Source organism: Gracilibacillus saliphilus, assembly GCF_010994085.1.
Lineage (GTDB): Bacteria > Bacillota > Bacilli > Bacillales > Amphibacillaceae > Gracilibacillus > Gracilibacillus lacisalsi.
Genome location: NZ_WJEB01000031.1, coordinates 1 through 57671 on the forward strand (window position 1 = coordinate 1; position 57671 = coordinate 57671).

Sequence of the window (57671 nt, forward strand, 5' to 3'; positions counted from 1 at the left end):
CTAACGCTTTTGCCGAGGGGATAGAGGGCGTCGTGTCCCGCCCACTAATGTTAAGCATCGGTTGAAGTTGATACATTAGAAACTCGTCACTTTAGTGATGAGAGGTTCATGCATGTTGTATGACAGAAATAGAAAAACTTCATACAATCTGAACATTACATTTCAACTAGCTGTTTAATAAGATAAAGGTAAGAAATGAAAGAATATTTTTAGGGTGGAGGGGGGATACGATGTTAGCCTTTGATATTTTAGAATATCAAAAACGTTTAACGAAGACAAAACAACGGATGGCTGAAAACGACATGGAAGTATTACTTGTAACAGACCCCGCTAATATGAATTATTTATCAGGCTATGATGCTTGGTCATTCTATGTTCACCAAATGTTAATTATCATTATTGATGAGCCTCAGCCAATTTGGATTGGTCGTTATCAGGATGCAAATGGCGCAAAAATTACCACATGGATCTACAACGAAAATATTATTCCATTCCCAGATTATTATGTACAATCATCGATTTATCACCCAATGGATTTCATTGCAGAAATTTTAAAACAGATCGGGCAAGGAAATAGAAAAATAGGTGTTGAGATGGATAATTACTATTTCACTGCCAAAGCTTACGAAAGATTAAAGTACGGATTGCCAAATGCTACATTCAAAAATGCGGATTTATTAGTGAATTATGTAAGGATTATCAAATCAGAGCAAGAAATTGAATATATGAAGCGGGCAGCAGAAATTGCTGATCAAGCGATGTATAAGGCAATAGAGAGTGTACGCGCAGGGAATCGAGAGTGTGATACAGCAGCAGCTATTTATCACCAAATGATTTCTGGTACTGAAGAATATGGTGGGGATTATCCAGCTATCGTCCCATTGCTTCCCTCTGGATATAACACAGGCGCACCACATCTAACTTGGTCGGAGAGAAAATATCAAGAAGGAGAGTCTGTTGTTATTGAACTCGCAGGCTGTTATAAAAGGTATCATGTACCAGTTGCTAGAACGGTTTCGATAGGTAAACCTTCTATGCAGCTTGAGAAACTTGCTCCGATTGTCGTAGAAGGGTTGAATGCCGTTTTAGATGCGGTAAAGCCTGGAGTTACTTGTGGAGAACTGGAAAGCTATTGGTATAACTGTCTAAAGAAATATGGAATTGAAAAAGAGGCAAGACTAGGATATTCCGTAGGTTTAGGTTACCCGCCAGATTGGGGAGAACATACAGCAAGCATCCGAACAGAGGATTCCACCGTTTTACAGCCAAATATGACTTTCCACCTTATTCCAGCCTTGTGGTTCGACAACTATGGAATTGAGATCAGTGAATCATTTCGAGTAACAAAAACTGGCGGCGAAACGTTCACCAATATTCCAAGAGAATTAATAGTGCAAGATCCCTTTCCGTTTCCAGAACAAGGTGGAATCATCAGCTAGCTTTTAGGATGATTAGATAGATATTAGATGAGGAGGGTATAGTATGAGAGAGGTAAAAATGAGTACAAAAGCAGTTTGGGCAGGAGAAAAAGATCAATTAGCTTTTGGAGCCACTCAAGTTCCAGTTGTGCACAGTGTATCTTTTGGGTATGACGATATGGATGAATGGTATGAAGTAGCTATCGGTAATAAAGAAGGTCATATTTACGGTCGTAATACCAATCCAACTGTTGAAGCCTTTGAAGAAAAAATCAGAATTTTGGAAGGAGCAGAAGCTGCTACTAGCTTTTCGACAGGAATGGCAGCGATTAGTAATACACTAGGAACGCTGTTGTTTCCAGGGGATCGAATTGTTTCCATAAAAGACACATATGGCGGAACCAATAAAATATTTACCGAATTTCTGCCAAAGCAAAACGTGGACGTTGTTTTATGTGACACTGGTGATCATGAAGCGATTGAAAAAGAGGTAGAAAAAGGATGTAAAGTTCTTTATTTAGAAAGTCCGACAAACCCAACGGTGAAAATCACAGATATTGAAAAGATGGCGAAAGTCGGAAAAAAAGCAGGAGCTATTGTTATTGTTGATAACACCTTTGCCACTCCAGTTAACCAGAATCCGTTGGAATTGGGAGCAGACCTAGTGATTCATAGTGCCACTAAATTTTTAGGAGGGCATGCAGATGCATTAGGAGGCTCTGTTTGTGGCTCTAAAAAATTAGTAGAAAATATTTATCATTATAGAGAAATTAATGGAGCAACACTTGATCCAATGTCAGCCTATTTATTATTACGAGGCATGAAAACGCTTCAATTACGAATCGAAAAACAGAGTGAAAATGCAATGGCAGTTGCTCATTATTTGAAATCAGTTGATGCTGTTGAATCGGTATTTTATCCAGGGTTAGCGGAACATCCAGGCCACGAGATTGCTAAAAAACAAATGAACGGGTTTGGCAGCATGTTAAGTTTCTCGGTAAAGGGTGGAGTAGATACACTTAGACATCTGCTTCCAAAGCTAAAGTATGCGAATCGAGCAGCCCATCTTGGCTCTGTTGAAACTATTGTAGGCCCTTCACGCACAACAAGTCATGTAGAATGTACACCAGAGGAAAGAGCGGCAATGGGAATACCAGAAGGATTAATTCGATATTCAGCAGGACTTGAAGATAAGGATGACTTAATTGCTGATTTAGAGCAAGCCTTTCAGTCTTTGCCAGCAAGTCTATTTATAAACAAATAAAGCGTGCCTTTTAACTAAAAACGAAAATAGCATTCACCTATTTTTCTTAAAAAATAATGGAGGTGATGAGATTGACAATGAAGGTTGCTTTTATTGGTTTTGGCGGTGTTGGGCAGGCGTTAGCAGAGATATTCTTGAAACAACAGAAGGGTGAAAAGCCGTCGTTTGGTTTTGAGCCCGAGGTTGTCGCTGTATCTGATATTATGAAAGGATCTGTGTATCATCCGGATGGTTTAAACATTAAACAGTTGTTATCTGCTGTTAGAGATTCTGGAAGTTTAGCTGCTTATCCAGACAAAGGAGGATTAATTAGAGGCTGGGATAGCATGGAAACAATCAAGAATACGAATGCAGATATGATTGTCGAAGTAACATTCACAGATGTGAAGACAGGTCAACCAGCTATTGATCATTGTCGAACAGCTTTTGAACATAAAAAAAGTGTGGTAACGACTAATAAAGGACCAGTTGCTTTAGCTTATGATGAATTATCACAATTAGCTGAAAAGAATGGTGTGTTTTGGGGATTTGAAGGTACAGTTATGAGCGGAACACCAGCTCTCAGATTGCCTGTCATGACATTAGCAGGAAATGAAATAACGGAAATTAAAGGTATCTTAAATGGGACGACGAACTATATGATAACCGAAATGGAAAAAGGCAAGACATATAAGGAAGCATTAGAAAAAGCGCAAAGTTTAGGCTATGCAGAAGCGGATCCAACTAGTGATGTGGAAGGTTATGATGCAAGATATAAAACAGCAATTTTAGCGAACTATTTAATGGGTGAAAAAATAGCTTCAGAAGATATTTACTGTAGAGGAATTAACGATTTAACTTTAGAGATGGTGAAAGAAGCGTTAGATAAAAAACAAAAATGGCGTCTGCTCTCGCGTTTAACTAAAAGGGAAGATGGTTCAATCGAAGCTTCTGTTCAACCAGAATTAATTGATGGTAACGATCCATTAGCTGGTGTTAATGGCCCAACAAATGCGATAGTTTACGAATGTGACTTATCCGGTCCGATTATGTTAACAGGTGCAGGTGCAGGGCTAATCGAAACAGGTTATTCACTGTTTATTGATATCATACACTATCATAGACAAAGCGCCCTAACCAAACTTTAATAGGGGGTGATTTCCGTGCAACTAAAAGTTAAACAAGAAAGAATGCTAATTGCAGGACAATGGATAGCTGCTGAGCAAACATTTGATGTCTATGACCCGCAAGATAATCGATTAATTGCCAAAGTACCATTAGCTACAGAAAATGATATGCTGATGGCTATTGAAAAAGCAGAGGAGGCATATTTAAGTACCAAACCTTGGCCAACTCATGAAAGGATGGCCGTACTTCAACGAGTAGCCTCTTATATAGAAGAAAATAAAGAGCGTTATGCAGAAACAGTTGCATTAGAAGGAAGCAAAACGATTCGCGAAGCTCGCATGGAAGTAAAGCGAGCGATCCAAACGATTCAAATTAGTGCAGAAGAAGCTCGAAGGATAAATGGAGAAACGATTAATTTTGATCAAAGTGAGAGTGGAGAAAACAGGGTTGGCTATTATTACCGTTTTCCAGTAGGTGTGATTGGAGCGATCACCCCTTTTAATGATCCTTTAAATCTAGTAGCTCATAAGGTCGGTCCAGCGATTGCCTCGGGCAACGCGATCATTGTAAAACCAGCATCTGATACGCCATTGAGTGCATTGCTTTTGGCAGAAGCTTTTACACAATCGGGATTGCCGGCAGGTATGCTGTCCGTTGTGACTGGATCAGGTCGAGATGTAGGTGATGTACTTGTCACGCATCCTTCCATTACGATGATTACATTTACGGGAGGAGTAGATGTTGGGAAGAAAATCGCGCATAAAGCTGGAATCAAGAAGATTGGAATGGAGCTCGGTTCCAATTCTCCGGTTATTGTGTTAAATGATGCAGATGTTGAAAAAGCAGTGACATCTTGTGTTTCAGGTGCTTTTACAGCTGCCGGTCAAAATTGTATTGGTGTCCAGAGAATTTATGTAGAGAAAGAAGTATATCTTCAATTCTTAGAGTTATATAAGCAAAGAACTTCAGAGCTGCAATTGGGAGATAAATTGGATCCATTAACAGACGTTGGTCCGATGATAAATGAGCGAGAAGCAAAAAGGGTTGAAGCGTGGGTAAATCAAGCAGTAGCAGAAGGGGCAAAAATTCAAATGGGCGGAAAAAGAGAGAGAGCCTTTTATTATCCGACTATTCTAACAGATGTCCCCACACATGCGGTGATTGCCCAAGAAGAAATATTTGGTCCTGTCGTGCTTGTTTATTCAGTAGATGATGTGTATCAAGCAATTGCTCAGTCAAACGCTGTTGATTACGGGTTGCAAGCGGGGATATTTACAAAAGACGTGGAAAATGCATTCTTAACAATACAGAAGTTAGAAGTTGGCGGCATCATGGTCAACGATAGTAGTGATTATCGTATTGATGCAATGCCTTTTGGAGGGGTGAAACAATCGGGGTTAGGTAGAGAAGGGATCAAGTCCTCGATTGAAGCCATGACAGAGCAAAAGGTAGTGAGCTTTAAACTAAGCTAATATTTTTCGAAATAAGAACCAAAAAAAGAGACCGTGCTTGGTCTCTTTTTTTAGATCGTGCTTATTCTTTTACACTTGCTGGTACTTCTACGCCCAATTTAGCAGCAACGCCTTCAGCTAATTCAGGATCTACTTTATAGAAGAGTCCTAATTGACGTTCAACAATACCTTCACGAGTGACTCCACTTAAATGGTCGGCGAAGTTTTGCATTAAATGTTCACGTTCTTCTTGATCCATTACATCACGGAATAGTGCACGTGGTTGAGAATAGTGATCATCACTATCATAAGCAACGCTATCAGCAAAACCATTTACTTCAAATGGATTAATTTTATTTTCTGGTGTTTCTTTAGGTGCTTCAGCAAAGCTATTTGGTTCATAATTTGGAGCACTTCCGCCATTTTCATCGAAACGCATTTGTCCATCTCGTTGATAGTTATTAACTGGTGCTTTAGAACGGTTAATTGGTAATGCTTCATGATTTGCACCAATACGGTAACGATGAGCATCGGAATAAGCAAATAAGCGTCCTTGAAGCATTTTATCAGGAGATGCTTCAATACCAGGTACAAAGTGACCAGGAGAGAATGCTGCTTGCTCTACTTCTGCAAAATAGTTTTCAGGGTTACGATCCAACACCATTTTACCTACTTCTACTAATGGATAATCAGCATGTGGCCATACTTTTGTTACATCAAATGGATCATAGCGATAATCTTTTGCCTCTTCAGCAGGCATAATTTGTACTTTTAAAGTCCAAGAAGGATAATCGCCTTCCTCGATTGCATTAAATAAGTCTTCAGTGTGATAATCTGGATTAGTTCCTGCTAATTCATCTGCAACTTTAGGATCTAGTCCTTTAACACCTTGATCACTAATAAAGTGGTATTTAATAAAGAAAGCTTCTCCGTCATTATTTACCCATTTGAATGTATGGCTTCCATACCCATTTTGATGACGAAGAGTGGCAGGAATTCCACGACTAGAATGTAGGTAAGTGATTTGGTGTAAAGATTCTGGAGATAAAGACCAGAAATCCCACACAGCATTTGGATCTTTTAAATTTGTTTGTGGGTTACGCTTTTGTGTATGAATAAAGTCTGGAAATTTAATCGCGTCACGGATAAAGAAAATCGGCGTGTTATTTCCAACTAAATCATAGTTCCCTTCATCTGTATAGAACTTAACAGCGAAACCGCGCGGGTCACGTACAGTATCGGCAGAACCTAATTCGCCAGCTACGGTGGAGAAGCGAATGAACATAGGTGTTTTTTTGCCTACTTCAGATAAGAAGTCTGCTTTTGTATATTTGGAAACGTCATTTGTTACTTCAAAATAGCCGTGTGCCCCTGCACCTTTTGCGTGAACAACTCTTTCTGGAACTCTTTCACGATTAAAATGAGCTAGTTTTTCTAGTAAATGAACGTCTTGAATTAATGTTGGTCCTCTATGGCCTGCAGTAATGGAATTTTGATTATCTCCTACTGGCGCACCAGAAGCAGTCGTTAAGTATTTTTTTTCTTGACTCATATAATGTAACACCTCTCCTTTATTCTTTATATTACATCTTTTATTATAATACAAATTTTATAAAAATCAATATTTATTTATAATAATTTTAAATAAATTTTGTGTAAAATCTACTTCCATTTATCAAGGTGTTAAACTATAGAATCACATCATATTCCTTTATCCAATAAAATGTTAGATAAACAAAAAAAATAGAGCAGCTATTTATAACTACTCTAAAGGAATGGGAAACATCCTTGAACTTTTGTTGATTGGGGGTAACAAAAGATATGTGTAAAGGGAATGTTTCATCACTCTATGTGATTAAATATATTATAACGATAATGAGAATCATTTTCAATAGAAAAGTTCAATTTTTTTGAAAAATTTTCTGCAAACCAAACACAAGAAATTTCAAGCTTACCGGTGTATACTAAATAGAAGAAGGAAGTGATATAGAATGGTGTTGAATTTACAAAAAGTAGGACTAAAAAAAGAAGGAAATTGGATACTAAAAGATATCAATTGGAAAATAGAGAAAGGAGAGCACTGGACATTATTAGGATTGAATGGTGCAGGAAAAACCGCACTTTTACATATGTTATGTTCCTATTATTTTCCAACAGAAGGTCAAGTTAATGTGATTGGAAGGCAATTTGGTAAAGATGTACTCGGAGAGCAGTTGAGACAACAAATTGGTATTGTTTCATCCATCTTAAAACAACGAATTTACGGTACGGATAGTGCATACCAAGTTGTATTAAGCGGTGCGTTTGCTTCGATTGGTTTATATGAAACCCCTACAGACGAGATGCGTGCCAAAGCCCAACAGCTATTGAAGGATCTTGATTGCTTCTCTTATGCTAATCGTGCCTACCGAACATTATCTCAAGGGGAACAGCAACGTGTATTAATCGGACGAGCACTCATGAACGACCCCAAATTATTAATTTTAGATGAGCCGACAAATGGATTAGATTTTATCGCAAGAGAGAAATTACTAGAGTCGATTGAGCATATTAGTAAAGGGGAAAATGCAGCTTCGATTATATATGTCACACATCATGTGGAGGAAATAATACCAACTTTTTCGAAAACTTTGTTATTAAAGGATGGACGTGTATTTAATCAAGGCCCAACAAATGCTATGATCAATTCGGAAAATTTAACAGAATTTTTTGGTGTACCAGTAGAGGTAGATTGGACAGAACGACGTCCAAGGTTAAGGAAGAAATAACATCTTAGGAGTAGACTTAAATGTTAAATCATTTGAACCAAATACTACAACGAATTATGCCCTTTATCGCACCAGCAAGTGTAATTATTGGGGTATTATTTGCAGATTTTTTTATTCAATTTGATAATTGGGTTATCTGGATTTTTGCATTTATGACATTTGCAGGGAGTTTGAGCCTAAATTTTGTTGCTCTATATCGAGTGGTTGCTCATCCTTTATCAATATTGATAGCACTTGTTATCTTACATATTTTAATGCCTTTATGGGCGTTTCTAATCGGAGCACTCACCTTTAGCAATGATCATTTGACGGTTATTGGTTTTGTATTAGCAATGATTATTCCTACAGGGATTACAAGTTTCATTTGGGTTTCTATGAATAAAGGAAATGTCGCATTAACATTATCCATTATTTTGATTGATACGATCTTATCCCCTTTTATTGTCCCGTTATCGCTATCATTATTTATCGGAGCATCCGTTGATTTAGAAGTATGGGCGATGATGAAAGGTCTGTTTATCATGATCGTTATTCCGTCTATATTAGGAATGATTTTACATGAAACAACTCGTGGAGGAATTCATGAGAAATGGAGTCCTCGCTTAGCTCCTTTTTCGAAAATAGCATTAGCATTAGTCATTATGATCAATAGCTCAGAAGTTGCAGATTATTTATTGGATGTTGATTTTCATCTGATTAAAGTAGCTATAACGATGTTTTTTGTTGCTGCTAGTGGCTATTACTTAGCTTGGTTGTTGTCGAAGTGGTTAAAACGGGCTAGTCAAGATGTGATTTCCTTAACATTTAGCAGTGGAATGAGAAATATTAGCGCCGGAGCCGTTATAGCAGTGCAGTATTTTTCTGGACCAGTGGCTGTTCCGGTTGTTGTAGGCATGTTATTTCAACAAGTTTTAGCTTCTTTATATAGTAAATTTCTGCAAAGAAGAAAATGAATATTAATATTGAGAATATTCTGAAAAATGGTAGAATTAACTATTGAAGTATATGTTTAAACGAAAGGAGGACAAAAATGACGGAGGATCAATTACCGAAAGATAAGTCAGAGCAACAGTCAAAAACATCAACAGGATTAGATCAGAATGTCGCAGGTTTATTATCGTATTTAGTAGGGTTTGTTACTGGTATTATTTTTTTATTGTTAGAGAAAGAAAATCGCTTTGTCCGTTTTCATGCACTGCAGTCGATTTTTGTATCGGTATTACTGATTGTGATCAATACGGTTCTTGGAATGATACCTTTATTAGGATGGCTTGTAAATATTTTAATTGCACCTTTAACACTTGTTTTATGGATTGTTTTAATGGTAAAGGCCTATCAAGGGCAATATTTCAAGTTACCTTGGATTGGTGACATGGTTGAACAACAATTAGATAAATAATGATATAATCCTGATCTGATGTTCACATCAGGTCTTTTTTTCTCAGCACAGAAAGTAGAAAAATTGTTTTAAGAAACTCACAAAAAGAAGGGTTTGCCGAAAGAGATTTTGGTAAACCCTTGTTTTTATTCATGAATCAGGCACCTGCTTAATAATATGAAAGTAAAGAAGAAAAGAAAGAAGGTGCCTTTATGATTACATGGTTATCTTTTGTTTTATTATCACTTGCAACATTTCGTTTAACAAGATTGATCGTTTATGATAAAATCACAGGCTTTATTCGAGCACCTTTTTTTGAAGTAGAAGAAAAATGGTTGCCTGATGGTAGCATAGAAGAGACGGTGATGTTTAAAGGAAACGGTTGGAAAAGATGGATTGGTGAATTATTACGATGTCACTGGTGTACGGGCATTTGGTCATCGTTAATTTTATTTTTAGGTTTTCATTTTTACTCTACTATATTTATCCCAATTATTATTGTATTGGCGGTTGCAGGAGTAGCATCAATTATTGAAGTAATTATTTCTTACTTTATTTAAACATTCATGTATCTTTATTCCTGCTTCTTCCTTTTATAGCCACTGCAACTACATGACTTTTTCCTTCGTCCTTTTTTTCGTCTGCTAACAGACCGTTGTGTAATGTTGGACATGAGCAAAACTCCTTCATCATACAAGATTATGAAACATTCCTATATTATTTTATGAGGTCGCTATAAAAGCGTTCGGGAGTTACATAAAAACGGTGAAAAAGTCTAATTTCTTCTACTCAAAATAAGCCGAGGAAAGGGGTCCTCTTTCCTCGGCGCATATAAAATTAGATACCTTTAAAGGCTTCTAAGTAGATCTCTTTTAATTCAGTAACAAGTGGTAATTTTGGATTTGCGGTTGTACACTGATCCTCAAAAGCTTTGTCGGCTAAGTGATCCACTTGTTGCATAAATGCTTCTTTTTCCACACCATTTTCTTCGATGCTCATCGGAATATCCAATTGTTTAGCAAGTTCGCATATTGCTTTAACTAAGTTATCTACCCCTTCATCTGTAGTACGAGCAGGAAGTCCTAGTATTTTTGCTATCTCTGCATATCGCTGATCCGCAACAAAATGTTCATACTTTGGAAAGGAAACAAATTTAGTTGGCTTTTTAGCATTATAGCGAATTACGTGTGGCAAGAGAATCGCATTTGCTCGCCCGTGTGCAATTTGGAATGCTGCTCCCAGCTTATGGGCCAAGCTATGATTAATCCCCAAAAACGCATTAGCAAAGGCCATTCCTGCAATACTAGACGCATTATGCATTTTTTCCCGGGCTTTTTCATTATTACCATCTTTATAAGCAATAGGTAAATATTCAAAAACTAATTGTATGGCCTTTATCGCCAGTCCATCGGTATAATCATTTGCCATGTTGGATACATAAGACTCAATCGCATGTGTCAGTACATCCATACCAGTATCTGCAGTGACTACTGGTGGTACCGTCATGACAAACTGTGGGTCAATAATCGCAACATCGGGTGTTAAGGCATAATCAGCTAATGGATATTTGATGTTGTTTTGTTTATCCGTAATAACGGAGAAAGGTGTTACTTCGGACCCTGTTCCAGACGTCGTAGGAATTCCTACAAATTGTGCTTGCTTTCCGAGCTCGGGGTATTTATAGACACGTTTACGGATGTCTAAGAATTTTTGTTTGATACCGTTAAAGTCTGTCTCTGGATGCTCATAGAATAACCACATACCCTTAGCTGCATCCATGGCAGATCCACCACCAAGGGCAATAATAACGTCAGGTTTGAATTTACTCATCTCTTCTGTCCCCCGCATCACAGTTTCAATAGATGGATCGGGTTCTACATCAGAGAAGATTTCGCAATGTACATAGTCGGCTCGCTTACGTAAATGATATAGTACTTTATCTACATACCCTAATTGTCTCATGATTGGATCAGTGACAATAAAGGCTCTTGAGATATTCGGCATTTTTGCCAAGTATTGTACAGCATTTTTTTCAAAATAAATTTTAGCTGGTACTTTAAACCATTGCATATTTACGTTTCTATTGGCTATTTTTTTGGTATTGGTAAGGTGGATTGCACCAACATTAGTTGAAACAGAGTTACCACCATATGATCCACAGCCCAATGTTAGGGATGGCAGGTAGGCATTGTAAATATCACCGATCGCTCCTTGAGAAGAAGGGGCATTAACAATGATTCGACCTGCTTTCATTCGCTTACCGAATGCCTCAACAATCTCTTGATCATTAGAATGGATAACAGCTGAGTGACCAAGACCTCCGAACTCAAGCATTTCTTCACAACGTTTGAAGCCTTCTTGATAATTTTTAACTTGATAGCTTGCTAGGATTGGACTTAATTTTTCGCGAGAAAGTGGTTCATCTGGTCCAACGGTTTTTAACTCGGCAACTAGAATTTTAGTGTCTGCAGGAACATTAATTCCAGCTTTTTTAGCAATTTCTACAGGGCTTTTTCCAACGATATCTGCGTTTACTGCACACGTTTTTTCATTTATCGCAAGTTTCTCTAGTTTTTTCTTTTCCTCTTTGTTTAATAAATAACAATGATTATTAAGCATTTCCTGTTGTACTTTTTGATAAATGGCTTGATCAATGATCACTGCCTGTTCTGATGCACAAATCATTCCGTTATCAAAAGTTTTAGAAAGAATTAAATCATTGACAGCTCGTTTGATATCGGTTGTTTTTTCAAAATAACATGGTACATTGCCAGGTCCTACACCAAGTGCCGGTTTTCCAGAGCTGTAAGCTGATTTAACCATTCCAGCACCACCTGTAGCTAGAATAAGTGCGATATCTTCATGTTTCATTAACGCTTGAGTTGCTTCAATACTTGGTTGTTCGATCCATTGGATGCAATGTTTTGGTGCACCAGCTTTCATTGCAGCCTGATACAATATATTAGCTGCTTCTGCACTACTTTTTTGAGCAGAAGGGTGAAAAGCAAAAATAATGGGGTTAGCCGTTTTTATCGCTATTAAGATTTTGAACATAGTAGTAGAGGTTGGATTGGTAACGGGTGTGACACCGGCTATAACGCCAATTGGTTCTGCTATTTCCACTACACCGTCATGTTGATTTTCATTCATGATTCCAACTGTTTTATCATATTTAATATTATGGTAGATATATTCTGTAGCAAATATATTTTTAATAATTTTATCCTCGTAAATACCTCTATTTGTTTCTTCTACTGCCATTTTTGCTAGAGTCATATGTGCATCTAAACCGGCAAGTGCCATTTCTTTAACAATGTGGTTGATCTCTTCTTGATTTAATTGTTTTAATTTTGACAATGCTGCTGTACCTTGTTTTACTTTTTGGTCAATGGTTTGCTGAACATTATGTTGTTTCTCGAGAGCTGGTCTACTCATCATTTACTCCTCCTCACAAATTGTGAAACGTTGAGCATTTAAACTTAAAAAAATGAATTTCTGATAGTTTTTGGGTGGGATTGCGTGCAATTTTAATAAAGGTAAGATCTTGATACATTCGTGTTGTGTTTTTCAATAAGATAACGTAGTGCTTTGTCCAGATCGTGCTAGGGTACGCCTTATTTTGCTCTAAGAGAAGAGCTTCGAACTGGTCACCGATTTTTTCTTCGAATGTCGCTTGGTTGTAAAAATCGGTGTCTGTACTGAAATCAATCCACTCATAAGAAATCATTATTTCTCCTCCTTTTATAACCTCCTTTATTTGTTCTGAATTCATCTTATCACGAGAAAACGGATACAAAATGATTGATTTTTGACGAAATTGTGAAATATTTCACATTAGAGAGTGTGTTATAATTGACTTATTTAACAGAAGGGGAAGGATACAGTACATGTGGGTTGTTATTATTGTTTGTATTATAGTCGTGATTGCCGTATTGGCGTTGTCCATTATGACATTAAATAAAGGATATGGGTATCAGCATACAATTGATCCGTTACCAAGCGAACAGGAAAATAGTGAAGGAACAGAATCAAGTACTGATCAAACAGAGAAAAATACGAATGAAAATAAAAACAGTGACCGATAAAAACACAAACGGTCACTGTTTGCTCGTTCTCCGAAATAGATGACTCTCCAGTATATCCGTGGGAGAGTGCGGATATTTGGTCCACTATTGGTGACAAAATTGCCGTTTTTAAGGTGCGTGCGGACATCTATTCCGCTAATCGTCGAAAATAAAGCTAAATTTGATCGAAAAAAGCCAAATAAGGGATTAAATGTCCGCAACACCCAAAAAACGGGAGTTATTCTGTTAAATAACGCACTCATTTCGTTTCGCTAAGGATCAGTGTGGTCCTTATCCCTAGCTTATTATAGAGAAGCTTTATAGATGGCGATCGCATCTTCACGGTTCAGTTTTTTGAAGTTACCAAATTCAGGTCTAGCGATCACTGTTTTATCAGCCATTTCCTCGATACTGTCTTCGCCAATATCATAATCAGCCAAGCGGGAAGGTGCTTCGATACTATTCCAGAATGCACGAAGTTTAGCTATTCCTTCTAAGCCAACTTCTTTATCTGATTTACCACTTGGATCCACATCAAATACACGGACAGCTAATTGTTTAAAACGACTTACGTTTTCATCGATTGCATACTCCATCCAATGTGGAAAGAGAATCGCAAGACCACCACCGTGTGGAATGTCATGTACAGCTGAAACAGCATGTTCTAAGTTATGTGTTGCCCAGTCTCCATGATATCCCATATTTACCATACCATTTAATGCCATCGTACCATTATATAAGACTGTTGCGCGAAGGTCTTCATTTTCAAGATCTTCTAATAACTTTGGAGCTGTTTCTACCATCGTTTGTAGAATTCCTTCTACCATACGATCTTGTAACAATGTATTTTCATCATGATGGAAATAATGTTCAAGCGCATGTGACATAATATCGACCATGCCATAGATTGTTTGGTCTTTCGGTACTGTTTTGGTGAAATTAGGATCTAAAATCGAGAAAGTAGGGTAAGTATATGGGCTTCCCCAACCATGTTTTTCATTTGTTTCCCAATTTGTGATGACAGATCCTGCATTCATTTCAGATCCGGTTGCTGCCAGTGTTAAAACCGTACCAAATGGAAGTGCACCAGTAGGAGTTGCTTTCTTAGTTACAATATCCCAAATATCATCTTCAGATTTAGCACCTGCAGCGATTGCTTTCGTACAGTCAATTGTACTTCCGCCACCAACAGCAAGGATGAAATCTATTTTTTTATCTTTACAAATTCCGATTCCTTTACGTGCAGTAGTGACACGAGGATTTGGTTCGACACCACTCAATTCAAATACATTCTTATTTTCTTTCTTCAATATATCGATTACTTGGTCGTATAAGCCATTGCGTTTAATGCTTCCGCCACCGTAGACTAGCAGAATATTATCACCGTAATGTTGTAATTCTGTTTGTAAGTTCTCTAATTGCCCTTGACCGAAATATAATTTCGTCGGGTTGTGAAACATAAAGTTTTGCATTTGTTTGCCTCCTCCTAAATCAACATACACCATTAAATATTGCAATAATTTTAGTATGTGTAAAGTATTATGCTTCATGTTTCCAAATGTGAACAAATTCTGAAACCTTATAAGAAAACCATAATTTTGTTCACTATTTCACATGACAAAAATAAACGAAAGGCATATACTAGTAATATAAACATGCTCAATGTTGAACAATATAAAGAGGAGGAAGATAATATGAAAGTAGAAGAACGAGTAGATCAAACGAAGGTAGCTTGGCAAGGTTTTACTCCAGGCCGTTGGCAGGAAGAAATCGATGTGCGAGACTTCATTATCAAAAACTTCACTTTGTATGATGGGGATGAATTATTTTTAGCGGATGCAACAGAGAATACACTTAAATTGTGGGAACAAGTGATGGAATTGACGAAACAAGAGCAAGAGAACGGTGGTGTTTACAACTTAGATACTGAGATTGTTTCGACCATTACTTCACACGGGGCAGGTTATCTAGACAGAACGAAAGAAAAAATAGTAGGTGTACAGACAGATCAGCCTTTTAAACGTTCCTTACAGCCATTTGGAGGTATTCGTATGGCGGTAGCAGCCGCACAGTCTTATGGTTATCAAGTTGACGGAAATATTGTGAAAACATTCACAGATTACAGAAAGACACATAATCAAGGTGTTTTTGATGCATATACGAAAGAGATGTTGCTGGCTCGAAAAGCTGGCATTGTAACAGGGCTTCCAGATGCTTATGGACGCGGTAGAATTATCGGTGATTATCGTCGAGTTGCATTATATGGCGTGGATCGATTAATAGCAGAAAAGCAAGCGCAATTAGATATCATTGGTGGCAATGGTCAGATGTCGGAAGAGGTGATTAGAGACCGCGAGGAAATGACGGAACAAATTCGAGCGTTACAAGAGTTAAAGCAATTAGGAGAAATATATGGTTTCGATTTATCCCGTCCGGCGAACGATGCCCAAGAAGCAGTGCAGTGGTTATATTTAGCATATTTAGCTGCTATCAAGGAACAAAATGGAGCAGCGATGAGTTTAGGCAGAGTATCAACTTTCTTGGATGTTTATCTTGAAAGAGATTTAGCAGAAGGATATTTGACAGAGCAGCAAGCACAAGAGTTGATTGACCATTTTGTCATGAAACTTCGTCTTGTTAAATTTGCAAGAACACCGGAATACAATGAATTATTTAGTGGTGACCCAACTTGGGTGACAGAGTCGCTTGGTGGCATGGCATTAGATGGACGTCCGTTAGTTACAAAAAGTTCATTCCGCTTTTTACACACATTAACTAATTTGGGACCGGCACCTGAACCAAATTTGACCGTACTATGGTCCACACGTTTGCCTGAAGCGTTTAAAAAATATTGTGCCAAGATGTCAATTGACACAAGTTCTATTCAATATGAGAATGATGACCTCATGCGAGAACAATATGGTGATGATTATGGCATCGCGTGTTGCGTATCTGCTATGCGGATCGGCAAACAGATGCAATTTTTCGGTGCTAGAGCAAACCTTGCAAAAGCATTACTATATACGATAAATGGTGGGGTAGATGAAAAATTAAAAATCCAAGTAGGACCTGCCTATGCTCCCATTACTTCTGAATACTTAGAGTATGATGAGGTGGCAGAAAAATATGATCGAATGCTAGAATGGCTTGCTGGTCTTTACGTAAATGCATTAAATGTTATTCACTATATGCATGATAAATACAGTTATGAACGATTAGAGATGGCCTTGCATGATCGGGAAGTATTTCGAACTATGGCATGTGGAATTGCAGGATTATCTGTTGTTGCGGATTCGTTAAGTGCAATCAAGTATGCCAAAGTTAAAACGATTCGAGATGAGCATGGCTTGGTAGTTGATTACGAAATCGAAGGAGACTTTCCAAAGTACGGTAATAATGATGACAGGGTAGATCAGATTGCCAAAGATCTCGTTAAGAAATTCATGAATAAAATAGCGAAACATAAAACATACCGTGGAGCAACACCAACTCAATCGATTCTTACTATTACATCCAATGTTGTATATGGTAAGAAAACTGGCAATACACCAGACGGTAGAAAAGCGGGAGAACCATTCGCGCCTGGAGCAAATCCGTTACATGGTCGTGATACGAGAGGATCATTAGCATCTCTTAGTTCTGTAGCAAAATTACCATATGAATATGCATTAGATGGTATCTCCAATACTTTTTCGATAGTACCAAGAGCGCTGGGAAAAGAAGAACAAACAAGAATAAGTAATTTAGCAGGTATGTTAGATGGTTATGCAATAAAACGAGGACATCACTTAAATGTAAATGTCTTTGAGAGAGAAACACTGATGGATGCCATGGAACATCCTGAAAAATATCCGCAACTTACCATCCGTGTCTCAGGATATGCGGTCAATTTTACTAAATTAACACGGGAACAACAAATTGACGTGATTAATCGGACGTTCCATGAAAGTATGTAAGGTTAAATAAAAAGAGAGGTGAGTATGATGATTGGAAGAATTCATTCTGTTGAAACTTGTGGTACAGTCGATGGACCTGGTTTACGGTATGTAATATTTATGCAAGGCTGTTTATTAAGATGTCAATATTGCCACAATCCAGATACTTGGACGAGAGGTGATGGAAAGAATATAACGGTAGAAGAATTAGTTGCAGATATTCAATCATACTTGCCTTTCTTTCAATCCTCAGGGGGAGGAGTTACGGTTAGTGGTGGTGAACCTTTGTTGCAAGTGGACTTTTTGACAGCTCTTTTTACTGAATTAAAGAAACTCGGAGTTCATACAACCATTGATAGTTGTGGAGGGTGCTTCTCCACTTCTCCATACTTTCTTGAAAAGCTTGATAAGTTAATCCAAGTAACAGATTTAGTTCTATTAGATTTAAAACATATTGATTTGGTAAAACACCAAGCATTAACTGGTATGTCCAATCAGCATATTTTGCGATTCGCACAATACCTTGATCAAAGAAGGTTACCTGTTTGGATCAGACATGTATTAGTCCCGACGATAAGTGATGATGATGAAGCATTGAAAAGGTTGGCAGCATTTATCGGGACGTTGTCCAATGTCGATAAGATTGAAGTGTTACCTTATCATAAACTAGGTATATACAAATGGAAAGAGCTAGGGTTGGATTATCCACTTCAAGGAATAGAGCCACCATCACAAGAAAGAGTAGTGAATGCAGAAAAAATATTAAAGACAGCTTTACAAACAGAAAAATTTCTCCATTCCAGTTAAATAGAATGTTTAATAATTGAAGGAAAAGGAATAGTATTGGTAGAATAAATAATATAGAACAAGCAAGCGTTCTAATTTAATCTAAAGGAGTGGATAGAGTGAGTAACAAATTATTTACATCCAAAGCAACTGCACAAGGTGGCCGTGATGGTCATGTCAAATCAGATGACGGTTTAATTGACTTAAACCTAGTAAATCCAGCGGGTGATGGTGATGGAACAGGCTCTAATCCAGAACAATTATTTGCTGCAGGTTATGCTGCATGCTACGATGGTGCCTTGAACTTAATGGCATCCAAACAAAAGAAGGATATTGAATCTGCTATTACGGCAGAAGTTAGCTTAATAAAAGACGAAGCTGACGGTGGATTCAAAATTGGTGTAGTACTTAATGTAGAAATTAAAGGTGTATCACAAGAAGAAGCAGAAGAACTTGCTAAACAAGCACACGACTTCTGCCCATACTCTAAAGCTACAAGAGGAAATATTGACGTAGAATTAAATACAACAGCTGTATAATAAGAAAAGCGCAGAGCGCCCGCCTAGTTTCTGGGCGCTTTGAGTGGACAAATAACTAAATATTATACTTTCTTGTCGTAATATAGAAAGAGCACGGTGTTATTGATACACCGTGCTCCTTTTATTATGAACGATTTTTAAAGTAATCTGAAAAAGCCTGGAAGAACTCTATTCCTTGGTACAACCAAACACTCACTGCTGCAAAGGAAAATAGGCCAATCATAAAGAATCTGAACCACATGTTCATACCTCCTTCAATTTATTTTGGTGGAAGGGGCACAAATGTGATCAGATAGTTAGATTGATAAAATACCGCAAGTAGATAATGTCGAGTTACAAATGCTTGTTGAAGAGAGTAAAGGATTGTAAATAGTAGTAATGCTCCAATCATTACTTGCCCTTCATTTAAAATACCTTTGTCTGCTGTTGAATCATGATGATCTGCATCATAATAATAAGTAGCATGTAGTTCATCGTTTAATTCGATGTTGAATGTTAGATCAGCTTGATAATTGGATAATGAGATTAAGTGAGAAATGGTTAACATCATCATGACAAGAATGAGGGATTTTCTCATATACTCAACCATCTCCCTTTTTCTATTCATTTATTCAGTATATACCTGATCAACAGACCAGTAAAGTGACTTTCCTCATAATTTACAATTCTTTTAATATCGGACAAAAACGTTCGTAATGAAAAAATTCACAAATGAATTATAATACTTTCTTGTTTCTGCTGGCCCCTAAACCAAAAACAGTCATGATTAATGTAACAAATAGTATCGTCATAATAGAAGGCTGCCAATGGTTGGTAATGTCAAAAATAAGTCCAATGACTATCGGTCCAATCGATGCTAATAGGTAACCAAAAGATTGTGCCATTCCTGATAATTCAGCAGCTTGTCTTGCATTAGTAGTCCTTAGACCGAGCAAGGCTAAAGCCAAGCTTATGCTAGCTCCTAACATCATGCCAATTAGTGTAATCGCAATAGTAGTCCCTATGATACCAGGTTCAAAATATAGCATGCTATAACCGATAATGCCTGACATCCCAAAAACGGCAACGACAGGTTGTTGGTTTTTCAGCTTACCTGCAATAACAGGAGTAAAGAAAGTAGCAGGCAAACTGATGAATTGCATGTATGCTACATACCATCCAGCAACTGACCCTGAGAAATCATTGGAAATCAATATTTCAGCTAACCATGAAATCGTTACATAAAATAAGAAAGATTGTAATCCCATAAAAAGCGTGACTTGCCAGGCAACAGGTGAACGCAATAATTGAACAGTGCTCGGTTCGTATAGTTCCTTATCTTCTTTAATGGGCGCTTTGTTCATCGCGATAAGCCAGACAACTATACCGATAATCACGAGTAAACTCCAGCTAGCTAATGACCATTGCCATCCAAGTCCAGCAGTTGTTGTAAGTGGTACACTGAAACCTGAGGCTAATGCGGCGAAAATGGACATCGATGTTGTATAAACACCTGTCATTAAACCGATTTTCTCAGGGAAATTACTTTTAATGAGACTTGGTAAAATAACATTAATGATCGCAATACCGACACCGATTAATATGGTACCGACAAATAATAAGGTAATGGATGCTGTGGAGCGGATCCAAATACCAATCAATAATGTGATAAGTCCATATAGTAATGCTTTTTCATTAGTAGTCCGATTGGCAATCCTCGGTGCTATGGGTGACATAAAGCCAAAGGCGATGAGCGGCAAGCTGGTTAAAAAGCCTGCACTCCAATTGCTGATCGATAATTCTTCACGGATGATGCCAATGATAGGACCGACTGAAGTGATTGCGGGTCTTAAATTAAAGGCTAACAGAATAATGCCAATGATAAAAAGAATCGTATAATGCTTTTTTGTTAAGTGTGGACCTTTTTCCATTTTTTCACCTTATTTCTATGTTTTTATTAACAAATGTCATACAAAATATGCTAAAATAAGTAAGAAACTATTAGTAAAATTCGCATTATAATAGAATAACATACATAAAGTAAGACTTCCATTAGTGGGGGTCTTATGGATGGTTCGCACCGTGGATCAATCACAAGTGGAAGTTAACTATGATGAAAGAAGGTCTACAATGGAGAATAAGGTCGTTAAAGAATTACTATCATGGTTGAAGGCGTTGTTGGTTGCTGTTATTATTGTGCTTCTGTGTCGGCACTTTTTGATTACTCCTTCCGTTGTGAAAGGCGAATCGATGATGCCAAATTTAGAAAATGGCGACCGGATTATTTTGAGTAAGATCAGTAGTATTGATCGCTTTGATGAAATTGCCTTCAAAGCACCGGATTCAAATGATAATTATGTTAAGAGAATAATAGGTTTTCCCGGTGATACGATTGAAATGAAAGATGACAACTTATATATTAATGGGAAGCTCTATGAAGAGACGTATCTTGATGACTCGAAAGCAGCACTGACTGATGGCCAGAAGCTAACAAATGATTTTACTTTAAAAGAATTAACTGGTAAGGAACAAGTTCCTGAAGGGAAAATATTTGTTTTAGGTGATAATCGGAGAGTTAGTAAAGATAGTCGAGAATTTGGCTTTGTAGATGAAGATGCTGTTATTGGAGATGTTAAAATGCGTATATGGCCAATTGAATCATTTGGAATCATTAAATAGGTAAGGCTAAACTTGACAATTTACCGTATCCGTGTTTTATTGGTAATAACTTCATAATAGAAATTCCGCTAGGGGTGCTGCATGAGCAGCTGAGATAAGAATGTATTTCTTGATCCCTTTGAACCTGAACTGGTTAAGACCAGCGTAGGAAAGTGGAGTCGGATGGTGTGTGAACGACATACACCTCATTTTTGATATGGACTATTCAAAAGCCGCTCCGCTACCCGCGAGCGGCTTTTTATTATGAAAATATATATTTTCTGGAGGCAGGAGAAATGACATTTAGTCAAGAATTGCGTGTAGCGGCAGATGATATTTACCAAGGTATTTTTGAACACCCTTTTGTAGTTGGAATTGGAGAAGGAAATTTGCACAAAGAAGCGATCATTCATTATGTGAAAGCAGATTTTGAGTATCTCAATGCTTTTATGAACATCTATGGTATCGCCATCGCCAAAAGCAACACTAGAGAAGATATGACATATTTCTATGAAAAGATCGGTTTTATCCTGAATAGTGAAATTCATCCACATCATAATTTATGTCAGGTTGCAGGTGTTGGTTACGATGAGTTGCAAGGATACCCTTTACCACCGACAGCAAATCATTATGTAGCCCATATGAAAAGTGTCGCACAACAAGGAAGTATCGGGGAATTAATCGCAGCATTGTTACCTTGTCCCTGGACATATTTAGAGATCGGACATTACTTAAAAGAAAAGTATCAACCAACGGAAGAACATCCTTTTTATGAGTGGATTACATTTTACGCTAAGGAAGATACAGCATCAGTGACAACGGAACTGTGTGAGCGTTTAGATAAATGGGCAGAACAAGTTGGAGAAGAAGAGAAACAGAAAGCTAAATTAGCTTTTATTAAAAGCTGTCAGCTAGAGTATTTATTCTGGGAAATGGCTTATCAGGTGGAAGAATGGCCGTTTTCATTTGCTGGAAAGGGGAAGCAACATGCATAAAGTAGCGTCAGCACTCACAATAGCTGGAACAGATCCTTCAGGTGGTGCAGGAATTCAAGCGGATTTAAAAGTATTCCAAGAACAGGAAGTTTACGGAATGAGTGTGATTACTTCCCTCGTAGCGCAAAACACGCTAGGTGTTCAGGATGTACAGCATTTAAGCATTGATTTTATTGAAAAACAATTAGATGCCGTTTTAACGGATATTCCACCACAAGCAATGAAGACAGGAATGATCGCTACTGTTGATATGATGGAATTAATAGCTAAAAAATTAGCAAATACGGATATTCCTTACGTGATTGATCCAGTTATGGTGGCCAAAAGTGGTGATTCATTAATGGATGAGAAATCAAGACAGGTCATTCGCAATACGTTGATTCCGCATGCTACAGTGGTGACGCCAAATGTACCAGAAGCAGAAATTCTAGTAGGTTTCGATATTCACGATAATCAAGATGCAGAAAAAGCAGCGAAAGTAATTGTTAATGATCTTGGTGCGAAGGCTGCGGTTGTCAAAGGTGGTCATTTAGAAGGAGCAGCAGTAGACGTTCTATATGACGGTGAAGATTTCTACTATCTAAAAGCTGACCGTTTTGAAACGAAGCATACACATGGTACAGGTTGTACATTTTCGGCTGCGATAACTGCCGAATTGGCAAAAGGTAAGCAGATAAAAGACGCGGTAGTTATTGGTAAGGACTTTATTACTGATGCTATTCAATACCCTCTCGAATTAGGTAGTGGGCATGGTCCGACTAACCATTGGGGCTACAGGCTAAAAAGTTTACCTGGACAAAGGGAGGTATCTAAGTGAGCCATTTAATTGAAGAAGTGAGAAAGCAGCAACCATTGATTCATAATATCACCAATCAAGTCGTCATGAACTTTACAGCAAATGGATTATATGCTGTCGGTGCAGCCCCAGTGATGGCTAATGCTAAAGAAGAAGTAGAAGAAATGGCGCAAATGGCAAGTAGCCTCGTTTTAAATATTGGTACATTGACAACGGAACAAATTGATGCGATGATTTTGGCCGGTAAAGCTGCCAATCAAGCAGGGGTTCCCGTTGTATTAGACCCGGTTGGTGTAGGTGCGACTACTTTCCGTACAAACTCAGCTAAACGTATCTTGCAAGAAGTCAACGTAACATGTATTAGAGGTAATGCTGGAGAGATTGCCAACTTAGCGGGCGTAGAGACCGAAGTTCGTGGTGTCGATGGTTCAAGTGATATCGATATTCAACAGTTAGCCAACTTGGCTTTTAATACATTACAGGCACCCTTAGTGATTACAGGGGAAGAAGACGTGGTTATTAATCGGGATACGCAAATTAGTGTCTCTAACGGACATCCCCTCCTAACTAAAGTTACCGGTACAGGATGTCTGTTGTCAGCTGTTATTGCGGCCTTCTTAGCGGTGAGTGATAATGTTGTGGAAGCAGCAACAGATGCGCTTAGCTATTATGGAGTAGCTGCAGAAAATGCCGCAGATCAGCAGGGATTTCCGGGCAGTTTTCAAGTAGCGTTTCTGGATCAATTGTCTGCAGTGGATGGAGAAATAGTCAACAAGAAAAAACAAATAACTAGGAGTTCCTAAATGATGAAACGTGATTTATTGCAAGTATATTTTATTCTTGGAAGTAATAATACGGTACAAGATCCTTTATATGTATTGGAAGAAGCATTGAAAGGCGGTATCACCCTTTTCCAATTTCGTGAAAAAGGACATGGTGCGTTAACAGGGCAAGACAAAAAGCGATTAGCCATAGAGATGAAAAAGCTTTGTCATCAATACGATGTCCCTTTTTTAATAAATGATGATGTAGATTTAGCATTGGAAATAGAAGCTGATGGTGTTCATGTTGGTCAAGAGGATATGTCCATACAGGAAGTAAAAAAAATAGTGCCTTCAGATTGGCTCGTTGGTGTGTCATCAACAAATGTTCAGGAAGCAGTACAGGCAAAAAATGATGGAGCTGACTATATTGGCGTAGGTCCTATTTTTAGCACCAATACCAAAGCTGATGCTAAAAAACCAATCGGAGCAGAAGGATTACAAGAAATCAGGGATAACGTAGGAGATCTGCCGATTGTGGCAATTGGTGGTATTCAATTAGGACATGTGATCGAACTGATGCGGGCTGGAGCTAATGGTGTTTCGATCATTTCGGCAATTAGTCAATCTCCGAATCCCGAGAGTACTGCAGCAACTTTCTACAAACATACGAATTATTTTTCTAAAGAGCAATAATTCGATAATGTAGGGTTAGATTTGATACACTAATATTATCATACTAAAAGGAGGTAGTATTGTGCGTCTTGAAAATAAGAAAGTTATTGCTCTAGTGGACGAGGATTTTGAAGATCTGGAATTATGGTACCCTGTGTTACGTTTACGTGAAGAAGGTGCAACAGTAAATCTTGTAGGGAAAGAGGCTAACCAAAAATATATTGGTAAGTATGGTGTTCCAGCAGAGTCTGAATATGCCTTTTCTGATATTAATGTAGAAGATTATGACGGTATCCTTGTGCCAGGTGGATGGGCACCAGATAAATTAAGAAGATTTCCGGAAGTATTAGAGATGGTCCGTTATATGGATCAAGCGAAAAAACCAATTGGTCAAATTTGCCATGCAGGTTGGGTCTTGATTTCTGCGGGTATTTTACGCGGTAAGAAGGTAACAAGTACACCAGGCATCAAAGATGATATGACCAATGCAGGTGGATTATGGAGTGACGAACCGGTTGTAACAGATGGACACCTTATCTCTAGCCGCCGTCCACCAGATTTACCTCCATATGTGAAAGCATACGCTGACTATTTAGCTAATCAGTAATCAAACTTGATCTTACAGGGATTTCCTTGTAAGATTTTTTTGTAGTATCCACCTTTATACGATGTATTTATATGACAAAGGACAATTGTATTTCTTATTGTTGAATAAAGTATAAAAGTTGGGTGCTTGTCTAGCTCCGATCGCCCAGAAACTAGGCGACTTCGCGAATCGCCCTACGATAAGTCATCATCGGTTCGTAAACTCACCGTGATTCCTTTATCTCAGTTGATTCTGAAGCCGCTACGTTTCTAAACGGGCGCTCTGCGCTTTTCTTAAATATTGAATAGGAGATTTGATACATGGATATTGTATGGTGGATATTAATTATCGTTATGTTTGTGTTGGCATTTGTGGGGATTATTTTCCCGATTATACCATCCGTATTGGTAATTTGGATTGGTTTCTTGATATATCAATTTGCACTGACGGCTGAGAATATTGGTTGGATCTTTTGGGTAGCAATGGCTGTTTTGACATTACTGTTGATATTTTCCGATATCATTGCCAATAGCTATTTTGTGAAGAAATTCGGTGGCAGCAAAGCAGGTGAGCGGTTGGCTGCTCTTGGGGTGATTGTTGGCTCATTTATTATCCCGCCATTCGGTATTATTATTGTTCCGTTTATATTAGTTGTTATAACGGAAATGATTCAGAAAAAAACGACACAAGATGCCTTCAGAGCTGCGCTTGGCTCGTTGATTGGCTTTCTTAGTGGAACCTTTGCCAAAATTGTGATTCAGTTGATCATGATTATCTGGTTTTTCATCGTAAAGTAATACAAAGTAAAGGATCAGACATCGAGGTGTTACAAGTGAAGAGAGTATTAACAATAGCTGGAGCAGCTGCACAAGGAAGCGCTGGTATTCAAGCGGATTTAAAGACATTCCAGGAACGGGATGTATACGGAATGTCCGTCATTACCGCAACAGTTGCCAATAATTCCAGAACAAATCAAGGGATTTTTATTCGAGATATAGAAGAAATTGAAGCACAGTTTTACGCTGCAACAGAAATGGTTGGTGTAGATGCTATTAAAACAGGAATGCTTTTTTCCACTAAAATTATAGAAAAAGTAAGTAGCTTGCTTAAGGAGCTACCTGTTCCAAATAAAGTAGTAGATCCAGTGATGATTGGTAAGATGGGATCACAACTGTTAGCAGATGATGCGATTGAAGTATTAAAGAAACAATTAATTCCGCAAGCGACAGTGATCACTCCTAACCGGTTAGAAGCAGAAAAGTTATTAGGTCGAGAAATTCCATCTGAGCTTTATGTATTAAAAGAAGCAGCGAAGGAATTATATGAACTCAAACCTCAAGCTGTTTTATTGAAGGGTGGAAATATAGACGGACAGGCAGTTGATATTTATTATGATGGTCACACAGTTGAGGTATTTCGCATGCCATTGATTGATACGATACATACCAGTGGAGCAGGTTGTACATATGCTGCTTGTTTAACTGCCGAGTTAGCCAAAAATGTACCGATGAAGGAAGCTATTCAAACGAGTAAACAATTTGTACACGCTGCTATTGAACATGCTTTATCGTTTGGGACTGGTATCGGGTCAGTTAGACACGGTGCAGCACGACAGAAATGAGTGCCGTTGTATAGTGAAAATCTAAAAAAAGGCAGTTGCTTGACTGCAACTGCTAAGAAAAAGATAGAACAAATAAGATATGATAACAACTTGTCAAAAGAAGTAGTTTATGCGAACTGCTTCTTTTTGCATTGCATGTAATATTATATGACATCAGTTGTTATATGCAATATCATAATAGAAAGTTACCAAAAAATCAAGTGAATAATGAAACGAAATACTTTGTTGATACGTATAGAATATGGAAATAATGAGGAGGTGCGAAATGACTACATCAATGGAATTACAAGATGTACATAAATCGATAGGTAATAAACAAATAATTAAAGGGTTGAATTTTTCGATTAATCGCGGTGAAGTATTTGGCTTTTTAGGTCCCAATGGTGCTGGTAAAACAACAACTATTCGCATGATGGTAGGTTTAATGAAAATTACATCAGGGGATATCAAAATCAATGGATTAAGTATAAAAGATAACTTCAAAGGAGCAATCCAGCATGTAGGTGCCATCGTCGAAAACCCGGAAATGTACCCATTTATGTCGGGATGGAAAAACCTTAAACACTACTCCCGTATGATACCTAGCATTACTGATGAAAGAATAAAAGAAGTGATTAGTTTAGTAGGTTTAGAAAAAGCCATTCATGAGAAGGTAGGTAAATATTCATTAGGTATGAGGCAAAGGATGGGGATTGCCCAAGCATTACTGCATAAACCATCTATTTTAATATTAGATGAACCAACTAATGGTTTAGATCCAGCTGGTATGCGTGAAATAAGGACCTACATAAGAAATCTAGCCGAACAAGAACAAGTATCGGTTATTGTATCCAGTCACTTATTATCTGAAATAGAATTAATGTGCGATCGGATTGGTATTATTAAGAATGGTGAGCTAATCACGGTAGAAGAAGTACAAGATACAAATACTGAGAATGACCATGTTACGGTAAAGTTAGACGTGGATGATAACGAAAGAGTAAAATCTATTCTCCAAAATCAACTTGAACTGGAAAGTAAAATCGTTCAAGATCGTGTAATGGCAGATGTTTCTAAAAGTGCCATACCACAATTAGTGAGAACATTAGTGGAAGAAGATATAGCAATCTATGAAGTAGCAGTCGAACGTAGTAGATTGGAAGATAAATTTTTCGAGTTGATAGGAGAGAATACGATTGCTTAACTTTATATCTTTATTAAAAAATGAACAAATGAAACTTTATTCACGTTTTGCTACTTGGTCGATGTATATTATTCTAGCTGTTATACTATTTGCTGGTGCCCTTATAGTATTTGTTTTTGATAGTATAGATGAACAAACCTATAATGATAATTGGAAAGAACAGCTTACTCAAGAAAATGAAGAATTCCTGGAAGTAAATGAAGAAGTTGAATTTTTTAGATTTGATTCTGAAATAGCTATAAATGAATATCATATAGAGAATGATGTCAAGCCTCTGCCATATGATGCGTGGCAATTTACACTTGAGAACGCTGGGTTGTCCATGATCATTAGTTTGTTTACAATTATTGTGGCAGCAGGCATTATTTCAAATGAGTATCGATGGGGAACGATCAAATTATTATTAATTCGTCCGATTTCCAGAACTAAAATTTTATTTTCGAAGTTTGTATCAGTTTTATTATTTTCTATAACTATGCTTGTTTTTCTATTTATTATTAGTTTAGTTATAGGTGCAATTTTCTTTGGTATCAATGGCTGGAATCCTAATTTAGTTCAAATGGGTACAGATGGAGTGGAAGAAGTCTCTATTTTTGCAGAAATATTTACACAATACGGCTTAAATATGGTAAATTTAGTGATGATGGCAACATTTGCTTTTATGATTTCAACATTATTTAGAAGTAGTGCGATGGCGATAGGTTTAGCAATATTCTTAATGTTTACAGGAAACTCCATTATTGGTTTTGTTGCCAAGTATGACTGGGCAAAATATATCTTATTTGCTAATACCAATTTGAACCAATATATTGGAAGTGGAAGTCCTGTTATTGACGGAATGACACTAGGGTTTTCGATCGCAGTCCTAGCTGTATACTTTGTGTTGTTTTTACTAGTTTCATGGCTATCATTTACAAAGCGTGATATTGCAGGAAATTAAGAGATAAGGGGAGAGTAGAAGAAATGAAAAGAACAGTAGAGGTAGTATTATCGATTATTGGAGCATTTGTTTATGGACTGGGGGCATTATTTGGCGGATTGTTCCGGATGTTAGATGGGGAAAATGAATTGATGCAGGAGATGTTGCAAGAAGATCCGACAGTTACTCAAAACCAAATCGATGAAATCATGCCATTATTGGATACAATTGGCTCATTAGGTACTATAATGATTGTAGGAGCGATTATTTCTATTGTAGCAGGTATTGTGGCGATGTTCTTATTTAAAGGAAACAGTAAGCCAAAAGCTGCAAGTATCATTTTACTTGTTGTCGGTGGTGTAACAACAATTATTACATTTGGTGGTGCTATCTTCGCCGGAATTTTCTATATCATAGCTGGTATTATGGGACTTGTCCGTAAACCGAAACAAGAAATAAATATGGAGCAGTATTAAAGATATTAAAAAGCTTAAATCCCTTTTAATCAAAAATGAAGGGACTTAAGCTTTTTTTATACTGTCTAGAAAATTATAAATTTCCTCATATGATAAAATGAGCCGGGAGCAGTGTTCGCGAATTGCCATATCATAGACTAACTTCGGTCGATTTATTATCTGGAAAACCCCTCAATTTATTTTATAGATTTCCCGGTTAATTCCATTTCACCGGGAAATCTTATCGTTTCATTTAGCAGTTTTCCTGGTTAACTACTTTTCATGCTTCATGTATTATGGTTGTCATATAAACTAATCCCTGTTTTTGGTTGTGTTTCTAATAATAAAATAGACGGTGACTCCGATAATTAAGAAGAGAATAATAATCGGAGCATTACCGACTAGAAATACAAACAGTCCAGATGCGATTGACAGAATTACCTTGATACTTTTCAAAAATTGGTCCTTTGTTTTCTCCCATGTACTTAATGACTCATCTTGAACAGAAGGCATATCAACTCTTCGTTCGGTCAATTCTATATCAATGGTTGCATAGTCAGACTGATTTTCTAAGTAATTGATTTTCCCTGTTAATTGTTCAATGTCTTCTTGTACATCTGCTAAATCATCGGAGATCTTTAATAAATCCTCCGTTTTTTCAGCTTCTTCCATAAAAGCAAGTAATCGTTCTTCAACTACTTTTTTTGATTTTAGTCTGGATGCTAAGTCAACATATTGTTCGGTGACATCTTCTCCGCTAACTGATTTATTCAAAATCTTCAAATCTCCATTTTCCACGATTGCGATAAAATCCTGAAAATGATCGTCTGGTATGCGGACGGTCATTCTGCCGAAGCGTTCAGCTTCCTCTCCGTGATTGGAATAATTGGAATTGACAACATATCCATCATAATTAGCTGTTTCTGTCTCTAAAAAATCAATCGTTTCATCAAATGTTTCTGTTTCTAAATGTAACTGAGCATTATGGATAATTTTTCTATCCTCTAGATTTTCCAAGCTATCCTCATTATCTTCACTTGCCGATTTTTCCTCTGCTTGTTCCATTTCTACTTTATTTTCCATTGGACTATCATTTGTACTCATACCAGACTGGCTCGATTCTTCACTAGTCACTATATCACTGTCTGCCGATTCATAGCTGCTATCTTCAGCATCGTTGGAGCAAGCAGAGAGAAACACAATCATCAACACCAATATAGATACTAACTTTTTCACATTGACCACTCCTTTTGTTGGATTAGACGTAGCAAATTCAGATAGGTTACAAGGAATCAGTTAATTCATATTTATTCATTTTTATGTATGTCTTTGTTTGGTGTGGTTCACTTTATTTAAAAGAAAATGAGAAACGATATGTGCTTTCTATTTAATCGCCTGTAAAGCACCAATTTTTTCCCAGATTCGCGTAATTCAAAAAAGCTAAAATGAAGCATCCCCTTGATATGTATAGCTAACCTCATCAGCAGGTGACAAAAACCCCTCTGAGGGTAGCCTCACTTTTTCTAATAAAAAAATAAAAAAATTTCAAGATAACTATTGAATTAATATACTAAATGATGCATAATAATACATAATTAATCATTCGAACATTTTGACAAACACTTAAGGAGAGATTATTTCATGAACAAAGAAAAAGTAGTTTTAGCATATTCCGGAGGACTTGATACATCAGTTGCGATTAAATGGTTACAGGATAAATATAATTATGATGTAATTGCGGTTGGTTTAGATGTAGGCGAAGGAAAAGATTTAGAATTTGTAAAGAATAAAGCGATTGACGTAGGAGCAATTAAATCATATTCCGTTGATGCGAAGCAGCTTTTTGCAGAGGATTTTGTGTTACCAGCATTACAAGCAAATGTCATGTATGAAGATAAATATCCATTAGTATCAGCACTTTCTCGTCCATTAATTGCAAAAGTATTAGTGGATATCGCAGAAAAAGAAGGTGCGGTGGCCGTAGCGCACGGTTGTACTGGTAAAGGTAATGATCAGGTTCGTTTCGATGTTGCTTTTACATCTCTCAATCCAGAGTTAAAGATTGAGGCGCCAGTACGTGAATGGGGCATGACAAGAGATGAAGAAATTGCATATGCGAAAGAACATGGGATTCCGATTCCAATTGATTTGGATAGTCCATATAGCGTAGACCAAAATTTATGGGGGCGTGCAAATGAGTGTGGTATTTTAGAAGATCCATGGGCTGAAGCTCCTGAAGATGCATTTGAATTAACAGAAAACCCAGTTAATGCTCCAGATGAGCCAGAAATGATCGAAATCGAATTTAAACAAGGGAAGCCAGTAGCATTAAATGGTAAGGAATATCCTTTACATGAATTGATTTTAGAATTGAATCAAATTGCTGGTAAACATGGTGTTGGAAGAATTGATCACGTGGAAAATCGTCTTGTTGGGATTAAATCACGTGAGATTTATGAAGCACCAGCAGCTATAACATTAATTCAAGCACATAGAGAAATTGAAACCATTACACTTCCAAGAGAAGTAACTAAATTTAAACCAGTGGTAGAACAACAATTAGAACAAGCGATTTACGATGGTCTATGGTTTACGCAATTAACAGATGCTTTGAAAGCATTTATTAGTGAAACACAAAAATATGTGAATGGTGTAGCAAGAGTGAAGTTATACAAAGGTCAAGCATTTGTAGTAGGTAGAAAATCAGATAACTCATTATATGACTTAAACCTTGCAACATATAGTAAAGGTGATGAATTTGACCATGAGGCAGCACTAGGCTTTATCAAACTTTGGGGCTTACCGACAAAAGTGCACTCTACAGTAAATGATGTTCATGCTGACAAAGCGAAAATTATGGAAAAAACGAAAATTGATATGAAGGAATCAGTGAAGTTATGAAATTATGGGGCGGACGATTTACAAAACCAACAAATGAATTAGTCGATGAGTATACAGCGTCGATCAGCTTTGATAAAAAATTAGCACAATACGATATTCAAGGAAGTCTGGCTCACGTAGAAATGCTTGCGAAATGTGAGATTATTCCGTCAGAAGATGCTGAAACAATTAAAAAAGGTCTGAGGGTTGTAGCGGACAAAATTAAAGCTGGAGAAGCAGAGTTAACAGAAGCAAACGAAGATATTCATATGAATGTCGAGAAACTGCTTATTGATGAAATCGGTGCTGTTGGTGGTAAATTACACACTGGACGAAGTAGAAATGATCAGGTAGCACTGGATATGCGTTTGTATTTACGAGATTCACTTGTAACATTAGTTGAATTACTGAAGAATTTGCAAGAGGCACTTGTAAAACAAGCCAAAGCAAATTTGGATACTATCTTGCCAGGATATACGCATTTGCAACGAGCGCAGCCAGTGTTGTTCGCCCATCATATGATGGCATATGTATCGATGTTTGAACGTGATGTGGAAAGGTTATCTGACAGCTTCAAAAGGGTGAATCGTTCACCACTTGGTGCAGGAGCATTAGCCGGAACAACATTTCCGATCGATCGTCATTACGTGGCAGAGAAGTTAAACTTTGACGGTGTAGTGGAGAACAGCTTAGACGCTGTCAGTGATCGTGACTTTGTCGTTGAATTTTTATCCAATGCTTCGTTAGCGATTATGCACTTATCCCGTTTGAGTGAAGAATTAGTACAATGGTCAAGTGCTGAGTTCAATTTCATTGAATTAGATGATGCTTTTTGTACCGGAAGTAGTATGATGCCTCAGAAGAAAAATCCAGATGTCGCAGAATTAGTAAGAGGAAAAACAGGTCGTGTCTATGGAAACTTAATGGGAATGCTTACTACTTTGAAGGGTTTACCAATTGCATATAATAAGGATATGCAAGAGGATAAGGAAGGCATGTTTGATACGATGGAAACCTTAAAAGGAGCGCTTGCTCTTTTTGCACCAATGATCGAGACAATGGAAGTGAAAAAGGAAAATATGTATGCGGCTGTTGCAGAAGATTTTTCTAATGCAACGGATTTAGCGGATTACTTGGTGAATAAAGATTTACCATTCCGCGAAGCCCATGCGGTGGTCGGGCAAGTTGTATTGCATTGCATTCAGGAAAATAAATATTTGCTTGATTTAAGCATAGCAGATTTCCAAAGTTTCTCTGAGCTAATCAATAAAGATATTTACGACGTACTGTCACCGAAGTCAGTTGTCAATGCACGTGATGTTGTCGGCGGAACAGCGAAAAACCGTGTTAAGGACCAGATTGAACAGGCAGAAAATCGCCTCACAGAAACGGAAGCATGGATCGAGATCTATGAAGAGAAGGTAAATGTTCTTAAAAAATAAAACAAGAAACGTAGCTGATCCTTTTCAGTTGCGTTTTTTCTTATATCGAAAGAAATCAACGCTCCGACTAATTACTTTACGTGGGCAACCACCTTAACTAACTTTGCAAAAGAAGGACACTTTACAAAGTGAATTTTCGACTCGTGCTATTCCCCCCAGGAGTTTACGTAATTAGTCTCCGCTATGAGAAGGTGCAACAATTCTTGTCAGAAGTAATAGGTTGACTTTTTTTACAATGGACAAAGTGAAATTCGCTATTCGTGAGTATAAAAGCAGTTGTGTTACTTCAAGCTAGAGTTGTAGAGCAGAACTTAGCGAAGGCCGCCCACTTTCACTCCTGTGGAAACTGTTTGGCCTGAAGATCCACTTTTTCGAGCGGTTTTGGCTCGAAAAAGTTAGCTGAAGGGCAAACCCCAGGGAAAGGAAAGTGGGCAGCCGGAGTGGTGGTAAGGCTGTTCAAATATTCAAAATGGATGCTAGAGAAATGGTAAACCTTTAGCTTTTTAGTCATAAGGGCTGAGCGAATTTTGTTCATTTTTTCTCAACAAAGATAAAATGATCTTCAAAAATTTCAAAAAAATAATGCATAAATATAAATGATATAGTATAATTATAAACAAATAAAGATGAGAAACTAATGTGAATGAAGATCATATATTGCTAGATATTGGAGGAGGAGCACAATGTCAGAAACTATAGGTTATCTTGTTTTAAATACGGGGGATGTATTAGAAGGTAAGTGGCTTGGAACACATAAGGAAGCAGAAGGGGAACTTGTATTTAATACAGCGATGACTGGTTATCAGGAAGTGATGACAGACCCATCATATGCAGGGCAAATCGTTACCATGACCTATCCGCTAATCGGAAACTACGGCTGGAACGAAATCGATTATGAAAGTGTTAAACCATCTTTGAAAGGTTTTATCATCTCGACACCTAGTCATAATCCAGAACACTATGAATCTAAAAATACACTAATGGAAATGTTGGAGGAGCACGCTATTCCAGCACTTTCTCATATTGATACAAGAGCACTGACACGTATTATCCGTGAACATGGAGAAGTGTATGGCAAGATAACCCAGAATCCTAACGAAAAGCCTGTTGATACTACCGTTAATTCAAATATTGTTTCAACGGTATCAGTTAAGGAAAAAAAGAGTTACAGCACAGAAACTTCGATTAATCATCCAGCACCACATGTGGTCGTAATGGATTTTGGCTATAAGCATTCCATCGCTAAATCATTATTAGAATTAGGGTGTGACGTTACTGTTGTGCCTTATGATACTACTTTTATCGAGGTTCAATCATTGGATCCAGATGGTGTATTATTATCCAATGGCCCTGGTGACCCACAAGCATTGGCACATTTATCGGAAAACATTAAACAAATATCGGAAAACTTTCCGACAATGGGGATTTGTCTTGGGCACCAGCTAATTGCACTGGCACATGGCGCAACAACTAAACGTTTACCATATGGACACAGAGGCAGTAACCACCCAGTGAAAGACTTACAAACTGGTAAAGTAATGATTACATCGCAAAATCATGGCTATGTAGTTGACTATGACTCTGTAAATATGAAGAATTGGTACGTTTCACACGTGAATGTTAATGATAAGTCAGTTGAAGGTTTAAAACATAAAACGAAGCCTTTAATGACCGTACAATTTCACCCTGAGGCGCACCCTGGTCCGATCGACACTCATCATTTATTTGTAGATTTTATTCAGCAGTTTATTACTAAGGGAGAGAAACAGCATGCCTAAGAAAGACGACATAAAGAAAGTACTCGTAATCGGCTCCGGTCCAATCGTGATTGGGCAGGCGGCCGAATTTGATTACGCCGGTACCCAAGCATGTCTTGCTTTACAAGAAGATGGCGTAGAAGTAATTTTGGTTAATAACAATCCTGCTACTATCATGACGGACGAAAATATAGCAGATAAAGTATATTTGGAACCATTAACCTGTGAGTCGATCACAAAAATTATTGAAAAAGAAAGACCTGATGGTATTTTGCCTACTTTAGGTGGCCAGACAGGTCTTAACATGGCTGTTTTATTAGATGAAGCGGGTGTGTTGGAAAAATATAATGTTACGTTATTAGGTACACCGCTCGAAACGATTCAAAAAGGGGAAGACCGTGAGATCTTTAAATCGATGATGAAAGATATTGATGAACCAATTGCCGAAAGTCTTTCCACTTCTTCTATTGACGAAGCTGTTCGTTTTGCTGATAAAGTTGGCTATCCGATGATTGTACGTCCTGCATACACATTAGGTGGCGCTGGTGGAGGTATTGCCAATAATGAAGCGGAATTACGTACTATTGTAAAAAACGGGCTTCATTATAGTCCGATCAGTCAAGTTCTGATTGAACAAAGTGTGAAAGGCTGGAAGGAAATTGAATATGAGGTAATGCGTGATTCCAATGATACTTGCATCATCGTATGTAACATGGAAAACTTTGATCCAGTCGGAGTCCATACCGGAGACAGTATTGTTGTCGCACCATCTCAAACGTTAACAGATCGTCAATATCAAATGCTTCGTACTTCATCAGTAAGGGTTATCCGCGAGTTAGGTGTTATTGGTGGATGTAATATCCAATTTGCCCTGAACCCGGAGAATGATGACTATATCATTATTGAAGTAAACCCGCGAGTAAGTCGTTCCAGCGCGTTAGCGTCGAAAGCAACTGGCTATCCGATTGCACGAATCGCGGCAAAAGTAGCGCTAGGTTACTACTTGGATGAGGTGATTAACCCGATTACTGGAGATACGTATGCAAGCTTTGAGCCAGCGATTGATTACATTGCAGCCAAAATCCCACGCTGGCCATTCGATAAATTTACTGGAGCCGACCGTCTCTTAGGTACGCAAATGAAGGCAACAGGTGAAGTGATGGCGTTGGCACGTAACTTTCCAATGGCAATCAATAAGGCGATTCGCTCACTAGAAATTGGACTCGATTCTTTACATTTACCTGGTGTGGAAAAGTTATCTGAAAAGGAACTACATACCGCACTAGATAAAGCGACAGATGAGCGGTTATTTGTGGTTGCAGAAGGTTTGCGCAGGGGAATGACAGTGGAAGAGATCCACGACATTACAGCGATTAACAATTACTTTTTGTATGAGTTAGAAGCAATGATTGCAAAGGAAAAAGAAATAGCAGCGAAAGACTGGGAGTCGATAACGAAACAAGATTTAAAAGATGCGAAAGCTTTTGGTATTTCTGACCTTACGTTAGCTAAGCTGCTACATGTCGACGTAACAAAGATTCAACAGAAAATAAGAGCAGAAAAACTGGCACCTTCCTATAAAATGGTTGATACCTGTGCTGCTGAATTTTCAGCAGAAACACCGTATTTCTACAGTTCCTGGAATGAGTGGGATGAGGTAGAATCGTTGGATGGAGATAAACGGATGGTTGTGCTAGGCTCTGGTCCCATTCGCATTGGTCAAGGGGTGGAATTCGACTATTGTTCTGTTCATGCTGCTAAGTCTCTGCAAGGCCAAGGTATTGATGCGGTTGTTATTAATAACAACCCTGAAACCGTAAGTACCGACTTTAATACGGCAGATCACCTTTATTTTGAGCCATTAACTGTTGAAGATGTGTTGCATGTCATTGAAAAGGAAAATGCTCAAGGTGTCTTGGTTCAATTTGGAGGTCAAACCGCGATTAATCTAGCGGACGGTTTACAAAAAGCAGGTGTTAAGATTGCTGGTACCGCACTGGAAGCTATTGAAGCTGTAGAAGATCGTGACTTATTTTATCAACTTTTACAACGATTAAATATTCCACATATTCCTGGGTGTACTGTAATGGCAGTAGAGGATGCCAAAGCAGTCGCAAAAGAAATCGGCTATCCAATTTTAATGCGTCCATCCTATGTTATTGGTGGTCAAGGCATGGTGATTTTGCATAATGAAAATCAACTTGTAGAATATTTAGCTGATTTACAGGCGAATGCACATGATAATCGAATTTTTCCATTATTAATTGATCGTTACATTGAAGGATACGAAGTAGAAATTGATGCAATTTGTGATGGATCAGATGTATTAATTCCGGGTATTTTTGAACATGTGGAAAAAGCAGGGGTGCACTCTGGTGATAGTGTGGCTGTTTTCCCGGCACCGACTTTGACCGAAGCACATAAACAAACGATTGAATTATACGCACAAAAAATTTCTCAGGAACTAAATGTCAAAGGGATTATGAATATCCAGTTTGTTTTAAGTGAAGACCGAAAAACGATTTATGTATTGGAAGTGAATCCACGTGCTTCGCGGACCGTGCCAATTGCAAGTAAGGTTACGGGGGTTCCAATGGTGGATTTGGCGACACGTGTACAAATGGGAGAACCATTGAGCGATCAAGAATGGAAGCTTGGCCTCCATCAAGAAGTACCTTATTATGCAGTGAAAATGCCGATATTCTCTAATAACAAGTTACCAGGATTGGACCCGATACTAGGGCCTGAAATGAAATCAACCGGTGAAGCGATCGGACTTGGTTCAACGGTGGAGCAGGCAATGGCAAAAGCGTTTGGCTGGAAAGAAGATTGTCTTAAAGCATTATATAAACAAGATACCATTTACTTATCCCTTACTAAAATAGATGAAAAACTTCAGAAACAATTGAATGCTATAAAAGCAGCTATTGAAGCTGATGAGGACACCGCAGCACTATTAACAGAACACGGTATCCAAGTTAATACGATAACAAAACTTGAAGAAGCAGAACAAAAATGTATAGACGAGAAGTATGCTTTTATTGCCGATACACATCGGACTGGTGAAAAAGATCAGCATGTTTCATTACGCGAGGCAGCATTACGTTCCGATACATTACATTTTACTGCGAATGACACGTTAAGTGCTTATATCGAAGCAACTAGGACAGAACTTGAATCACCGAAATCTATCCAGAATCACCGTAGCAATAAACCCGACTTAAACAAAAAGGAGCGTGCGATGCCGTGAGTATGAAAGAACAATTAAAGGGGAAAGATCTACTAACACTTGCAGATTACTCCAAAGCCGAAATAGCATATATATTAGAGTTGGCAGTACAAATTAAACAAAAACAGAAAAACGGTGAGTTGTATCAACCGTTAAAAGGAAAAACACTAGGGATGATTTTTGAGAAATCATCCACTCGTACCCGTGTATCATTTGAAACAGGGATTTATCAGCTAGGTGGAATGGGTTTATTTTTAAGCTCTAATGATATCCAATTAGGTAGAGGCGAGCCGATATCCGATACGGCTAAAGTATTGTCCGGCTATTTAGACGGGATAATGATTCGAACCTTTTCGCAACAAGACGTTGTAGATTTAGCAAAGAATGCCTCCATTCCCGTGATAAATGGCTTAACGGATGATTATCATCCTTGCCAAGTATTAGCAGATCTACAGACTATTAAAGAGGAAAAGGGGAAACTGGAAGGTTTAAAGCTTGCTTACATTGGTGATGGCAACAATATGGCTCATTCATTAATGATCGGTTGTGCAAAAATGGGCTTGGACGTTGCTATTGCGGCACCGAAGGGCTATCAGCCTCATAATGAGATAGTGGAGCAAGCACAGTCTTTTGCAGATGGTAGTGAAGTACTGGTAACTGAAGATGTTGTAGAAGCTGTGAAGGATGCGGATGTAATATATTCCGATGTATGGGCAAGCATGGGGCAAGAAGCAGAACAAAAAGAACGTGAGAAAGCTTTTACCCATTATCAAGTGAATAAAGAATTATTCTCCCATGCCAAGCAAGATGCCATTTTTATGCATTGTTTACCTGCTCACAGAGAAGAAGAAGTAACTGCAGAAATTATTGATGGACCACACTCAGTTGTTTTTCAAGAAGCGGAAAACAGATTACATGCACAAAAAGCATTAATGGTTGCATTGATGGGCTAGATCTCTTTTTTAGAGATCTAGTTTTTTCATGTTTGCAGTTCATATTTTGTTATTGCTATAATAAAGATTAATTGTGTGGCATTACACAATAGAAAATTAAAGGATTGATCGCACATGAGTATCTTAAAAGAGTTACGAAATATTATAAATCCAGAACTTATATTGATAGATGAAGAATTAAAGAATCATACCTATACGAAGTTAGGTGGAAAAGCTGACTTTTTTGTAACACCTTCCACCGTTGAAGAAGTTCAAGAAATCATCCGCTATGCTAATAAAACAGAGGTCCCTTTTACATTGTTGGGCAATGGTTCCAATGTAATCGTAAGAGATGGTGGAATACGTGGAATTGTCTTAAGTTTAAAAAAATTTACAGGTATTAAAAGAGAAGGGAATAAAGTGATTGCAGAGAGTGGAGCCCGTATAATCGATGCATCACGATTTGCTTTGAAAGAACATTTAACCGGATTAGAGTTTGCCTGCGGAATTCCTGGAACAGTAGGCGGTGCATTATATATGAATGCCGGTGCCTATGGTGGAGAGGTGAAGGATTGCTTGGAAAGTGCCCTTGTTGTCGATTCTACCGGAGACGTACATCGCTTATCGGCTGACGCTTTTGACTTAGCATACCGTACGAGTAATATTGCTGAAAAAGGCTATATTGTATTAGAAGCAACCTTTAGCTTAGAAATCGGAGATTACCATGAAGTCAAAGCAGTGATGGACGATTTAACCTATAAACGAGAATCCAAGCAACCGTTAGAATACCCATCTTGCGGCAGTGTATTCAAGCGACCTCCAGGGTATTTTGCTGGAAAGCTGATTCAAGACAGTGAATTACAAGGAAAAGGTGTCGGCGGAGCAGAAGTATCCACTAAACATGCAGGATTCATTGTAAACAAAAACAATGCGACAGCTACTGACTATATCTCTGTAATCGAAATGGTCCAACGCGAAGTAAAAGAAAAATTCGGTGTGGATCTAGAGCGGGAAGTTAGGATATTGGGGGAAGACTGAAGCTTTAGTTTAAATACGTACATCGGCTTAAGTAAATATTTTCGATTGGGATGTTATAAAGGACAAAAAAATCAAAAAGCGGTAAAAAGTGTCCATTATAAGCGTTATGAAAGACAAAAAAATCAAAAAGCGGTAAAAGGTGTCGATCATAAGCGTTATGAAGGACAAAAAATCAAAAAGCGGGAAAAGGTGTCCATCATAAGTGTTATGAAGGACAAAAAATCAAAAAGCGGGAAAAGGTGTCCATCATAAGTGTTATGAAGGACAAAAAATCAAAAAGCGGGAAAAGGTGTCCATCATAAGTGTTATGAAGGACAAAAAATCAAAAAGCGGGAAAAGGTGTCCATCATAAGTGTTATGAAGGACAAAAAATCAAAAAGCGGTAAAAAGTGTCCATCACAAACGTTATGAAGGACAAAAAAATCAAAAAGCGGTAAAAGGTGTCCATCATAAGCGTTATGAAGGACAAAAAAATCAAAAAGCGGTGAAAGGTGTCCATCATAAGCGTTATGAAGGACAAAAAAATTAAAAAGCAGTAAAAAGTGTCCATCATAAGTATTATGAGGGACAAAATACCAACAAACAATTAAGCTGCCCCTGAGTAACTTAAATTCTGGGGCAGCTTTACTTAGAGTTATTTATAATAAGTCCACTGGCGAACCCCGACCTTTTGAAAATTCCTATCTAAAAAACGTTGGATACTCTTTTTAGAATATCCTTTACCACACCAATCGTAAATAAGGTTTGTAGTTAATTTCTTATCTGGAAAAAGCAAGAGAAGTTCTTTAACGGTTCGCATGAGAGCATGTTGAATGGATTCCATCTGTTGACAGTTAGTACAGATACAATTTCGTCCTTCGATATAAACAGATAATTTGTAACATTTACTGCAGCGAAATCCTTTTTTAAATTGATGATATCTATATTTTGGGATTTTGGGATATTGATATTTTCCGATGTCTCGTGCTATTAATTGTTTCGCTAATAATTGCTGTGAAGCTGTTGCCGGGGGTTTTGTAGCTAAATCTCTCATTAATTGTGGTAACTGTGTTGGTAAAATAAGCTGTTTATTCATTGGAGCTTGATAGAGGGTGAACTCAGGGTTAACAAAAACATCATAACATTCAATTTGAATATCAGCATGGAGTTCTTGCAAAACTTGTCGCATTAATGTTTCACTTCTTTTTAGTTGTAACAGAGGATTGTTGACCTCCTTATTTGGTAACTTGTACCAGCGTTTATCGATATGTATGTAATTACCAGGGAGATTCTTCACATCAAAAAAATAAAGTGTATCAGCCGTTAAGAGAATCGAATCAATTTGAAAACTAGTAGTTCCAACTTCAAGTCGAATATCACTTATGATTAAATAATCATCATTAAATGAATCTCTTAACAATTGCTCAAAAGTTTTTTCACCTTCATAACCTAGTTTTAGATTATGAAAATAGCTTATTTCTTTTTGGGTAAAAGTAAATCGAGAGTCTAATGCTTCGAAGACTTGCAGTTCATACGGTTTTTTTAGGGGCTTTAAGATCATCACAGCACTCCTTGCTCAAACTATAAAGAATATGGTGGTTCATCGATTAGATTTGTTAATACAATATAAATAATAAGACCTGCAGGAATAAAAAGAATAAAAGGTAGGCGAACGATGAAGGGAGAAATCCCGAAGTATTCAGCAATTCCGCCACATACACCGTGAAGGGATCTGTCAGTTGCAGATTTTTGTATTCTTATAGACATGAAATAAACGATCCTCCTTTTTAAAGTTGTCACCTCCATATTAACACATTTTTCCACAAGCTAACAAAACAGATACTTTGCATTCGAAAGAAAAATTATATATACTATTTACATAATAAAATAAACGAATAAGATTCCTTTGGGGCAGGGTGTAATTCCCGACCGACGGTGATAAAAGCAAAGAAGCTTTTTTAGTCCGTGACCCGGATCATTTGAAAAATGTGAAGGTGGATTTGGTGAAAATCCAAAGCCGACAGTAATAGTCTGGATGGGAAAAGGAATTGGTGACGTAGTGTCTTTTCTATGGGGAAAAGTAGTTTTTTTGTGTCCCCGTAGCGTTGCAACCACAAAACCAAGTTCTTTACTATGAATTAACATACACAAGCCCTAGGTATATTTCCTAGGGCTTTTTTAGATTTTATCGACAAAAGGTGATGATCAAGTGAGAACGAATGAAGAATGGATGGATCTTGCGCTCAATCTCGCAGAAGCTACTATAGGTCAAACAAGTCCGAATCCTTCAGTTGGAGCGGTAGTTGTGAAAAATGGCGAATTGCTCGGTGTCGGTACCCATTTAAAAGCTGGTGAGGCACATGCAGAAGTTCATGCCATTGCTCAAGCAGGTGAGAAGGCAAAAGGAGCGGATGTCTATGTTACGCTGGAACCTTGTGCTCACTACGGTAAAACACCGCCATGTGCAGAACTCTTAGTGAAAAGCGAAGTAAATAAAGTCTATATTGCATGCCTTGATCCAAATCCTAAAGTAGCAGGGAAAGGTGTAGAAATTTTACAAAATGCTGGTATCGAAGTAGATATAGGTATTCAAGAACAGCGTGCCTTAAGAATCAACCAACACTTTTTTCATTACTTAGAGAAAAAGCGTCCCTTCGTTACCTTGAAAGCAGCGACAACATTGGATGGTAAAACTGCTACTGCTACAGGTGATAGTAAATGGATCACGTCGACAGAAGCAAGAGAAGATGTTCATAAAGAACGGCATAAACATGATGCAATTCTAGTGGGACGACAAACGGTTGAAAAAGATAATCCCAGTTTAACAACGCGCCTGCCCCAAGGCGGAAAAAGTCCGATTCGCATTATTTTAGATACCAATTTATCACTGACAGGCAATCTTCATATATTTGAAGCTGATTCACCAACTTGGGTAGTATGTGGTAATCAAGCAGATAAAGCACACTTTACAACAACCTATCCACATATCAAGGTGATTCAACTGCCTACTGAAAAGATAAGACTAACCGATTTAATGGAATTGTTAGCAGAGGAGAAGGTGCAATCCCTTTATGTAGAAGGTGGTGCTACAATACATCAAGCTTTTCTGAAAGAAGGATTGTTTGATGAATGCCATTGGTATATTGCACCAAAACTATTAGGAGGGCAGGATGCACAGTCCGTAATCGGTGGTGCATCACCTATAGCGATGAAAGAAGCGCAACAACTAGAATTTATAGAAACCCAACAAATTGGTCCAGACCTTAAGCTTATTGCAAAAACGAAGGAGGAGTCCTAATGTTTACGGGCATTGTAGAGGAAAAGGGAAAAATAGCGTCGATAACGCAGAATAATCAAGCTTTACAATTAAAAATACATGGAAAAAAGGTCACAGAAGATGTCTCGGTAGGCGATAGTATTTCTGTCAATGGTGTTTGCTTGACCGTAACTGAATTTGCATCTGATTGGTTTACCGTTGATGTCATTCCAGAAACATTCCGTGGCTCATCACTATCCAAACTATCTTCACAATCTGAAGTTAATTTAGAACGTGCCATGCATGCCAATGGGAGATTTGGCGGCCATTTTGTCTCTGGTCATGTTGATGCAGTTGGAAAGGTTGAACGAACATGGCAGGAAGATAACGCTAAATATTATTACATTTCCGTATTTGAAACGCGTTATATTACGCTGAAGGGTTCAGTCGCAGTAGATGGTACTTCACTTACTGTCTTTGGGGTGGATGAGAAGGGATTTACCATTTCACTCATCCCAGAAACACAAACAGCAACTGTCCTTGGTGCAAAAAATCAAGGTGATATCGTCAATGTTGAATTTGATATGTTAGCAAAATATATGGAACGTCTCCTGCAAACATCTAATCAAACAACAGGTATTACAGAAGAGAAATTACAGCAATACGGATTTTAAGGAGGTGTAGCGATGAAGCACTCAGTAGAAGCAGCTATAGAAGCATTAAAAAAAGGAGAAATCGTCATCGTTGTGGATGATGAAGATCGTGAAAATGAAGGAGATTTTATTGCCCTAGCAGAACACACGACTTCAGAAGTGATTAATTTTATGGCTAAGGAAGGCCGTGGATTGATCTGTGCACCGATGACAAAAAGCTATGCTGATCGTTTTCAGTTAGGAGAAATGGTTACCCGAAATACCGATGATCACGGTACTAACTTTACTGTCAGTATCGATTATCATACAACACATACGGGAATTAGTGCACAGGAACGCGCATTAACGATTCAGAAATTAGTCGATGATTCGACAACAGCACAGGAATTTAAACGACCTGGCCATATTTTTCCGTTAATAGGAAAAACAGCAGGAGTACTGGAACGAACTGGTCACACCGAAGCGGCGATCGACTTGGCACGTTTAGCCGGTTCGAAGCCAGTAGCGGTTATTTGTGAAATTATGAATGAAGATGGCACGATGGCACGCCAGCCAGATTTAGAGAAAATGGCAGACAAACATAACATGCCTATGGTCTCGATTCAGGAATTAATCCAATACCGCAAACGTTATGATCAATTAATTGTGAAAGAAACAGAAATTAATTTACCAACTGCATATGGCGACTTTAAACTTGTTGCCTATACAGAAAAATACACTGGTCAGGAGCATGTCGCACTATATAAAGGTGAGTTAAACCCTGAAGAGCCGACATTGGTTCGTGTACATTCCGAATGTTTAACCGGCGATGTCTTTGGCTCAGAGCGTTGTGATTGTGGTCCACAATTAGAAAAAGCACTAGAGGAAATCCAAAATACAGGGCGAGGTGTGCTCGTCTATATGCGTCAAGAAGGCCGTGGTATAGGTTTAATTAATAAAATGAAAGCATATAAATTACAGGAGGAAGGCTATGATACGGTGGAAGCTAATCACCAGTTAGGCTTTCCAGACGATTTAAGAGACTATGCTATCAGTGTGCAAATATTAAGAGATTTAGGAGTTGGCAAGCTGCATTTACTCACGAACAATCCTCGTAAGCTTTCAAGTATACAAGAGTATGGACTCGAATTAGTAGGAAGAAAAGCAATTGAGATTCCGGCCAATAAAAATAACGAGAGATATTTACAAACAAAAGTAGAAAAATTAGATCATTTATTACATGTAAAAGGTAATCAAGATGGAGGAGGAATTTAATATGGCAAAAACATTTGAAGGTAATTTAGTAGGTACAGGTTTAAAAGTAGGGATTGTTGTAGGAAGATTTAATGAATTTATTACAGGTAAACTGTTAAGTGGTGCAGAAGATGCTTTTCGTCGTCACGGTGTTGCAGAAGACGATGTCGATGTAGCATGGGTGCCAGGAGCATTTGAAATCCCCTTAGTAGCGAAAAAAATGGCCGAATCAGGAAAATACGATGCGGTTGTAACATTAGGTACTGTTATTCGTGGTTCTACACCACACTTTGATTATGTTAGCAATGAAGTATCAAAAGGTGTTGCAGGTGTTTCTATGGATGCCGGTATTCCAGTGATTTTCGGTGTGTTAACAACAGACACGATCGAGCAAGCAATCGAGCGTGCTGGTACTAAAGCAGGAAACAAAGGAGCAGAAGCAGCAATTTCAGCAATCGAAATGGCCAATTTATTAAAAGAAATTGGTTAATTAGAAGAGTGACAGTTTGAATCCAAACTGTCACTCTTAATAACATTTTTAAAGTAATTCTTTTAGGTCTTTTTCTATTTCTTCCGGCTCTGTCTTTGGTGCATAGCGTTTGACTACATTACCATTCTCATCAATCAAGAATTTTGTGAAGTTCCATTTTATTTGATCCGAAATCACTCCTGGTGCTTCCTTAGTCAAATGCTGAAAAAGTGGATGCGCATTTTTGCCTCGTACATCAATTTTGGCAAACATCGGGAAGCTAACACCATAATTGAGACGACAATATTCTGCCGCTTCTTCACTCGATCCGGGCTCTTGATTCATAAACTGGTTGCAAGGGAAACCTAAAATCTCTAATCCGTCATCCTTATATTTATTATACAATTCTTGTAGCCCATCAAACTGGGGAGTAAAGCCACATTTACTAGCGGTATTTACAACAATCATCGCTTTTGCCTTATAATCGTTAACTGTTTTTTCTTCACCTTTAACTGTTTCAATTGTAAAGTCAAACAATGCCAATTAAATCGCCTCCTTCATAAAAGGATAGCATATTAAGCTGGTAACTACGAGGAACAGCTTGTTGTAACGACGAAAAAAGCATAAAAAATCACGAGGATTAGACCTCGTGATTTGATCAAGATTCTTGCATTACGCCGTCTTCTTCAGCGATGCGATCCAATCTTGCTTGAATTTCTTCTTCAGAAAGATTGTATTCTTCCACATATAGATTGCGAGGGTGAACACGGCATTCGTGTGTACATCCGCGCATATATTTATGTTCATTCTCTTCGGAGCATAAAATTTGTTTATTACAGTCAGGGTTAGCGCAATTTACATAGCGTTCACAAGGTTCACCATCAAAGTAATCATTTCCAACTACAACATGTTCTTTGCGGTTTACTGGAACTGAAATTCGTTCATCAAACACATAAAGTTGACCGTCCCATAAGTCACCTTGTACTTCAGGGTCTTTTCCGTAAGTGACAATTCCACCATGAAGCTGTCCGACATTGTCAAATCCTTTTTCTTTCATCCAACCACCGAATTTCTCACAGCGAATTCCGCCAGTACAATACATAAGTATTTTCTTACCTTCTAATTTTTCACGGTTATTCTCAATCCATTCAGGTAAGTCACGGAAAGTCTCAATATCTGGATTAATCGCACCACGGAAATGACCTAGTTCATATTCATAATCATTTCTTGTATCTAAAATAACAGTGTTTTCATCTTGCATAGCTTCATAAAACTCTTTAGGATCCAAAAAGTCAGCATTTTTTTTGCGTGGGTCAACATCTTCTTCACCTAAGCGAAGTGTTACTAACTCTGGACGATGACGACAATGCATTTTCTTAAAGGCATGTCCATCCGCCTCATCGACTTTGAACATCATGTCACTAAATTTTGGATCATTATGCATTGCTTCCATATACTTATTAGTTTGTTCCACAGTTCCAGAAACGGTACCATTAATACCTTCTTCTGCTACAAGAATGCGACCTTTTAATCCTAAGTCTTTACAGAATTTCAAGTGTTCTTGTGCAAATATTTCGGGATCTTCAATTGTAACAAACTTATAATACAACAATACTTGATATTTTTCTTTGTTCTCCATTTTATTTACCACCTATCAATTCATATTTGCAAGATATAAATGTTTTTAGGTTGGTTTGTACTTTTATAATCTTGCAAGACAATATTCTAACATGTTTTTCTTGACTTAACAATCCATTTCAGTTCTAATATATGTTCAGATATTAACACCATTCATTGAGCCTTATACTCCTTCTTTTTCAAAGCGATAAATCTCGGAGTTACGCCCCATCACAATTAAAAGATCATCTTTTAATACTTTTTCTTCAGCTACTGGACTTACGATCATTTCTTTATCTCTGTGTATACCGACAATCGTACATCCGAATCGTTCTTTTACACTTAATTCAGCCAAAGACTTGTTATGTAATTTGTTAGTGGCGACGACTTCTACCATACTGTAATCTTCAGATAACTCTATATAGTCAATAACATTATCAGATACGGTATGATGAGCAATACGTCTGGCCATTTCGCGTTCTGGCTGGATAACCCTATCGACCCCAATTTTACTTAACACTTTATGATGATAGTCATTTTGTGCTTTCGACCATACCCTAGAAACTCCAAGATCTTTTAACAATAAGGATGTTAAGATACTGGCTTCAATATTTTCTCCGAAAGAGACAAAAGCATGGTCAAAATTTCTAATGCCAATTTCTTTCAAGGAAGCTTCATCAACGCCATTTGCTTGAACCGCATGTGTTGCAATTTTGGAATATTTTTTTACTTTGCTTGGATTTGTATCAATTGCCAATACATCTTCGCCTAACTCAGCAAATGATTTAACTAAATTTCCGCCAAATTGACCTAGTCCAAATACTGCGTACTGTTTTTTCATTATAGTATCTCCTTTTTTAAACAGAAAAAGACCACCCTTAATAAGATGGCCAATGATTTCATTAACCCTTTTTCACAAATGCTTACGAGGTTAGTTGTCGGATTAGATAATGAGAGTATCCCTCTTAACTAAGTATGTTAAGATTCATTTCAAGATAAACATGTAGTTTATCAAAAAAATGATTTCCCCGCTCATATGGTATGATTATGCTTAAAAGGTAGTTTATAAAAATGATAACTATACAATACTCTTGTAGATTTGGCTAGTCAATAGTAAGTTGGTGAAAAAAGTCTGTTATAGATTTCCTTCAAACCACTTAATCAATGCTTGCGTTCCACGGTCTTCCAACCCTTTTTCGGCTAACTCTTCGTATAATTCCAATGACAAAGTAAGTCCAGGTGTTTGTAATCCCATTTTCTTCGCATTTGTTAATGCAATCTTCATATCCTTAATAAAATGTTTGATATAAAAACCAGGATCGCTATCACCTTTGATCATTCGGGGTGCCAAATTAGACAGAGACCAACTGCCCGCTGCCCCAGTTGAGATGCTTTTTAAAACGCGGACTGGATCAAGCCCAGCTTTTTTGGCATACATAATTGCTTCTGATACACCAATCATGTTGGAAGCTATTGTAATTTGATTTGCCATTTTCGTATGCTGTCCTGCTCCTGCAGGTCCTTGTAAGACTATATTTTCACCCAATTTTTCAAAGATGGGGCGCATTGCCTCAAAATCCTTTTCTTTGCCACCAGCCATGATGGTCAGTTTGCCATTTTTAGCACCGATATCACCACCGGAAACAGGTGCATCTAAACTGTGCAGATCCTTCTTTTCAGCTGCTTGAGAGATTGTTTCGGCAAGAACAGGATCAGAGGTAGTCATATCGATTAAATAGGATCCAGGTTGTGCATGTGCAATAATGCCATCTTCTCCAAGGTAAATGGCTTTAACATCGTAAGGATATCCTACGATGGAAATAATGACGTTTACCTTTTGGGCTAGAGAAGCAATCGATTCTTCCCAGACTGCTCCGGCATCCAGAAGTCCTTGAGCTTTAGCTTTCGTTCGTGTAAAAAGATGAACCTCATATCCAGCGTCAATTAAATGTTTTGCCATACTTTTCCCCATTACACCAGTACCGATAAACCCGATTTTTGTTGTCATGTTTCTCCTCCTTTTTCTTTTACTTTATCAAAAAATAGCCGGTTTCCCAATGGTTGTTTTTAAAGACGAGATAATGGGAATAGTTGCATTAAGGGGAGGGTGAATATGAATCAAAAAGTATTAGATCATTGTAAACAACTCCTGGAGAAAAGAAAAGAAGAGTTGCATCGTGAACAATTAAGTAAAGATAATTCATTAGATGAAGCAGTAGGTGAGCTGTCAACATTTGATGATAACCATCCTGCAGACATGGGAACAGAGCTTTTTGAAAGGGAAAAAGATATAAGCATCGATCATCACTTGCAGGAAGAGTTAGCGGAGATAGAACATGCTTTAGAAGCAATTGTCAATGAAACCTATCAATTTTGTGAGAAGTGCGGAAAACCTATTGATGAGGATCGTTTGTTGGCTATTCCAACTACGAGATATTGTATTGAACATGGAAAATAGAGAAAACCCCAAGTATTCAAATGCTTGGGGTTTTCATCTTTATTACATATCATTTTGTTCATTTAAAACTAATGTTGCAGTTTGCAGGTTACCTTCACGATAGAATGTTACTGTTACTTCTTCACCAACTTCAGTTTCACTGTACAGATATTTCTTTAGATCTAACATGGATTCAATATCTTTGTCGTTAAGTTTTGTCACGACATCATATTGTTGTAGACCGGCTTCTTCGGCTGGTGAATTTGCCTCAACTTGTGCGATGACAACACCTTTTTCTACACTTTCATCTAATTGCAATGTTTCTTGAATATGACGTTGAGGAACAGTTGAGAGATCAACAGCACTGATTCCGATAAATGGGCGTTTGACCTCATTACCTGTTTCAAGCTGTTCAACAATTGGTTTCGCATCATTAATCGGAATCGCAAATCCAATGCCTTCTACGGTAGATTGGGCTATTTTCATGGAGTTGATACCAATCACTTGTCCATTCGTATTGATTAAGGCTCCACCACTGTTACCAGGATTAATTGCTGCATCTGTTTGAATAACGTTTGTGGTCCAGTCTGGTTGTCCGTCACTATTTAAGTCGACATCAACTGAACGATCCAAACCACTGATAATACCTTGTGTTACAGATCCAGCAAATTCTTGTCCGAGCGGGTTACCGATCGCGATTGCAGTATCACCTACAGTTAAATCATCGGAAGAGCCTAATTCTGCAACTGTCGAAACTTGCTCACTAGGGATACGAAGGACAGCTAAATCGGTTAACGCATCTGTTCCCATTACGTTAGCTGCAACATGTTCACCATTTGTGAGAATCACTTCTACTTCTTGAGCACCCTCCACAACGTGATTGTTCGTAACGACGTAAGCATATTCGTCATCCTTTTTGTAAATCACACCTGATCCTGTGCCAGCTGCATCAGATTCTTCCCACAGGCTGATTTGTTGAATGTTGGAGACACCAACTACTGCATTAGATACTTTTTCTACGGCACTGCCAATCGAGTTAGAGGATTGATTGGCAAGGTTAGTTGTTGGCACAGCTTCTTCTGTTGAAGTTTGTTCTGTTTGCTCCTCATTTTGATTATTGTCTTCAGAAGAGCTAGCTTGTTCATCATTGATCATATTAAGGAAAATACCACCGGTAAACAGTGCAGCAATAATACCACCTGCAACTCCGCTCATTAACATAGCTAATGTGTTTTTCTCTTTTTTGCCTTTTTTATTTTGTTCTGTTGTTTGTTCTTGATTGAATTCCTCACTCATTTATAATCACCCTTTCGCAGGAAATTTAATGTAACTTCTATTATTATCATACCCGTTATATACGGCATGTTAATGGGATAATTGTATAAAAAATGTGTAAAAGGAATATTTTATCGCTCGTTGCTTAATTTTTCTTTGTAAATGTGCGAAAATAAGAGCAAGTAAATAGGGGTACAATAGGAGAGGTGAACCAATATGAATCAACACATCTATATTGTAGAAGATGATGCAAATATTAGAGATATCGTAAAAGCTTATTTAATAAAGGATGGATTTCAAGTAACCCTTTTGGAGAATGCGGAAGATGCATGGCAGCGTGCGCAGAGTGGACAACCTGATATGTGGATTCTTGATATTATGTTACCAGGAATGGATGGTTATGAATTATGCAAAAAAATCCGGCAAGTTAGTGAAGTGCCGATTATTATCATATCGGCAAAAGATGAGGAAGTCGATAAAATTCTCGGTTTAGAACTTGGCAGTGATGATTATTTAACGAAGCCATTTAGCCCGCGGGAATTAGTAGCGAGAGTGAAACGGTTGTTCAAAAGAGCAGAAGCGCTGCCAATCCAGCAATCTAATTCTACAGCTGTTATGGAAGTGGGAGAATTGGAGATCGATAAAGCAGCACGAATTGTACATTGGAAGAAAGAGGAAATAGACGTAACATCTAAAGAATTTGCGATGTTAGAAATCTTTGCACAAAAACCAAACCGAGCTTTTTCTAGAGAAGAATTACTTACATTGGTTTGGGGCGATGATTACTTCGGGAGTGATCGGGCAGTGGATGATTTAGTGAAAAGACTAAGAAAAAAATTGGATAGTTTACCGATTGAAACCGTTTGGGGATATGGGTACCGCCTAGAATATGATGAGGGCGACCAATGAAACTGCAATATCAATTAACAATCGCTTTTACAACACTGCTAGTGGTCATCATGACCGTTACTGGTATTATGATTTACTCACAAATGCTCCAAATGTTAATTAAGGACGAGCAACGCCAGTTAGAGGACAAAGGGGAATTGATCGTCAATTTCATATTGTCGGAAGATCTCAATAATACGACAAATGTACAACGATTATTGCAATTGCTAGAGCAATATAATTTGCAAGTTTTTGCGTATGATGAAGCAAGTGAAAGGATCGTTTTTTCCTCGATTCCTAATATGAATACGATTGAATCATGGATTCAGGAATATGATCTTGACAGTAGGACACAGCCTTTATGGCAAGGAAAAGATGATAATTATGTGGTATCAATAATTCCGATTTTGTCTCCGTTGTCTACGCAACATTTAGTATTACTTACACCGCTAGATGATTTGCAGGGCGTACAGAAAAGCTTGATGAATCGATTGTTTTTGATTTTCCTGATTGGTATTGCAGTAGCTGTTTTGCTTAGTCATTACTTGACAACTAAGCTTGTCACTCCATTAACGAAACTAAAACATCAATTAAAGAAAATTGAAAAACGTAAATTTGATGAGATGGAAGAAGTAAAAGCAACTGGAGAAATCAAAGAGGTCGAGCAAAGTGTTGTTGAGATGGCAAATGAGTTAAACAGTTTTATTCAGTCACAGCACCACTTTTTCCAGAATGCCAGCCATGAACTTAAAACACCGCTAATGACGATTCAAGGTTATGCAGAAGGTATTCGTGATGGAATATTTGAGGGAGAAGAAGCTAGACGCGGTCTGCAAGTGATGGTAGCAGAAATTAAACGTCTGAAAAAAATTATTAACGAAATTATTTTACTAGCTAAACTGGATAGTGAAGCAGATATATATCGACCAGAAAGGGTAAATAGTAAAATATTTATGGAACAAATAATGGAAAGAGCAATTCCGATTGCTAACGAAAAACAGATTCAAGTTAAACAAAATCAAGTCGATGAAGTGGAAGTTATGTTTGATGCAGAAAAAATGTTACAAGCAGTGATGAATATCATTACTAATGCGATTCGACATGCGGATACCCAAGTGGAAGTGACGGCGATTACCGAGAATAAACAATTTCAAATCCAAATTTCGGATGATGGTGAAGGAATTGATGAAGAACTATTGAAGAAGTTATTTCACCGTTTTGTCAAAGGTGAGAGTGGAGAGACAGGTCTTGGCTTAGCGATCGCACGGGCAATTGTCGAGCGGTCAGGAGGATCAATTAAAGCAGAAAATGCACCATATGGAGGAGCAAGATTTACGATTATATTTACCGAATTTGAAAAAAATAACGATTATTGATAACAATTCCTGACTATTATGATATACTAGGTAAGTTGTCACGGTGCTAATCGTCCGTAAAACCCCACTTTAAGGTTGAAATAAATCGAAGAAGCTAAGTGGGGATCAGGTGAGCTAACAACCTGATAAGTTTCGCTTAGCATCAGTGGGGTCGCTTCCGCAGATGGAGGCCTCGCTATATAATATGATGAACGCATCTTTAAGAGGAGAGAATAAAATGACGCAATTGAGAGAAGAACTTCGCAACATTGCGATTATTGCCCATGTTGACCATGGCAAAACGACGTTAGTTGACCAGTTACTCCGTTACTCAGGAACATTTCGTGAAAATGAGCAAGTGGAAGAACGTGCAATGGATTCCAACGATATTGAAAAAGAACGTGGAATCACGATTTTAGCGAAAAATACTGCGATTAATTATAATGATACACGCATTAATATATTGGATACACCAGGACACGCTGACTTCGGTGGAGAAGTAGAGCGGATTATGAAAATGGTGGACGGGGTATTGCTTGTGGTGGACGCTTATGAAGGATGTATGCCTCAGACCCGTTTTGTACTAAAAAAAGCATTGGAACAAAAATTGCAACCAGTTGTTGTACTAAACAAAATCGATAGACCTAATGCGCGTCCAAATGAAGTTGTTGATGAAGTATTAGATTTATTTATTGAACTTGGTGCTGATGATGATCAATTAGAATTCCCGGTTGTTTATGCTTCTGCGTTAAACGGTACATCCAGTTATCCAGATGAAGAGCAACAGGAAACAATGGAACCAATTTTTGAAACGATCCTAGAAAAAATTCCTGCACCTGTTAATAATGCGGATGAGCCTCTGCAATTCCAGATCACAATGCTTGATTACAATGATTACTTAGGACGTATCGGTGTTGGCCGTGTGTTCCGTGGGTCGATTAAAGTAGGACAGCAAGTATCACTGATGAAGACTGATGGTTCGGTGAAAAACTTCCGTGTAACTAAATTATTTGGATTTATCGGTTTAAAACGGATCGAAATTGAAGAAGCAACTGCAGGAGATATTATTGCGGTTGCCGGTATGGAAGATATTAACGTAGGTGAAACGGTTTGTCCGATTGAACATCAGGAAGCATTGCCGATTTTACGTATCGACGAACCGACATTACAAATGACGTTTGTTGTTAATAACAGTCCTTTTGCAGGTAGAGAGGGTAAATATATTACCTCCCGTCAAATCGAAGAACGTCTATTGTCGCAATTAGAAACAGATGTAAGTTTACGTGTTGACCCAACTGATTCACCAGATGCATGGACCGTATCAGGGCGTGGGGAGCTACACTTGTCTATATTAGTTGAAAATATGCGTCGTGAAGGTTATGAACTGCAGCTTTCTAAACCGCAAGTTATCATTAAAGAAATCGACGGTCAGCAATGTGAACCAGTTGAACGTGTTCAAATCGACGTACCAGAAGATTATACAGGTCCGGTTATGGAGTCTCTAGGTGCACGTAAAGGTGAAATGCTCGATATGGTGAATCATGGAACTGGACAAGTTCGTATGGAATTTAAAGTACCATCTCGTGGATTAATCGGTTATGCCACAGAATTTATGACACAGACTCGTGGTTACGGAATTATCAACCATACATTCGAAGAATATGCTCCACTTGTTAAAGGACAAGTAGGCGGCCGTCGTGAAGGTGTACTAGTAGCGCTAGAAAATGGTAAAGCATCTACGTACGGTATCATGAATCTAGAAGACCGTGGTGTCATTTTTGTTGAGCCAGGTACAGAAGTATACGCAGGAATGATAGTTGGTGAACATAACCGCGAGAATGACCTAACGGTAAATATCACCAAAGAAAAACACTTAACCAACGTACGTTCTGCAACGAAAGATCAAACTGCAACGATTCGTAAAACACGTAAAATGTCATTAGAAGAAGCCATTCAATACTTGAATGACGATGAATATTGTGAGGTTACTCCAGAAACTGTTCGTTTACGTAAGAAGATCTTAAACAAAAACGAACGTGAAAAAGCAGCAAAGAAAAAAGGTTAATGCATAAATAAGAAAAACCCGTTTTGATAGCTATCAAAACGGGTTTTCATTTTTACCAAAATCCCTCTCTTCCGGGGATAGTCGGCTATATCCAGGGAAGAGAAGGAAATATCCCCGGAACCACCATCCTGTTCCGAGGGAAAAGTCATCTCTTCCGGGGATAATCGGCTAAATCCAGGAAAGAGAAGGAAATATCCCCGGAACCACCATCCTGTTCCGAGGGAAAAGTCATCTCTTCCGGGGATAATCGGCTAAATCCAGGAAAGAGAAGGAAATATCCCCGGAACCACCATCCTGTTCCGAGGGAAAAGTCATCTCTTCCGGGGATAATCGGCTATATCCAGGGAAGAGAAGGAAATATCCCCGGAGCGCCATCCTGTTCCGAGGAAAAAGTCATCTCTTCCGGGGATAATCGGCTATATCTAGGGAAGAGAAGGAAATATCCCCGGAAGCACCATCTTGTTCCGAGGAAAAAGTCATCTCTTCCGGGGATAATCGGCTATATCCAGGGAAGAGAAGGAAATATCCCCGGAAGCACCATCCTGTTCCGAGGAAAAAGTCATCTCTTCCGGGGATAATCGGCTATATCCCGGGAAGAGAAGAAGATATCCCCGGAAGCGCCATCCTGTTCCGAGGAAAAAGTCCTCTCTTCCGGGGATAATCGGCTATATCCAGGGAAGAGAAGGAAATATCCTCGGAAGCACCATCCTGTTCCGAGGAAAAGGTCTATATATTTCAAAATCATGTCATAGGTGACCGCGCATCTGATTACCACGCTACTTCAAACAGAGGTTTCATTACTTCGCAGTTTGTACTACTATCAATTAATTGACTTGCGCAAGGTCGCATCTATTGTTTTGATAGGTTTTTCAACTTAGATATTGGGGTATATTTTAAGTAATGGAATCAAAGAAAAGAGGGGATGACATGCGTTTTTTTAGAAGACTCAAATTTCTATTCAAATTCCATAAATCGTTTCCTTTCTTTAAGGAATTCTACTTATCCAAAGAAGTAAGAGTGACTGCAAAGTTAGCATCACTTATTCTCATTATCGGATATATCGTTTTCCCATTTGATTTAATACCTGATTATTTGTTAGTGCTCGGTCTATTTGATGATGTAATGGTTGCGACATTGATTCTTCAGCAAATGGTCAAGATGGCGCCTGATAGTTTACGTAAAAAATACGATATAGAGAGTAAATAACTCTCTATATCTCTCTTCTCATCGCTTTTAACACATCAATTTGTGTAGCTCGTTTGGCAGGTTTTAAGCCAGAAAGAACCGTTACAATTAAACAGATCACTGCTGCAATAACAATCAATGAAAGAGGAATACTGGAAAACTGGAATCCTTCAGGTAACTCCTGCTCAAAGGCAGATTCAATGATCAATGGTAATCCCATGTTTAAGAGAATGCTAATGACAAAAGCTACTACAGTACCGATAAATGCCCCAAGTAGACCGATATAACTACTTTCAAGCAAAAAGATCTGCTTAATTTTTTTCGGGTGGGCACCAATTGCTTTCATAATGCCAATATCGGAAGTTCTTTCGGTAACGGCCATTGTCATCGTATTATATATACCAATCGATGCAATTATGATGGCAATCGTTCCAATAAAAATCAGTCCGGCTTTTGCGATCGTAAAAAAGGTATTTAAATAGTCTAGTTCGCTCGCTGCAGAATATACTAGGTAATTCTCCTCGGTTAAATACTCCGAAATCTCTTGTACTTCTTCCAACGAATTAGCATATCCATAGACATAATCATAACCAGTAACTTCTTGTTCAGCTTCAGGATAGTTAGGATCAACTATCGCTCCTCT

53 protein-coding genes and 3 riboswitches (1 of these 56 running past the window's edge) are annotated in these 57671 nt (G+C 38.0%); of the genes, 38 read left to right on the forward strand and 15 right to left on the reverse strand.

All coding sequences use genetic code 11. The annotated features are described in order from the left end of the window. The first annotated feature begins 230 nt into the window (after nt 1-230). The 4 genes from GHT08_RS16990 (at nt 231) to GHT08_RS17005 (ending at nt 5261) form a co-directional block, all read left to right on the forward strand. Entirely contained in the window at nt 231-1439 is a 1209-nt protein-coding gene (locus GHT08_RS16990) for a M24 family metallopeptidase (protein ID WP_163582632.1), read from the forward strand. A gap of 43 nt (nt 1440-1482) precedes the next feature. After that, on the forward strand, nt 1483-2682 hold the full coding sequence (locus tag GHT08_RS16995) for a cystathionine gamma-synthase family protein (RefSeq protein ID WP_163582633.1): 1200 nt from the start codon (nt 1483-1485) through the stop codon (nt 2680-2682). Nucleotides 2683-2753: 71 nt separating this feature from the next. Beyond that, complete coding sequence (locus GHT08_RS17000) at nt 2754-3809, forward strand: homoserine dehydrogenase (protein WP_163582634.1); 1056 nt, start codon at nt 2754-2756, stop codon at nt 3807-3809. A gap of 15 nt (nt 3810-3824) precedes the next feature. Next, a complete protein-coding gene (locus GHT08_RS17005) occupies nt 3825-5261 on the forward strand; it encodes an aldehyde dehydrogenase family protein (RefSeq protein ID WP_163582635.1) in 1437 nt (478 codons plus the stop codon). 61 nt (nt 5262-5322) lie between these two features. Here GHT08_RS17005 and GHT08_RS17010 read toward each other — a convergent pair whose 3' ends face one another. Next, nucleotides 5323-6792 (reverse strand): catalase, encoded by a 1470-nt coding sequence (locus GHT08_RS17010; RefSeq protein ID WP_163582636.1) that lies wholly within the window; start codon nt 6790-6792, stop codon nt 5323-5325. A 439-nt stretch (nt 6793-7231) separates the two neighbouring features. Between GHT08_RS17010 and GHT08_RS17015 the strand changes: the two genes are divergently transcribed. The 4 genes from GHT08_RS17015 (at nt 7232) to GHT08_RS17030 (ending at nt 9946) form a co-directional block, all read left to right on the forward strand. Next, nucleotides 7232-8008: an ABC transporter ATP-binding protein gene (locus tag GHT08_RS17015; protein ID WP_163582637.1), complete on the forward strand. Its 777-nt coding sequence runs from the start codon at nt 7232-7234 to the stop codon at nt 8006-8008. 20 nt (nt 8009-8028) lie between these two features. After that, nucleotides 8029-8961: a bile acid:sodium symporter family protein gene (locus GHT08_RS17020; RefSeq protein WP_163582638.1), complete on the forward strand. Its 933-nt coding sequence runs from the start codon at nt 8029-8031 to the stop codon at nt 8959-8961. 77 nt (nt 8962-9038) lie between these two features. Beyond that, complete coding sequence (locus tag GHT08_RS17025; protein WP_163582639.1) at nt 9039-9407, forward strand: DUF4870 domain-containing protein; 369 nt, start codon at nt 9039-9041, stop codon at nt 9405-9407. 191 nt (nt 9408-9598) lie between these two features. Next, nucleotides 9599-9946 (forward strand): DUF1360 domain-containing protein, encoded by a 348-nt coding sequence (locus GHT08_RS17030; protein ID WP_018932072.1) that lies wholly within the window; start codon nt 9599-9601, stop codon nt 9944-9946. A gap of 277 nt (nt 9947-10223) precedes the next feature. Here the strand turns inward: GHT08_RS17030 and adhE are convergent, their stop codons facing one another. Then, nucleotides 10224-12821: a bifunctional acetaldehyde-CoA/alcohol dehydrogenase gene (gene adhE, locus GHT08_RS17035; RefSeq protein WP_163582640.1), complete on the reverse strand. Its 2598-nt coding sequence runs from the start codon at nt 12819-12821 to the stop codon at nt 10224-10226. Nucleotides 12822-12834: 13 nt separating this feature from the next. Continuing rightward, entirely contained in the window at nt 12835-13113 is a 279-nt protein-coding gene (locus GHT08_RS17040) for a hypothetical protein (protein ID WP_163582641.1), read from the reverse strand. A 160-nt stretch (nt 13114-13273) separates the two neighbouring features. Here GHT08_RS17040 and ytzI point away from each other — a divergent pair, with 160 nt between their 5' ends. Then, on the forward strand, nt 13274-13471 hold the full coding sequence (gene ytzI, locus GHT08_RS17045) for a YtzI protein (RefSeq protein WP_163582642.1): 198 nt from the start codon (nt 13274-13276) through the stop codon (nt 13469-13471). Nucleotides 13472-13755: 284 nt separating this feature from the next. Here the strand turns inward: ytzI and GHT08_RS17050 are convergent, their stop codons facing one another. Next, on the reverse strand, nt 13756-14922 hold the full coding sequence (locus GHT08_RS17050) for an iron-containing alcohol dehydrogenase (RefSeq protein WP_163582643.1): 1167 nt from the start codon (nt 14920-14922) through the stop codon (nt 13756-13758). A gap of 222 nt (nt 14923-15144) precedes the next feature. Between GHT08_RS17050 and pflB the strand changes: the two genes are divergently transcribed. The 3 genes from pflB to GHT08_RS17065 all read left to right on the forward strand — a co-directional run bounded on the left by pflB (nt 15145) and on the right by GHT08_RS17065 (nt 18710). Further along, nucleotides 15145-17406, forward strand: coding sequence for a formate C-acetyltransferase (pflB, locus tag GHT08_RS17055; RefSeq protein ID WP_163582644.1), 2262 nt, complete (start codon nt 15145-15147; stop codon nt 17404-17406). Between the two features lie 27 nt (nt 17407-17433). Further along, nucleotides 17434-18192: a pyruvate formate-lyase-activating protein gene (gene pflA, locus GHT08_RS17060; protein ID WP_163582645.1), complete on the forward strand. Its 759-nt coding sequence runs from the start codon at nt 17434-17436 to the stop codon at nt 18190-18192. 98 nt (nt 18193-18290) lie between these two features. Further along, nucleotides 18291-18710, forward strand: coding sequence for an organic hydroperoxide resistance protein (locus tag GHT08_RS17065; RefSeq protein WP_163582646.1), 420 nt, complete (start codon nt 18291-18293; stop codon nt 18708-18710). 259 nt (nt 18711-18969) lie between these two features. On the opposite strand, the gene GHT08_RS17070 is transcribed toward GHT08_RS17065, so the two are convergent. Beyond that, nucleotides 18970-19287 carry a hypothetical protein gene (locus GHT08_RS17070; protein WP_163582647.1) on the reverse strand — a complete coding sequence of 106 codons (318 nt, stop codon included), beginning with the start codon at nt 19285-19287 and terminating at the stop codon, nt 18970-18972. A 139-nt stretch (nt 19288-19426) separates the two neighbouring features. Next, nucleotides 19427-20620 carry a CynX/NimT family MFS transporter gene (locus GHT08_RS17075; RefSeq protein ID WP_163582648.1) on the reverse strand — a complete coding sequence of 398 codons (1194 nt, stop codon included), beginning with the start codon at nt 20618-20620 and terminating at the stop codon, nt 19427-19429. Nucleotides 20621-20819: 199 nt separating this feature from the next. Here GHT08_RS17075 and lepB point away from each other — a divergent pair, with 199 nt between their 5' ends. The 11 genes from lepB to GHT08_RS17130 all read left to right on the forward strand — a co-directional run bounded on the left by lepB (nt 20820) and on the right by GHT08_RS17130 (nt 29359). Further along, nucleotides 20820-21368, forward strand: coding sequence for a signal peptidase I (lepB, locus tag GHT08_RS17080; protein WP_163582705.1), 549 nt, complete (start codon nt 20820-20822; stop codon nt 21366-21368). 60 nt (nt 21369-21428) lie between these two features. Continuing rightward, nucleotides 21429-21536, forward strand: a riboswitch (TPP riboswitch). A 107-nt stretch (nt 21537-21643) separates the two neighbouring features. Then, nucleotides 21644-22342: a thiaminase II gene (tenA, locus tag GHT08_RS17085; protein WP_163582649.1), complete on the forward strand. Its 699-nt coding sequence runs from the start codon at nt 21644-21646 to the stop codon at nt 22340-22342. Further along, nucleotides 22335-23159 carry a bifunctional hydroxymethylpyrimidine kinase/phosphomethylpyrimidine kinase gene (gene thiD, locus GHT08_RS17090; RefSeq protein WP_163582650.1) on the forward strand — a complete coding sequence of 275 codons (825 nt, stop codon included), beginning with the start codon at nt 22335-22337 and terminating at the stop codon, nt 23157-23159. Before tenA ends, thiD (GHT08_RS17090) begins: the two co-directional genes overlap by 8 nt. Continuing rightward, the gene (gene thiM / locus GHT08_RS17095; RefSeq protein WP_163582651.1) at nt 23156-23941 is read left to right on the forward strand and encodes a hydroxyethylthiazole kinase; all 786 of its coding nucleotides are present in this window, start codon (nt 23156-23158) and stop codon (nt 23939-23941) included. Before thiD (GHT08_RS17090) ends, thiM begins: the two co-directional genes overlap by 4 nt. Then, entirely contained in the window at nt 23942-24595 is a 654-nt protein-coding gene (gene thiE / locus GHT08_RS17100; RefSeq protein ID WP_163582652.1) for a thiamine phosphate synthase, read from the forward strand. It abuts the gene before it with no gap. Between the two features lie 61 nt (nt 24596-24656). Then, a complete protein-coding gene (locus tag GHT08_RS17105; protein WP_163582653.1) occupies nt 24657-25181 on the forward strand; it encodes a type 1 glutamine amidotransferase domain-containing protein in 525 nt (174 codons plus the stop codon). 299 nt (nt 25182-25480) lie between these two features. Then, nucleotides 25481-25957 (forward strand): DUF456 domain-containing protein, encoded by a 477-nt coding sequence (locus GHT08_RS17110; protein WP_163582654.1) that lies wholly within the window; start codon nt 25481-25483, stop codon nt 25955-25957. A 35-nt stretch (nt 25958-25992) separates the two neighbouring features. Further along, a complete protein-coding gene (thiD, locus tag GHT08_RS17115) occupies nt 25993-26781 on the forward strand; it encodes a bifunctional hydroxymethylpyrimidine kinase/phosphomethylpyrimidine kinase (RefSeq protein WP_163582655.1) in 789 nt (262 codons plus the stop codon). Between the two features lie 265 nt (nt 26782-27046). Further along, nucleotides 27047-27964, forward strand: a complete 918-nt coding sequence (locus GHT08_RS17120) for an ABC transporter ATP-binding protein (RefSeq protein ID WP_163582656.1) — start codon at nt 27047-27049, stop codon at nt 27962-27964. Continuing rightward, nucleotides 27957-28904, forward strand: a complete 948-nt coding sequence (locus GHT08_RS17125) for an ABC transporter permease (protein WP_163582657.1) — start codon at nt 27957-27959, stop codon at nt 28902-28904. The genes GHT08_RS17120 and GHT08_RS17125 overlap by 8 nt, the downstream gene beginning before the upstream one ends. Nucleotides 28905-28927: 23 nt before the next feature. Beyond that, complete coding sequence (locus GHT08_RS17130) at nt 28928-29359, forward strand: DUF4064 domain-containing protein (protein ID WP_163582658.1); 432 nt, start codon at nt 28928-28930, stop codon at nt 29357-29359. 291 nt (nt 29360-29650) lie between these two features. Here the strand turns inward: GHT08_RS17130 and GHT08_RS17135 are convergent, their stop codons facing one another. Then, the gene (locus tag GHT08_RS17135) at nt 29651-30574 is read right to left on the reverse strand and encodes a DUF4349 domain-containing protein (RefSeq protein ID WP_163582659.1); all 924 of its coding nucleotides are present in this window, start codon (nt 30572-30574) and stop codon (nt 29651-29653) included. 405 nt (nt 30575-30979) lie between these two features. Here GHT08_RS17135 and GHT08_RS17140 point away from each other — a divergent pair, with 405 nt between their 5' ends. The 6 genes from GHT08_RS17140 to murB all read left to right on the forward strand — a co-directional run bounded on the left by GHT08_RS17140 (nt 30980) and on the right by murB (nt 40616). Continuing rightward, nucleotides 30980-32239, forward strand: coding sequence for an argininosuccinate synthase (locus tag GHT08_RS17140; protein WP_163582660.1), 1260 nt, complete (start codon nt 30980-30982; stop codon nt 32237-32239). After that, on the forward strand, nt 32236-33660 hold the full coding sequence (gene argH, locus GHT08_RS17145) for an argininosuccinate lyase (RefSeq protein WP_163582661.1): 1425 nt from the start codon (nt 32236-32238) through the stop codon (nt 33658-33660). Before GHT08_RS17140 ends, argH begins: the two co-directional genes overlap by 4 nt. A gap of 683 nt (nt 33661-34343) precedes the next feature. Then, the gene (locus GHT08_RS17150) at nt 34344-35438 is read left to right on the forward strand and encodes a carbamoyl phosphate synthase small subunit (RefSeq protein WP_163582662.1); all 1095 of its coding nucleotides are present in this window, start codon (nt 34344-34346) and stop codon (nt 35436-35438) included. Beyond that, nucleotides 35431-38667, forward strand: a complete 3237-nt coding sequence (carB, locus tag GHT08_RS17155) for a carbamoyl-phosphate synthase (glutamine-hydrolyzing) large subunit (RefSeq protein WP_163582663.1) — start codon at nt 35431-35433, stop codon at nt 38665-38667. Before GHT08_RS17150 ends, carB begins: the two co-directional genes overlap by 8 nt. A gap of 2 nt (nt 38668-38669) precedes the next feature. Continuing rightward, nucleotides 38670-39599 carry an ornithine carbamoyltransferase gene (gene argF / locus GHT08_RS17160; protein ID WP_163582706.1) on the forward strand — a complete coding sequence of 310 codons (930 nt, stop codon included), beginning with the start codon at nt 38670-38672 and terminating at the stop codon, nt 39597-39599. Between the two features lie 114 nt (nt 39600-39713). Beyond that, nucleotides 39714-40616, forward strand: coding sequence for a UDP-N-acetylmuramate dehydrogenase (murB, locus tag GHT08_RS17165; RefSeq protein ID WP_163582664.1), 903 nt, complete (start codon nt 39714-39716; stop codon nt 40614-40616). A gap of 634 nt (nt 40617-41250) precedes the next feature. On the opposite strand, the gene GHT08_RS17170 is transcribed toward murB, so the two are convergent. Together GHT08_RS17170 and GHT08_RS17175 are read right to left on the reverse strand one after the other, a co-directional pair. Further along, a complete protein-coding gene (locus GHT08_RS17170) occupies nt 41251-42156 on the reverse strand; it encodes a nuclease-related domain-containing protein (RefSeq protein ID WP_163582665.1) in 906 nt (301 codons plus the stop codon). A gap of 20 nt (nt 42157-42176) precedes the next feature. Beyond that, nucleotides 42177-42362, reverse strand: a complete 186-nt coding sequence (locus GHT08_RS17175; RefSeq protein ID WP_163582666.1) for a PspC domain-containing protein — start codon at nt 42360-42362, stop codon at nt 42177-42179. 131 nt (nt 42363-42493) lie between these two features. Then, nucleotides 42494-42646: riboswitch (FMN riboswitch) on the forward strand. Between the two features lie 158 nt (nt 42647-42804). Between GHT08_RS17175 and ribD the strand changes: the two genes are divergently transcribed. The 4 genes from ribD to ribH are packed head-to-tail and all read left to right on the forward strand — an operon-like array spanning nt 42805 to nt 46227. After that, the gene (gene ribD / locus GHT08_RS17180; RefSeq protein ID WP_272953911.1) at nt 42805-43893 is read left to right on the forward strand and encodes a bifunctional diaminohydroxyphosphoribosylaminopyrimidine deaminase/5-amino-6-(5-phosphoribosylamino)uracil reductase RibD; all 1089 of its coding nucleotides are present in this window, start codon (nt 42805-42807) and stop codon (nt 43891-43893) included. Continuing rightward, on the forward strand, nt 43893-44525 hold the full coding sequence (ribE, locus tag GHT08_RS17185) for a riboflavin synthase (protein WP_163582667.1): 633 nt from the start codon (nt 43893-43895) through the stop codon (nt 44523-44525). The genes ribD and ribE overlap by 1 nt, the downstream gene beginning before the upstream one ends. 12 nt (nt 44526-44537) lie before the next feature. After that, nucleotides 44538-45758, forward strand: coding sequence for a bifunctional 3,4-dihydroxy-2-butanone-4-phosphate synthase/GTP cyclohydrolase II (locus tag GHT08_RS17190; protein WP_163582668.1), 1221 nt, complete (start codon nt 44538-44540; stop codon nt 45756-45758). A 1-nt stretch (nt 45759) separates the two neighbouring features. Beyond that, a complete protein-coding gene (gene ribH / locus GHT08_RS17195; protein WP_163582669.1) occupies nt 45760-46227 on the forward strand; it encodes a 6,7-dimethyl-8-ribityllumazine synthase in 468 nt (155 codons plus the stop codon). Between the two features lie 48 nt (nt 46228-46275). Here the strand turns inward: ribH and GHT08_RS17200 are convergent, their stop codons facing one another. From GHT08_RS17200 to GHT08_RS17215, 4 genes are all read right to left on the reverse strand, one after another. Then, the gene (locus tag GHT08_RS17200) at nt 46276-46749 is read right to left on the reverse strand and encodes a glutathione peroxidase (RefSeq protein WP_163582670.1); all 474 of its coding nucleotides are present in this window, start codon (nt 46747-46749) and stop codon (nt 46276-46278) included. A gap of 115 nt (nt 46750-46864) precedes the next feature. Beyond that, a complete protein-coding gene (trhO, locus tag GHT08_RS17205) occupies nt 46865-47845 on the reverse strand; it encodes an oxygen-dependent tRNA uridine(34) hydroxylase TrhO (RefSeq protein ID WP_163582671.1) in 981 nt (326 codons plus the stop codon). 162 nt (nt 47846-48007) lie between these two features. Then, a complete protein-coding gene (locus GHT08_RS17210; protein WP_163582672.1) occupies nt 48008-48664 on the reverse strand; it encodes a potassium channel family protein in 657 nt (218 codons plus the stop codon). 64 nt (nt 48665-48728) lie between these two features. Next, nucleotides 48729-48885, reverse strand: a riboswitch (cyclic di-AMP (ydaO/yuaA leader). A gap of 73 nt (nt 48886-48958) precedes the next feature. After that, nucleotides 48959-49831, reverse strand: coding sequence for an NAD(P)-dependent oxidoreductase (locus GHT08_RS17215; protein ID WP_163582673.1), 873 nt, complete (start codon nt 49829-49831; stop codon nt 48959-48961). A gap of 105 nt (nt 49832-49936) precedes the next feature. On the opposite strand from GHT08_RS17215, the gene GHT08_RS17220 reads away from it, so the two are divergent. Continuing rightward, a complete protein-coding gene (locus tag GHT08_RS17220) occupies nt 49937-50281 on the forward strand; it encodes a TraR/DksA C4-type zinc finger protein (protein ID WP_163582674.1) in 345 nt (114 codons plus the stop codon). 42 nt (nt 50282-50323) lie between these two features. Here GHT08_RS17220 and GHT08_RS17225 read toward each other — a convergent pair whose 3' ends face one another. Continuing rightward, complete coding sequence (locus GHT08_RS17225; RefSeq protein WP_163582675.1) at nt 50324-51556, reverse strand: S1C family serine protease; 1233 nt, start codon at nt 51554-51556, stop codon at nt 50324-50326. A 195-nt stretch (nt 51557-51751) separates the two neighbouring features. Between GHT08_RS17225 and GHT08_RS17230 the strand changes: the two genes are divergently transcribed. The 4 genes from GHT08_RS17230 (at nt 51752) to GHT08_RS17245 (ending at nt 57049) form a co-directional block, all read left to right on the forward strand. Next, nucleotides 51752-52444 (forward strand): response regulator transcription factor, encoded by a 693-nt coding sequence (locus GHT08_RS17230; RefSeq protein ID WP_163582676.1) that lies wholly within the window; start codon nt 51752-51754, stop codon nt 52442-52444. After that, nucleotides 52441-53799, forward strand: coding sequence for a sensor histidine kinase (locus tag GHT08_RS17235; protein WP_163582677.1), 1359 nt, complete (start codon nt 52441-52443; stop codon nt 53797-53799). The genes GHT08_RS17230 and GHT08_RS17235 overlap by 4 nt, the downstream gene beginning before the upstream one ends. 217 nt (nt 53800-54016) lie before the next feature. Then, nucleotides 54017-55843, forward strand: a complete 1827-nt coding sequence (typA, locus tag GHT08_RS17240; protein ID WP_163582678.1) for a translational GTPase TypA — start codon at nt 54017-54019, stop codon at nt 55841-55843. Nucleotides 55844-56770: 927 nt separating this feature from the next. Beyond that, nucleotides 56771-57049 carry a YkvA family protein gene (locus GHT08_RS17245; RefSeq protein WP_163582679.1) on the forward strand — a complete coding sequence of 93 codons (279 nt, stop codon included), beginning with the start codon at nt 56771-56773 and terminating at the stop codon, nt 57047-57049. Between the two features lie 4 nt (nt 57050-57053). Here the strand turns inward: GHT08_RS17245 and GHT08_RS17250 are convergent, their stop codons facing one another. Continuing rightward, on the reverse strand, nt 57054-57671 hold the final stretch of the coding sequence (locus tag GHT08_RS17250) for an ABC transporter permease (protein ID WP_163582680.1). The gene runs 723 nt beyond the window's last position; the window shows 618 of its 1341 coding nt (coding positions 724-1341); its start codon lies beyond the right edge, outside the window; the stop codon is at nt 57054-57056.

Bases quoted from the DNA above. Each gene is read 5' to 3' on its own strand.
- trhO (WP_163582671.1), bottom strand. From the start codon at position 47,845: ATGGAGAACAAAGAAAAATATCAAGTATTGTTGTATTATAAGTTTGTT.
- murB (WP_163582664.1), top strand. From the start codon at position 39,714: ATGAGTATCTTAAAAGAGTTACGAAATATTATAAATCCAGAACTTATA.
- GHT08_RS17025 (WP_163582639.1), top strand. From the start codon at position 9,039: ATGACGGAGGATCAATTACCGAAAGATAAGTCAGAGCAACAGTCAAAA.
- GHT08_RS17120 (WP_163582656.1), top strand. From the start codon at position 27,047: ATGACTACATCAATGGAATTACAAGATGTACATAAATCGATAGGTAAT.
- pflB (WP_163582644.1), top strand. From the start codon at position 15,145: ATGAAAGTAGAAGAACGAGTAGATCAAACGAAGGTAGCTTGGCAAGGT.
- GHT08_RS17075 (WP_163582648.1), bottom strand. From the start codon at position 20,620: ATGGAAAAAGGTCCACACTTAACAAAAAAGCATTATACGATTCTTTTT.
- argH (WP_163582661.1), top strand. From the start codon at position 32,236: ATGAAATTATGGGGCGGACGATTTACAAAACCAACAAATGAATTAGTC.
- GHT08_RS17225 (WP_163582675.1), bottom strand. From the start codon at position 51,556: ATGAGTGAGGAATTCAATCAAGAACAAACAACAGAACAAAATAAAAAA.
- GHT08_RS17215 (WP_163582673.1), bottom strand. From the start codon at position 49,831: ATGACAACAAAAATCGGGTTTATCGGTACTGGTGTAATGGGGAAAAGT.
- GHT08_RS17130 (WP_163582658.1), top strand. From the start codon at position 28,928: ATGAAAAGAACAGTAGAGGTAGTATTATCGATTATTGGAGCATTTGTT.
- GHT08_RS17190 (WP_163582668.1), top strand. From the start codon at position 44,538: ATGAAGCACTCAGTAGAAGCAGCTATAGAAGCATTAAAAAAAGGAGAA.
- GHT08_RS17020 (WP_163582638.1), top strand. From the start codon at position 8,029: ATGTTAAATCATTTGAACCAAATACTACAACGAATTATGCCCTTTATC.
- ribH (WP_163582669.1), top strand. From the start codon at position 45,760: ATGGCAAAAACATTTGAAGGTAATTTAGTAGGTACAGGTTTAAAAGTA.
- thiD (WP_163582650.1), top strand. From the start codon at position 22,335: ATGCATAAAGTAGCGTCAGCACTCACAATAGCTGGAACAGATCCTTCA.
- typA (WP_163582678.1), top strand. From the start codon at position 54,017: ATGACGCAATTGAGAGAAGAACTTCGCAACATTGCGATTATTGCCCAT.
- GHT08_RS17110 (WP_163582654.1), top strand. From the start codon at position 25,481: ATGGATATTGTATGGTGGATATTAATTATCGTTATGTTTGTGTTGGCA.
- GHT08_RS16995 (WP_163582633.1), top strand. From the start codon at position 1,483: ATGAGAGAGGTAAAAATGAGTACAAAAGCAGTTTGGGCAGGAGAAAAA.
- GHT08_RS17030 (WP_018932072.1), top strand. From the start codon at position 9,599: ATGATTACATGGTTATCTTTTGTTTTATTATCACTTGCAACATTTCGT.
- ribE (WP_163582667.1), top strand. From the start codon at position 43,893: ATGTTTACGGGCATTGTAGAGGAAAAGGGAAAAATAGCGTCGATAACG.
- adhE (WP_163582640.1), bottom strand. From the start codon at position 12,821: ATGAGTAGACCAGCTCTCGAGAAACAACATAATGTTCAGCAAACCATT.
- GHT08_RS17015 (WP_163582637.1), top strand. From the start codon at position 7,232: ATGGTGTTGAATTTACAAAAAGTAGGACTAAAAAAAGAAGGAAATTGG.
- GHT08_RS17040 (WP_163582641.1), bottom strand. From the start codon at position 13,113: ATGATTTCTTATGAGTGGATTGATTTCAGTACAGACACCGATTTTTAC.
- GHT08_RS17010 (WP_163582636.1), bottom strand. From the start codon at position 6,792: ATGAGTCAAGAAAAAAAATACTTAACGACTGCTTCTGGTGCGCCAGTA.
- argF (WP_163582706.1), top strand. From the start codon at position 38,670: ATGAAAGAACAATTAAAGGGGAAAGATCTACTAACACTTGCAGATTAC.
- GHT08_RS17070 (WP_163582647.1), bottom strand. From the start codon at position 19,287: ATGAGAAAATCCCTCATTCTTGTCATGATGATGTTAACCATTTCTCAC.
- GHT08_RS17050 (WP_163582643.1), bottom strand. From the start codon at position 14,922: ATGCAAAACTTTATGTTTCACAACCCGACGAAATTATATTTCGGTCAA.
- GHT08_RS17220 (WP_163582674.1), top strand. From the start codon at position 49,937: ATGAATCAAAAAGTATTAGATCATTGTAAACAACTCCTGGAGAAAAGA.
- GHT08_RS17175 (WP_163582666.1), bottom strand. From the start codon at position 42,362: ATGTCTATAAGAATACAAAAATCTGCAACTGACAGATCCCTTCACGGT.
- carB (WP_163582663.1), top strand. From the start codon at position 35,431: ATGCCTAAGAAAGACGACATAAAGAAAGTACTCGTAATCGGCTCCGGT.
- GHT08_RS17140 (WP_163582660.1), top strand. From the start codon at position 30,980: ATGAACAAAGAAAAAGTAGTTTTAGCATATTCCGGAGGACTTGATACA.
- tenA (WP_163582649.1), top strand. From the start codon at position 21,644: ATGACATTTAGTCAAGAATTGCGTGTAGCGGCAGATGATATTTACCAA.
- thiE (WP_163582652.1), top strand. From the start codon at position 23,942: ATGATGAAACGTGATTTATTGCAAGTATATTTTATTCTTGGAAGTAAT.
- ytzI (WP_163582642.1), top strand. From the start codon at position 13,274: ATGTGGGTTGTTATTATTGTTTGTATTATAGTCGTGATTGCCGTATTG.
- pflA (WP_163582645.1), top strand. From the start codon at position 17,434: ATGATTGGAAGAATTCATTCTGTTGAAACTTGTGGTACAGTCGATGGA.
- GHT08_RS17150 (WP_163582662.1), top strand. From the start codon at position 34,344: ATGTCAGAAACTATAGGTTATCTTGTTTTAAATACGGGGGATGTATTA.
- GHT08_RS17245 (WP_163582679.1), top strand. From the start codon at position 56,771: ATGCGTTTTTTTAGAAGACTCAAATTTCTATTCAAATTCCATAAATCG.
- lepB (WP_163582705.1), top strand. From the start codon at position 20,820: ATGGAGAATAAGGTCGTTAAAGAATTACTATCATGGTTGAAGGCGTTG.
- GHT08_RS16990 (WP_163582632.1), top strand. From the start codon at position 231: ATGTTAGCCTTTGATATTTTAGAATATCAAAAACGTTTAACGAAGACA.
- GHT08_RS17235 (WP_163582677.1), top strand. From the start codon at position 52,441: ATGAAACTGCAATATCAATTAACAATCGCTTTTACAACACTGCTAGTG.
- GHT08_RS17170 (WP_163582665.1), bottom strand. From the start codon at position 42,156: ATGATCTTAAAGCCCCTAAAAAAACCGTATGAACTGCAAGTCTTCGAA.
- GHT08_RS17210 (WP_163582672.1), bottom strand. From the start codon at position 48,664: ATGAAAAAACAGTACGCAGTATTTGGACTAGGTCAATTTGGCGGAAAT.
- GHT08_RS17230 (WP_163582676.1), top strand. From the start codon at position 51,752: ATGAATCAACACATCTATATTGTAGAAGATGATGCAAATATTAGAGAT.